Raw genomic sequence first — 57,671 nt, 5'->3', positions numbered from 1 at the left:
GGCGTGATTACCGACCGCGTCCGCGAACACGTCGCCCAACTCGCGGCGAAATGCGCGGACACATTGTTCTACGCCGACTCGCGGGTGCGCATCGGCGAGTTTGACAACGTGATTTTGAAACCCAACCGCTTTGAATGCGTCAACGCGGTGAAGCCAATCAAAGGCGACGATGAGCCGCCGACTGAACTCGCCATGCAATGCGCGCGCGAGTTGCATCAAAAAACCGGGCAGACGGTGTTTCTTACGCTCGACAAAGAAGGCATCTGCCCCATCGGCGGCGAAAGCGAAACCCGCGTTCCTTGTCCTCCCGTCACCGGGCCGATCGACATCGTCGGCGCGGGCGACAGCGTCACTGCGGGCATCGTCTCGGCGTTGTGTTCGGGCGCGACCCCCAACGAAGCGGCGATCATCGGCAACCTGGTGGCGTCGATCACCATCCGCCAGTTAGGAACCACCGGGCAATCGACGCCCGATCAAGTTCTCGAAGCCTACCGCGCCAACCAGGCGTTGTATGAATCCATCCCGGCGTGACGCCGTTATGCCTCGTTGGGTGGCAAGGGCAAGGCGGCGCGAAGCGGCGGCAGCCCTTGAAGCAATATATGAAATTTCAAATTGTTGTCATTCAATCGTTACGTTGATAATCAAGGGCTGTCCTCATTTCATTCGGCCTTGCCCTTGCCACCCCGCTATTTACTTTTGATTATTGAATTCGGGAAATTTCTATTGGTGGGTTTCGCTGCGCTCAACGCCACCCTACTTGAAACGCATCATTCATCCGAGGTAGAGTGGGATCGCGAAGCAGCCCACCAATGCAATTGCAATATATGGAATTTCGAATGGTTGTCATTCAATCGTTACGTTGATAATCAAGGGCTGCCCTCAACCAGCGGGACGCGCTGTTAAGCCTCCCTTATTAAGGGGGGAAAGGCGCCGTAGGCGCCCAGGGGGGATTCGTCATTCAGTCGCTCATGGCGCCCGCCCTCCACCGTTCCTGCATGACCGCCCCGCATTTCATTTCGCTGCATCCGCAGGTAAAGTAAGTCATCAATACAAGGGAACGAATTAGATTGATGCTAAGCTGGCTGCGCAAACAACCGATGTGGCGTTATCGCGGATTAATTCGCCAACTGACGGCGCGCGACCTCAAGGTGCGCTACAAGGTGTCGGTGTTGGGTTTTTTCTGGAGCCTGCTGCGCCCGCTGTTGACCATCGGCGTACTGGCGGCGGTGTTCTCCATCCTCGATATGGAGAGCACACGCTATAACGTGACGTATCCCGCCTTGCTCTTGGCGACGTACATGCCGTGGTTTTATTTTTCCGCCGCATTTCTCGAAGGGACGCAATCCGTCTTGGGCAACGCCCATCTGGTGAAGAAAGTCTATTGCCCGCGCGCGGTGTTTCCCGCCTCGGTGGTCGCGTCGAATTTGATTAACTTTTTGTTGTCGATGGTGGTGATGGTCCCGCTGTTGTATTTATGCTTTGACGTCACCCCGACCTGGGCGCTATTGCAGCTGCCGCTGGTGATCGTCTGCCACACGCTATTTTTGTTGGGGCTGTGTTTTGCGCTGTCGATGTTGAACGTCTTGTATCGCGACACTCAGCAGATCGTCGAATTTCTGGCGCTGGTGTGGTTTTACGTCTCACCGGTGTTGTATGATTCGTACGAAATATATGGGCGCTTCGGCGCGTCGTCGTGGTGGTATTTTTTGAACCCGATGGCGGGGCTTCTCGAGTGGTATCGCTATTGCCTGCTCGCCTCTAACCTGCAAACCACTGAAGCCTTGGCGCCGTTAAACCAGATGACGTTTCAATTCGCGGTCCCCTACGCCATCGTGATATCCATCTTGTTTGCCTTCGGCGGCTACGCCCTCATGCGCCGCCTCGAACCCCGCGCGGTGGATGAGTTGTAAAAATTCTGGCGGGCTGCTGCGAACCCGCCAGAGATTTGCTTCAGTGATTAATCTTTGTGGTTGTCTAATTCATCAAGATCAATTGGGGCCTGGTTTTTTATATTTGCGATATTTTTGAGGGCCTTTTCAGACAGATCAAACAAAGCCGCCAACTCGTTCGTGATATCAACCACTTCTACGCTTTGAACGGAGTAGTCGCACTGCATCGCGATTACATCGACGTTCAATTGCTTCGCCAATTCAGGGAACTGCTCTTTTACATGCTCCAGCAAATCGCTGACCGGGACCCGGCAGAATCCCTGCCGATGTAATTGGCGCTGGTGTTGTTCCCCCCAGGCTTCTATTTGTTTGACCGTCTGCTCATCTCCGGCGTCTTTGGCTTTTTTATACTCCTCCATTTTTTCCGATACGGGATTGTATTTTGACGCGGCGTAGGCAATGGCAATGGCGCGGTTGTCATAGATGCCCACCCGCGCTTTGTAGGACACAGGCTCAACAGGGCGAATAAACAACACGGAGACGATCAGGCTGACCAGTAAACTTCCAACAATCATTCGGTTTTTCATGGTGGTTCTCCTTTTTATGTACTGTTATGTACTGTTAACTTGTGTGCATTATAGATGTATTTAAACGCGCAGTCAATCCAATTCACTGTTTTTTTGCAATTAGATTGAACTTGAAAATATAAAACGGAATTAGAAAAATTGGAATTAACGGATTGTCTTGCTTATCTATCCGCCCGGGCGAGGTATTGCTGAAGCCCGGCGAGTTCGCGTTCGCCGATGGGGTAGTAAATCGACTCGGTCAAATAGCGGTAATAGAAATCGGCTGATTGCGTCCCGCCGTTTTGCGCGCAATGTTCAGCCAGCGCCCGGCGGTTTTGCAGCCCTTTTTCTAACGCAAGTTGAAACGGTTTCGCAATCGCTTTCGGGTCGATGCCTTCCCGTGTGATCCAGGGTGCGTACACGAACGGCAAGCCGGTGTGCTCTTTCCACACTTGGCCTAAATCAATCACCTGAACGCCATCCGGCGCGTCGATGAAGCTGCTATCGCCGATGGTCAGCGCGGCTTCGGCGATGTCCAGGCCGTTCGCCAGCGGTGGCGTATAGGTCACATACTCAGGCGTGTTCTTCCATACTTCACGAAATAAAATGCGCAATAACATGGTGGAACTGAGCGAGTTGCCGTCGAGCGCCACCCGCGTCAATTCTTGGGCAGGCCGCCGCGCCCACAGCATTACGCTATGCACCGGGCCGTCGCTGCACACGCCCATGCCGGGGATAAATTGATACTCGGGATGGCGCTTGAGTTCGATGGACGACAACATGGCGACGTCTAACTCGCCTCGCGCCAACATCGGCCCCAATTGAGAAGGGACCGCCTGAATCACAGGCGGCCCCGGCAAAAATTCTGAAAGATAAAATGAAAGCGGCAGTCCGTTGCTGAAAGGGACCGCGCCAATTCGCAATGAAGACAGATCGTTCAAAAGCCGCGCCCCGCTCCTTAACCTAGATGAATCAACTTTAATTCTTTGACGTGCTGTGTGGCGCGTAATTCATCCAAGACGGGGTTCGGTACAGCGCCGTCTACGTTACAAACCGTCACTGCATATCCGTTGGGATCGCGGCGGCCTAGCGTCATGTCGGCGATGTTGATGTTGTTCTTGCCCAACACGAGGCACAGTTGGCCGATGGTGCCCGGCTTATCGACGTTTTTGAAGAACAAAATCGTTCCGTAGGGCTTGGCTTCAATGTGATAATCGTTGACTTTCACAATGCGCGAATCGCCGGTGCTGTACTTGGTGCCTGAGACCGAAATGGTTTCTGAATCAGACGTTAGTTTAACGGTAATCAGGTTCGCGTAACTTTCCGATTTGGCTTTCTTGCTTTCGGTGTAACTGATGTTGCGCTGCTCCGCCAGAATCGGCGCGTTCACAAAGTTGACCGTCTCGCCCATGATGGCGGACAGCATTCCCTTGAGCACCGCCAGCGATAAGTAGCCGCAGTCGTGTTCTGACAGGCCGCCGGAGTAAGTGATTTCCATTTTTTCGAGCGGCTTGCCTAAGTATTGAATCGCGAACATGCCCAGTTTTTCCGCCAGGTCTAAATACGGCGTAAGCACCGCGCGCAGTTCGGGAGAAACCGATGGGATATTGACCGCGTTGCGAACTTCAACGCCAGTGAGCGCATCCAGTACATTGCGGGCAATGTCGATCGCGACGTTGACCTGGGCTTCTTCGGTCGAAGCGCCCAGGTGTGGGGTGCAGATGCAGTCCGGGCTTTTGACCAACGGGTGGTCTGCGTCAGGCGGCTCTTTTTCATAAACGTCCAGCGCGGCCCCGGCGCATTTTCCGCTTTCGAGAGCACGTAACAATGCTTCTTCATCCACAATGCCGCCGCGCGCGCAGTTGATAATGCGAACGCCTTTTTTCATCATGGCGAAGGCGCGGTCGTCGATCAGGTGGGTGGTATCTTGCGTCTTGGGGGTATGCACGGTAATGAAATCGGCGGACTCAAACACCTGGTCGGTGGTCGCCGGTTCAAAGCCCATTTTTTTCATGGCGTCTTCGCTGGTGAAGGGGTCAAACCCTTTCACTTTCATGCCGAAGGCCAGCCCGCGGCGGCCCACTTCACGGCCTACGCGACCCAGGCCGATGATGCCCAGCGTTTTGCCGAACAATTCCGTCCCGGTGTATTTTTTGCGGTCCCAGCGGCCTTCGCGCAGCGATTGGTTCGCTTGCGAGATATTACGCGCCAGCGACATCAACAATGCGAAGGAGTGTTCCGCAGTAGAGATCGTATTGCCGCCGGGCGTGTTCATCACGATCACACCGCGTTGGGTGGCTGCGTTGAGATCGACGTTATCCACGCCGACGCCGGCGCGACCGATCACTTTTAATTTATCCGCCTTGGCCAGAATATCCGCCGTCACGGTTGTCCCGCTGCGGATGACCAAGCCGTCATATTCACCAATAATTTTTGCCAGTTCTTCGGGCGGCAGGCCCGTATTCACGTCAACCTGCACATCGTTGTGGCTTTGAAGCAGATCAATGCCATCCTGTGCGAGTGGATCGCTGACTAAAACTTTAAAAGTCATTGTATTGTTCCCCTTTTGTTTGGTGGATTACTCAGCGGCAATCCAGGCGCCGTTTTCTAAATGCAATTCAACCTTGAAAACAGTTACAGGCTCGGCCACTGGTCAAGAATGACCTGCTGGGCGGCGGCGACGCCTTTACCCAACTCAATGGGGTGCCCCATTTCCTTTAAGACCATCTCTGTGACCGACAAGGCGAACGGAACGTCCATCTTGTCTGAGTATCCCATGTGAGAGATACGGAAAATTTTCCCTTTTAAGTGCGCCTGCCCGCCCGCGATGGTCATGCCATACCCTTCGCGAAACTTCTTGCCAATCGCGCCGCCGTCAACGCCCTCAGGCACGGTGATCGCGGTCAGACCGTTGAAGGGACGCTTGGCGAAGAGTTCCAAACCCAGCGCTTTGACGCCGGAACGCGCCGCAAGGCCAAGCACTTCATGGCGCTTCATCACGTTTTCATAGCCTTCGTTGCGAAACGCCTTCAAACTTTCGCGCAGCCCCATGATGAGGTTGACGGCAGGCGTGTAAGGCGTGGTTTGTTTGGCGAAATTCTTTTTGTACGCCTTCAAGTCCAGGTAGAACTTAGGGCAGGTTGATTGATCGACGAGTTTCCAGGCTTTTTCTGACAGCGCGATAAACGCCAGACCGGGCGGCAGCATCAACGCTTTGTGTCCGGCGGATACGACAACGTCTACGCCCCATTCGTCCATGTGCAACGGGGTCGCGCCGATGCCGCTGGTGGCGTCGCAAACCAAAACCGCGTTGCTTTTGCCCACGACTTTGGCGTAGCCTTCGATGTCAAATTCACAGCCGGAACTGGTTTCAGACGAAGTCGAATAAACCGCCTTGGCGTTGGGGAACTGCTTGAGCGCTTCTTCGAGCTGCTCGGGCGTAATCACGTCGCCCCACTCCACGTCGAGGCAATGCGGCGTAATGCCATACGCTTCGCACAATTCGCCCCAGCGTTCACCAAACTTGCCCCCGCGAATCACGATGGCTTCATCGCCGGGAGACAGCAGGTTTGATACAGACGCCTCCATTGCGCCAGTCGCAGAAGAAAGGAGCATGTACACTTCGGTTTGTGTTTTGTAGAGATACTGTAAGTCGTCCCAGACTTCCACCATGACCTCAGAGAAAACCGGAGAACGGTGGTGAGTGATGGGGCTGCCCAGGGCGCGGAGTACATAAGGTGGAACATCGGTTGGGCCGGGCGCATATAGGTACTGCTTTTCACTAGCGCGGCAACGAATGTTGGTGCTCATGATCGAATGGTCCTTCCAGAAAGAGTTGTTAAGTGCTGATTTAATTTGTGTTTAGGATTCCGCAGATGATTTTTGGCCTACCGTGCGGAATGGTTAAAAACATATCATATCCATCCCCTGCCAGCGTTCAAGCACAGATAAGCAGGTATTAATGCTTGTTTTGCAGTATTTTCACACTTTAAAGAATTGATGCTTCGAAATATCAGGAGAAGAAATTCAGAAATTAAGTTCATCCGGGAAGTGAGCCCTTACATTGATGGGTGGCTATGATTTTGATTACGAATACGTATCCCGGCAGATCAAGAATTGACAAACCAATTCAGCGTAATTGCTTTCCCCACCCATGTTGTGGTATGGTTATCGTTCGTAGTTTTAAGAAAATTCTTAACGAAAAATCAATGACTTCGGGGAGAATGTCCCATGGCGCATGTAATCGGTATCGACGTAGGCACGTCTGGAACCAAGACGGTGTTGTTTGATGAAAATGGCAAATCGGTTGCAGACGCGACCGAAGAATACCCGTTGCACACCCCCAACCCCGGCTGGACCGAACAAGACCCCGCCGACTGGCGCAAAGCGGCGGTCAATACGCTGAAGGCTGTGTTGAGCCAATCCGGCGTTGATGCGGGCGACATTAAGGGTATTGGCCTGTCAGGGCAGATGCACGGTTCGGTGTTTCTTGACGCCAACAAAAATGTGGTGCGCCCCGCCATCCTCTGGAACGATGGACGCACGGCGGACGAGTGCGACGAGATTACCAACGCCATCGGCGAAAAGCGCCTATTGGAACTCTGCTCCAATCCTGCGCTGACGGGTTTCACCGCGCCCAAAGCCGTCTGGTTGAAAAATAAAGAACCGGAGAATTTCAAAAAAACCAAGACGCTGCTGTTGCCCAAAGATTATGTGCGCTACTGCATGACCGGCGAACTGGCGATGGAAGTTTCCGATGGCGCGGGTACGTTATTATTCAATGTGAACCAGCGCGGCTGGTGCGGTGAAGTCTTGGATAAACTGGGCATCCCTCAAGAGTGGATGCCGCCCATGAAAGAATCGACCGACGTCTGCGGGACCATTACCTCAGCGTTTGCCAAAGAAACCGGGCTGAAAGAAGGAACGCCTGTGGTTGGCGGCGGGGCCGACAACGCCTGCGGCGCGACCGGCACAGGCGTGGTGGTCGAAGGCCGCGTCTTGTCGTCATTAGGAACCAGCGGCGTCATCCTGGCGCCGTCGAATACAGCCCAGACCGACCCCCAAGGCCGCGCGCATACCTTCTGCCATTCGGTGCCGAATATGTGGTATCTGATGGGCGTCATTCTCTCGGCGGGCATGTCGTTGCGCTGGTATCGCGACGTAATCGCCGACGGCGAACGCGCCCAAGCCGAGCGCGAAGGCAAAGACCCCTACGACGTGATGACCGCGCTGGCCGATACGGCGCCCGTCGGCAGCGAGGGCTTGTTGTTCTTGCCCTACCTGACGGGCGAACGGACGCCCCACAAAGACCCTTACGCCCGCGGCTCGTTTATTGGCCTCACCATTCGACACAAGCGCGAGCATCTAATCCGCTCGGTGTTAGAAGGCATCACCTTCGCCATGCGCGATTCGCTCGAGATCGCCCGCTCGCTGGGCGTCGAGACCCATGAAATTCGCGCTACCGGCGGCGGCGCTAAGAGCAAGTTCTGGCGCCAGCTGCAAGCCGACATTTACGGCACCGAAATCAGCATCATCAGTTCTGACCAAGGCCCGGCGTTTGGCGCGGCGATTATGGCGGGCGTGGGCGCGGGCGTGTACAAGTCGATCCCCGAAGCCTGCGACGCGATTATCTCCATCAAAGAGAGAATTGAACCGAATGCAGAACGGGCAAAACAATATGACGAATATTACGCCGTCTACCGCGACCTCTACGGCGGCGTCAAAGGCGCCTGCAACACTTTGTCAAAGATGGTGGCAAAGTAATCCGCGTCGGTTCGGCGCCGGGGCGAAAATGGGTACCCTTAGGGCGGCTGGATGACCGCCCTATTTCGTATCGTGCGTATAGAATGAAGCAATGACGATCTATCTGGAATTCATAGTCGCAATGGGGCTCGGCGCGTTGATTTATATCTACGCCGGGTATCCTGTTTTGTTATATCTGTTGTCGCTGCTTCATTCCATGCGCCATAAACCCGATGACGCGTACACGCCTAAGGTGACGCTGTTGTTTTCGGCCTATAACGAACTCGCGTCGCTGCCCGACAAACTCGCTAACCTTCGCGCGCTCGATTACCCTGCTGAAAAGCTACAAATTCTGATCGCGTCTGACGCGTCGTCTGACGGAACCGACGACTATCTCGCCAATCAACCCGGCATTGATTTCGTTCCGATGCAAGAGCGCGGCGGCAAGAACGCGGCGCTCAACGCCATGCTGCCCAAAGCCCAAGGCGACGTGTTGTTCTTCACCGACGCCAATACGCTGCACAAGCCAGAGAGCATTCGCGCGGTGATCAAACATTTAGCCGATCCTCATGTTGGCGCTGTGACCGGGCGGCTGGTATTTACCCAAGAGCGCGACTGGAACGCGGTCGGACGCGGCACCGGCCTCTATTGGTGGTATGAGAATAAAATTAAACAAGCCGAGAACCGATTGGGTTCCGTCCTGGTCGGCAGCGGGTCGGTGTTGGCGGCGCGGCGCGATTTAGTCGGACCGCTCGACCCGCGCATCGCCAATGATTTAGAGATTCCCTCGCGTATCGGCGCCAAAGGGTATGCCATTTTATTTGAGCCGGATTGCTGCGGGTCCGAAAAACCTCACACCGATATGTTTGAAGAATGGCGCCGCACCTCGCGCATCGTTTCGCGCGGGTTGCGCGGCTTTGTGGTGCTCTTGCCGACGCTGCTGCGCTCGCCGTTGCGCTTTTGGCAGTTTCTTTCTCATAAATTTTTGCGCTGGTTTACCTTGCCGCTCTCAGTTGCGACTCTGGTTGCGTCGGGTTTCTTGTATGAGCAAAGCGTTGTCTTTCAAACTATTTTCATCAGCGGTCTGTTCATTCTCGGCGCCGCATTGTATGGACTTTTATTAATTGTTTTGAATATTGAATTTTCCGTCCTGCGGCCATTCAAATTGCTTGGGCATTTTTTGTGGATGCACACCGCCGCCGTCTGGGGGCTTGTGCTGGCTGTGTTTGGACAAACCCCCGCCGCCTGGCGCCTGCCCGAATCGTCACGGAAATAGATTCAGTTGAATAACGTGATATGGAAACGGATTTGTAGGGTGGGTTCTTAACCCACCGCAAATATCGACGCTCCTAGCCAATCTGAAGCGACCGAGTTTTAAAAGAAATTAAATAAACCAAGAAGGCATGGGTGCAACTCTGGGAGCGCTAGTGCATAAAATTTGTAGGGTGGGTTCTTAACCCACCATTTTCCTCTGGAAGGCGTGGCGGTTGCCGTTTGATTCGGACTTGTCCGTTGCGTCTTTCCAAAAGTTCTTTTTTTTATTCCGGTCATGCTGTAAGATCGTAAATAAACATGTGATCGGCGCTCGAAACATGAACCCTAAATATATGGCATTTGGTTTTTTTACTGCAATCGCATTCGCATTTGTGTGTCTTGGAATCGTTGCTTTTCTTCTCTCTCAAGGAAAAATCCCCGGCTACTCAAAAGAATTACAACGGATGGCTCTATTCAAACGAGAAGTGATTGACCAAACCCGCGAACATCTCATTCAAGAGTTTAACATTCCCAACTCAACTGAAGAAACGCGCGACTACCTCAAGAACGTCATGTTTAAAGATTTAACGGAAGATCAATTTCAGCAAATGATGACAAGAGTCAAAGCCGAAATCAATGCAGCAAAAGCCGTATTGAACGATGGGCTTTCTCAACAAGAAGCCAAATTAAAATTCTTGTCAGAATGGATAGAACCTGAAGTCCTGGATGATTACCCCATCTATCTCAATACTCAAGAAAAAATTGAAGACGCTGAAAAAAATATTCCAAAAGATTTGGCTGACTCAATTGAAAAAAGCATCCCCCAACAGCGAAAAAAGTTTGACGACGTGAAGATCGCCTCGATTGTGTTTTCTGCGTCAGAAATCAATTATGAAAACTTTGAAGGCCGCCGTTTTCGATATGAATTGTACCTCTTGAACTATGCCAAAGACCATCGGTTAGATATTAATCCTGATTGGAAAGAAGACGATTTGGGCCGCCTGCTTGAGATCGAAACAAAATGGCTAGAATAAATGAAACCCTCCCCGCCGCTTGAGGAGGCAATGTCGTTGACTAAAGGGGTGGAAAGCCAAGCCGTCGCGAAGTGAGCGCAGCCCTGGATGCAACGAAATCAAAAATATCAGCCCTGTAGGGGCGCAACGTGTTGCGCCCGAATCCCCTCTGTCGCTTTCAGCGCCGTCCCCCCTTAAAAAGGGGGGCTAAAAGTCTTAAGTCAATGACATTGCTTGAGGAGGTTGGTTTTTTTAGATGCGCAACGAATTTTCTAAATGGAATGTATTTCATTGCTTTCATCTTTCCGATTGCTGCAAATAAATAAAGCAAGTAAACTGGTTTGAAAGTAAGTTGAATTGGGAGACGGAAATGAATCAGGTCGGGCTCCATGAGGCGAAAACTCGCTTGTCAGAAATCATCGAAAAAGTATCAGAAGGAAGCGAGTATATCATCACACGTAGAGGGATGCCTGTCGCCCGCCTTGTGCTTGCAGATAAGCCCTCGCGAGACGCCGCCAAACATGCGCTTGTTCGAGCAAAAAATCTGCGCGAATCGTTAACGCTTGACGGGATTTCGATTAAAGAACTAATCGAAGAAGGTCGGCGATAAATGCAGCAGTTTGTTTTAGACTGTTCTGCAACGATGTCATATTTTTTCAAAGATGAAACACCAAAACTTGTGGATGCCGCTTTTGAAACCTTGGCAAATTCTACACGTGCATTGGTTCCTTCAATCTGGCCTCTTGAAATCGCAAATACATGCCTTTGCGCTGAAAGACGCAAACGCTTAACCCCAGATGATACAGACGTCATCTACTCAATTCTCGCCGCTTTGCCCATACAGGTTGATACGCATACAAATGTTATTGCAACACGCGAAACGGTTCTGATTGCAAGAAAGTATAAATTAACCGCCTATGATGCGGCCTACCTTGAATTAGCAAGGCGAGAAAACCTCTCGTTATTATCATTAGACAAAAAATTAAAGCAATCGGCCGCAAAAGCTGGCATTAAACTATGGGCCCCCGCATCTTAACCTGAGTTAGAGATAAAGTATTTCTCCGCCGCTCTCGCCAAAACAAGAGCCGCCTATAATGAACGTAGGTGGTTCTTTGTTGGAAGGACTTTTGAATGCCAGAGCAAAATACAGGCGTTGTGTATCTCGTCGGCGCGGGGCCGGGCGACCCCGGTTTGTTGACCGTCAAAGGACGCGACGCGCTGCTACGCGCCGAGGTGTTGGTCTACGACAACCTGGTCGCGGATGAAATCGTCGCGCTGGCGCCGCCGTCCGCCGAGCGCATCTACGTTGGCAAGACCGCCGGGCGCCACACCATGCCCCAAGAGTCGATTAATGAGTTGCTGGCTGAGCAAGCATTAGATGGAAAGATCGTGGTGCGCCTCAAAGGCGGCGATCCGTTCATCTTTGGGCGCGGCAGCGAAGAGTGTATTCACCTGCGTGAGCGCGGCGCGCGTTTTGAGGTGGTCCCGGGAATCTCCGCAGCGGCGGCGGTGCCGGCCTACGCAGGCATCCCCGTGACCAGCCGCAACCTCGCGACCTCGGTGCATATCATTACCGGACACGAACACGCATTTAAAGAAAATGCTTCGGTCGATTGGTCTTCATTGGCCAAGGTCGAAGGCACGCTGGTGATTTTCATGGGAGTATATGCGTTGCAATCTATCGCGATTGCCTTAATCAATCATGGACGCAATCCCCAAACGCCCGCAGCGGCGATTCGCTGGGGTACGACGCCCGAGCAACACACCATCACGGGGACGCTGCAAACCATCGCCGCGCAAGTCGAGCAAGCAGGGATGCGCCCGCCGGGATTGATCGTCATCGGTGAAGTGGTGGGGCTGCGCGACTCAATGGAATGGTTCGAGAACCGCCCGCTGTTTGGCCTCGCCATTGCGGCGCCGCGCTCCCGATATGCTGAGTCGCGTTTGGTGACGGGGCTGCGCGACCGAGGCGCCCGCGTGATTGAACTACCTGAGTTGCTAATCCAGACCACCGCCGAAGCCTCTGCGCATGAAAAACCTGCTGCGCCGCAAATTGATTGGGACGCGCTGGAAACCTACGATGCGTTTTTGTTTGCCGGGCCGAGCGCGGTGTCGCATTTTATCCGGGCGATGCTTGAGCGCCGCCTCGATTCGCGGTCGCTGGCGGGCAAGCAGATTGTCGCAGTGGGGGCGGCGGTCGAAAAAGCGCTGTTGTCGTTTGGGCTAACCCCCGACTATGTGCAGACGACGTTATGTCTGCCCATTCAAGTCGCGCAAATGCTGCGTTCGGCGCCGCTGCAAGGCAAACGCGTGTTGGCGCCGGGGCCGCCGTTGCTGCCGCAGAAACTCATTGACTCGTTGCAGGAACACGGGGTTCAACTCGACCTTCGCCTAGCCGGGGAGAGTGACGAAGAGAATCAACGGGCGTCAGAGACTGAACGTAAGCAGATTTCGCTGATTGCGTTCTCGTGCGCCTCAATGGTCAAGACGTTGGTTGATGAAGCCGGAAAAGCGTATGTAAAACAATTGGCGCAAATGGTCCCTGCCGCCAGCATCAGCGACAAGGCGACGCAAGAACTAACCGCGCTTGGTTTTGACGTCAAAGTCCAATCGCGCCGCGCCAAAGTCGAGTCATTGCTCGAAGCGATTGAGGAATATGTTTTGCGACAGGACGAATAAATCCAATAATTGAGTCGGGTTGCGTTGACAATTGCTGCAGATCGAATTAGACAGTAAGTACCAATTTGGAGGGACGGATTATGAGCGCATTGGAGCGGTGGCACTTAGTAAATGAAGAAGTCGAACTGTATGCGCCTGACATCAGCCGCGATTCGACGCCCGATGAGTTTTTAGAGACCTCCGAACGCCAACACGTCATTATGACGTTTGATAAAGTCCTGGTTGGATGCAAGCGCTTTGATAACGCAGACGAGCGCAACGACTGGGTCAAGCGCCATCCCATGGGCAAGCGCATCGAACTGCACAACCTGCAAACCGAAGTGCGCAAAGCCGGCAACATCGTCGAAGTCAAAATCGGCGACCCGCCCGACGAACGCTACGCCGCGATGGTGATTTACATCGAACGCGAATTGCCGCCGGAACATGTCCAGGATTGGGTGATCTAACCTTGGGTTCGCGTCCCCGTTAGGGAGCGTTTGATTCGGTAGAGTATTACGGTCAACCAGTTGCGGGCCGTCGTCAATACGACCCCGCCTCGCCAGTGACGGTTGGGAATCAACACCGGACAGCCGAGGTCGCACGCAGGCCCCAGCGTTCTGAGCCGTAACGATAATTCGACGTCTTCTAAACAATCCACGCAAGGAAAACCGCCAATGGATGCCAAGGCGCTAGTCCGCATCAATTGGCATTGATCGCCATACGCAAGGCTCCAGCATCGTACCCGGAAGGCGTTGCCCCATTCGAGCCAGCGATAGACGGCGCCTGCGTGGTCAATACGGTGACCGAGCGCGCCCCATTGCGCATTGGGGTTGTCTTGTAAGAATTGTGTTACGGCTGCGCGGGTATTGTCTTGGAACAGCATGTCCGCATGGGCGATCATGAGAACTTCAAGCGCCGGATGACGACGCAAAAGCCATTCAACGCCGCTGCGGATGGCTTCTGAGCGCGATGCTTGTTTTGATTCTAATATTTCAACGCCGTGCGCTTGCGCACAAGCGGCGGTTTCATCTGACGACTGCGCATTCACCACGCAAATTATATCGCCCGTATCTTGGAACGGTTTCAAACTCCGTAGGCATTTTTCGAGATTAGCGGCTTCGTTGCGCGCGGGAACCACAATGCCGATTTTGCCGTGGAGGCGTGGTGAATGCTCAAATTTCTGGTGCATGTAGATGATCTAACCTGTTTAAAAATCTGAACTAAAACCGTTAGTTTGGTAAAGTAATCATATTTTATGTCCGATAAGATAGTTGGAGCGATATAATATAGTCATAAGTATGATTCGACGTTCTTGGAGCCGAAAGTGGCAGCAAAGCCGCGCGCCCGTTCATCACGCAGTGATTTCCAACTCTTTTTAGAGTTTCTTGGACTGAAAACCATTTTGGGAATCAGCGTGGGGGGCGGACTCTATTTCTATTCAGGATATATTAACGCCATGGCGGGAATGTCGCTCGGTAAGGCGTATTCGCCGTTCTATGTATTGCGGCTGCATGATAGCGATAAAGCGTTTAAGGCAGTCAGCAGCGTGTTTGTTCAGTCATATACCGCCGTTGTTGAAGCGATCAGCCTGTATTACGGCATGGCGCGGGACGCTACGGCAATTTTCTTGCAAAACCAGGTGAATCCCTTCATTCAAGAACACCCGGTGTTGGGCTTTGCCGTGATGGCTGTCGTTGGGTTTTCTCTTTCGATTCTTTTGATCTTTTTGTCGCTTGGGTTTTTTAAGTGGGTCATCCATTTCTTTAAACGGAAAGCCAGCAAGGGCCGGTTTGCCAGCATTAAACAAATCGAAGATTGGACGTTTGATCCCCGCCGCGATATCTCAGACGATCAATTGCGGATTATGACGCGCAACCTCGAAAAATTGGTGCACCGCGCTCCCGCTTTAGCCGGACAGGTGCCGAAGAACGCCGATTTTACCATCAAAGAACTTGCCCGGCATAATATTGATTCTGACTTTGTCTATCGAAATGCAATCTATGTGATGGGGCCGATTAAAAGCACGGGGCTGGATAACAGTTACGAGTTGCCGTTGACGCTTGACCAGGTAAAACGAATTTCACTCAAAATGGGCCGAACGGCCGCTTATGAAACTCTCCCCCTTGATTTGGTGACGCTGTGTATGAAAAAAGGCAGCAGCCGATGGGAAGTCGCAACAAATGTAGATGCGATCAAACTAGGCAAAGCGTATCCGGTCAAAATATTGGAAAAAGTGTTGTTGCAGAACCGCAATTACTTCATCTGGGACGGGCGCGTTACAAAGTCCGTTACAGGTTACGGCGTTAGTTGATCCTCCGGTTTTATGATTCATCCTCGTCTAGCGAAACCACTTCTTTTAAATGGTTGAGCGTATGTAACATTGCTGAAACATCGGTTTTCAACGATTTGTGTACAGTGACCAGCCCAATCTGGACATGGGCGGCTGCGTGAACCAAGTCTTCTAAAACCTCGCTGTTTTCTTTTCCACTGCGAATTCCCTCAATGGCATTTTCGATGCGCTCCAAGACATGTGTGTTAGTCTCATATAACTCAGAAAGCGAAGCGAGTGATTGAGAAAACATAATGTTGGGGAACTCGTTCTGAGACACTTTGTTGGAGATGGTCTTAATCTCATCCAGCATGCTTCCCAACGTATTGTCTCGTAAAAAGCGTTTGCCGCTCATAGTGGGATTCCTTTAATCACAATATAAGGTGTGTAATCTCAATGAAATGGCTTGTCAATTGTACTCTTTTTCATTTAAATAGCAATGAATTCTTTCTTTAGATATTGAATCCGTTGAGTCGGGAGAAGGCCTTCGATTTCTGAATAAAAAATAATTTTCTGCTTTTTACGAATTTCTTCTTGTCAATCTGGCGAACAGATGTTATGCTAGTTAAACAAAAGGACGATGCAGCGCACAAGTGACTTTTCGTTCTGTATTGTTGCTGATTGAGGATCTAAGGTTATGTATGAAGTAGCCAATGACTCATCCCATTGGAGAGCGTTTGAAGATAACGAGGTCAGCCATTCGGTGGCCCATTATCTGATGGCGGTCGACCGGCTGCGCAGCAGCAATGGATACGCCCGGGTAACCGATGTCGCTAATTTGCTCAATATTTCACGCGGCGCCGCTTCGCTCGCGCTCACCCAACTCAAAGACCGCGGTTTGGTCAAAGAAGACCCAAACCGGTTTCTATTATTAACAGATGAAGGCGAGCGGCTCGCCCGCCAGATCGAAAGCAACTTCGTATTGCTGGCGCGGTTTTTGCGCGATGTGTTAGGCGTTTCGCCAGATGCCGCTGATGAAGACGCCTGCAAAATGGAGCACCTGCTAAGCAAGCCGTCTTCAGAGAGCCTGCTGCGCTTTTTACAGGCGCTGTTTGCCAATGAAGAAACCATGAACGTGTTGTTGAACGATATGGAAGCATTGAAAGCCGGCTGTAACTCGTCGGGGTTATGCCCGATCTGTGAGCCAGTCGGAGAATGTCTTACCCAAGCGTCGATGAATACAGAGCAAGTGAAGGCGTAACCATCTTTGAGTCTGTTTCAACAGTTGGAAAGGAAAGCGCACAGTGACCGAACAACGGCTTTGTGAATGCAACGAAGGAGTCACTGGAGTCATCACCCGCGTCGATGGGCAAGGCCAAATCATTGCCCGACTCTTAGAAATGGGGATGCTTCCAGGTGAACAAGTCCGCATTGTTCGCGGTGGAAACCCGATCATATTGGATGTTGGCGAGACCCGTTTGTGTGTAAGGCCCGAACAAATCGGTGGAATTCGCCTGACCCCGGTCGATCCGACGCTGGTTGGCGGTCTGGATTCGGTCTATGCAGAAGATTCTGCGTTGTTGGAAACAGCCAAATAATTTTATCGAACTAACTGCTTTTGAATGTAAAAATATGTCTGGGGGGGAGGGGCTTTGCGCCGCCTCCCTTTCTTATCGCCAAATTTATGGAAAATGCGCTTTTTTAACCGGATTTTCCATTGAATTCTTCAAGTTGTAGTCGTAGATCATTTATATCAGAGTAAGACAAATTTAAACGGACGAAACGATTCAAATAGAAAGCGGCGGGAAACGAATCACATCATGACAACGAGCGCTTCTGAAATACCCATTCAAGAAAAAAAGCAAACCAAAGAAATACGCATTGCCTTGATCGGAAATCCCAATACAGGCAAGACAACTTTATTTAATTCGCTGACTGGCATGAACCAGAAAGTGGGCAATTATCCCGGCGTAACCGTCGAGCGAAAGTGCGGGCGTTTTTCGATTGGGGAAAACAAGATTGAGTTAATTGATCTGCCCGGTAGTTACAGTCTGGCGGCGCGGTCTCCCGATGAGATGGTGGTGAATGACGTTTTATTGGGGAAGCAACAAGGCGAGCCTCCGGTTGATATGGTGCTTGCCATTGTTGACGCCAGCAATTTGACCCGCAATCTGTATTTTCTTTCGCAAATCCTTGAATTGGGGCTTCCGGTTGTTGTTGCGTTAAACATGATTGACATCGCTCAGGGGCGGGGCGTTTCGATTGATACAGAAGGCTTGTCGAAGACGCTGAATGCTCCCGTCGTGCCGATTTGCGCGCATCGGCGAGAAGGTGTGAACGAATTACGTCAGGCGATTGAGAAGCAAATCAATTGCCAGGAAGCGCCGCAATTTAATGCGCCCGCGATGCCGGAAACATTTATGACGGCATTTAAAAATTTGCAGCAATGGTTACAACTGCAACCCGACCGCGAGTTGCCTCACCCCATCGAGTTGCAACGCGCCATGATTGACGTGGAGGCGTATTCTGAAAACCGTTTGATTGAACGCTTCGGGGGCGACTTTGCCGTCCAACTCAAACTGGCGCGCGAAGAAGCCGGAAACGGGATGCCGCTGGGCGCGGTTGAAACCAAAATTCGCTATGAATGGGCGTCTCACGTTCTCTCGCCGCATTTGGCCCGCCCTGATCAACCCGTTGTCACGTTGTCTCATCGTCTCGACCGGGTTTTGACCCACAAACTTTGGGGATCGATTGTTTTCTTTTTCATTATGGCGTTGGTGTTTCAGTCGATTTATTCATGGGCGGGGCCGTTTATGGATATCATCGAAGGCGCCATTGGCTTTTTGGGCGAGGTCTTCGGTTCGCGGATTCCAGAAGGCGCATTGCGCAGTTTGGTCCAAGACGGAATCATCGCCGGGGTTGGTTCAGTGGTGATTTTTGTTCCGCAGATCGCGATTTTGTTTTTCTTTTTGGCCATTCTCGAAGATTGCGGGTATCTGCCGCGCGCCGCGTATTTGATGGACCGCTTGCTGTCTAAATTCGGGCTGTCGGGCAAGTCATTTATTCCACTGCTTTCTTCTTTTGCGTGCGCCGTTCCCGGCGTTATGGCGACCCGGACAATTGAAGACCGTCGCGACCGACTGGTGACGATCCTGGTCGCGCCGTTGATGAGTTGCTCGGCGCGGTTGCCGGTTTATCTCATCTTTATTGCGGCCTTTGTTCCTGACCGGGCGCTGTTCGGCTCATTTTTTAACCTGCAAGGACTAACGCTATTCGGGATGTATCTCGTCGGCATTGTCGCGGCGATTCCGGTGGCGCTAATCGCCAATCGCTGGTTGTTGCGTAAGGAACCTTCGGCGTTTGTGTTGGAGATGCCGACCTATAAATTGCCGTCGGTTCGCAATGTTCTTTTCTATGTTTACGAACGCTCCGCCGCGTTTTTATATCGCGCCGGGACGATCATTTTCGCGTGTACAATTCTGGTATGGGCGCTGGCGTATTTCCCCCAGTCCACCGAAGTCAAACAAGAATACGCCTCGCAACGCGAGCAAGCCGAAACCCGGGCGGCGGTGCAGTTGCGTCCGTTGCTGGCTGCGTATGATGCCGAAACGTATGGCGATGATTATATCAATACCGATGATTTATTGGCTGCGCTTGAAGAAGACGCGCGTTTCGCCATGACGGAAGATGACGCGCCTGAAAACGCCGTCCCCGCGTATGATACTCGCCTGGAAGAAATGCAAACCATTTACCAGGGCTATCAAAAATCACTGGAGCGCTTGGAGTGGCAGGAAAGCGGCGCGATGGTGCGCGCCAGCGCGTTGGGCTGGATGGGACGCGCCATTGAGCCTTTGGTTGAGCCGCTGGGCTGGGATTGGCGCATCGGTATGGCGACGCTGGCTTCGTTCCCCGCGCGCGAGGTGATTGTTTCCACACTGGGAACCATCTTTAACCTCGGCGGCGGCGCCGACGAAGCATCAGAAGATTTGCTGACGACGATCCAGAATGCGAAAAAGCCGGACGGCTCGAATTTATTTAACATTGCGGTCGCGTTGTCGGTGATGGTGTTCTTTGCGCTGTGCAGCCAATGCGTCTCAACGTTGGCTGTCATCAAGCGTGAAACCAACTCATGGAGCTGGCCAATCGCGACGTTTGTTTACATGACCGTGTTGGCTTACATCGCGTCGTTTGTCACCTATCAAGCCGCTGTCCTGATCGGACTCGGATAAGGAGACCATCATGGGCGTTCAAGAAATCATTGCGTTATTGATTGCAGCAATCTGTGCGGCGTATGTCGTTCGTTCGGTGATTCATTCAACCACAAAAAAAGATTGCAACAGTTGCGGGCATAATACGAAGTCAAACAAAGTGCAGATCGATTTGAAGTGATGTTCGCCGGGGCGTCGCGGGTTACGCCCCAAAAGTTTTCTCATAGATTTTAAGCGTATCGTTTGCGACGTCAGTCCAATCACGTGTGTTAATGGGCTGAGTGATCGTAGGGTGGGTTCTTAACCCACCATTTCGTTCTTTTAATGCAAAAAGCGCCTTCACCCATCCTTCAGAATCATGGGGCGAAACAAAGAGCGCTTGCTCGCCGAGTATTTCCCGGTGGACGGCGATGTCAGACGCAATGACTTGCGTCCCGCACGCGAGGGCTTCCACCGTGGGCAGATTAAAGCCTTCATCGAGCGACGGCGCCGCCAACGCGGACGCATGACGATAGAGGGCGGGCATGTGTTCATCCGCGACAAACCCGATGCGCTGTACGCCTTCTTGGGCGAATTTCGTTTGCGATTGCATCCAGCCGTCGCGCCCCGCCAGCACCAGTTTCGCTTCAAATCCGCGTTCACGCGCCGCATGAAATGCGTAGAGCAGCATAGGCAAATTTTTGCGCGGCTCCCGGGTCCCAACAAACAAAATATATGGCGCCGCAATGCCGTAGCGCTCCAACACGGCTTGATCGTCGTCGCTTGCGTGAGGATGAAACAGACGGGCGTCGGCTCCAAGCGGGACGGCGGAGATGGTCGCCTTACAATCAAACTCGCTGGCGACTTGTTCGGAGACGGAATGCGCATCCGTCAAAATGTGAGTTGCGCATTGGACGGACCGGGGGATCGCCCAGCGATAGTAGGCGAGGCGCAGGGTTGGTATGGTTTCGGGAAAATGCGCGAACGCCAAATCATGAATCGAAACCACTTGGCGAACCTGTTTGGGGGCGTCGACCGGCGCGATGAACGCAGGCGAATGAAAAACGTCCGGCTGAATTTTCCGTAACCAGACCGGCAGCCGAAATTGCTCAAAATAAATACGCTGCAACGCGCCGCCCGTCGCAATGGAATAAAACGCGATGGACGGGTTCGATTGCCAAGCGCGGGGAACTCGAAACTCGGACGGTACCAATACCGAAAAACGCGCTGCTGCGGTTGGAATGCGCATCAGGCCGTCGATCAGGCCGAAGGCGTAACGACCCGTCCCGCTGCGGTTGGTGACGCCAAGCGCGTTAATCGCGACGTGCATGAAGCGCCTCCGTTAGATGGCGATGGAGTTTTTCTGCGACGCGGTCAACGCCGTAATTCTGCTCTGCGTGTACGCGTCCGCGCAGCGAGAGTTCATTCTGCCAGCGCGGATCATTCGCCAACAGTTCAATCTTATTGACCAGCGCGTCGGCTTCGCCTTCGGCGAAAATGATGCCCGCGTCGCCGATGACGGACGGGATCGCGCCCGAGTCAGACCCGATCACCGGGGCGCCGCACGCCATCGCTTCGATCAATACGCGCCCGAATTGTTCGCGCCACTGCGGGGTGGTGCGCGAAGGCAAGACCAAGGCGTCGATTTCGTGGTAGAAGGCGGGCAATTCTTCATGCGCAATCGGGCCGAGAAAGGCGAGGCGTTCATCCACGCCCAGTTCTTTCGCCAACACGCCCAAGCGGTGCCGCGCCGGGCCGTCGCCCGCGAGACGCAAGCGGATGCGGTCGTCGCAATGCGACAGCGCCCACAACAAATCGCGCAGGCCCTTTTCTTCCGCCAGGCGTCCGACATAGCCCAGCGTGAACAACTCGCTCTCATTTGTCCGGCGGCGGTAGGCGAATTTTTCGAGATCGACCGTTGCGGGCAATACGTCCCACAGGCCGCGATAGTGCTTGCGTTCCGCCACCTTGCCTGCGTCGATGTTTGGAACCAAGACGCGCGCAGCGTGTTCGAGAACGAAGCGTTCCATCCAGCGAAACGGCGGCGGGTATTTTTTGTAAATGTCTTGATACGCGTACAGCGCGAAGGGCGTCGGCGGGACGCGCCGCGTCGCCATATAGGCCGCCAGCCAGGCCATGACGGAGAACGGTTCTTCAATCACATAAAGCAAATCGGGTTTGAGCCGCCCCATCAGCCAAGGGAAAAACGGGTGGAGATGGACGGCGCCGTGCAGCCCGAACCATGCGCGTTGCAAGTGAACGTGGATCGGCTCCTCTGGCGCGGGCTGAAAGCGGGTGCGCCGCGGCATGGCTTTGCTCCAGGATCGCGCCGCCAGCAGATGCACGTCCCAGCCGTGCTCGGTTTGCAAGCGCCAAAACGCCCGCCGATACGATGGGAACAACGCTCCATGCCAAACGATTAAGAGTTTTGGTTTCGTCATGACTGATGGCTACAGTCTACCCTCAAGCCATTGGCGCGGGCTAGGCGCGGTTTGTGTTAAGAAATCAACAGGAGAAACAACGCCCCCGCCCCGCCAATCAGCAGCAAAAAAAACAAGAGCGCGGAAACGCCCACGGCGATAAATAACCGCCCGCGTATTTTGTCGCCCGCTTCGTGGGGGATGATCGAACGGCACTCGGTGCAACGGTCGGCGCTGATGGGGATGCGCGCTGCGCAATAGGGACAGGAAATTTTTAACCAGGAGAAGTTCATGGAACTAATAGACCGCTTTTGAAATCAAATCAGAAATGAATTGGTTCAAACTTTTATTCTGGTTCGAAGCAGTCTCAATCGCTTTTGCGTGAAGGTCTGTATCAATTCGTAAATTAAACCGGCCCGAAAAAGGCTTTTGCGGTTGGGTTCCTTCTTCCGCGCATTCGTCAAGGTAATTATCAACAGCCTCTTTAAATGCTTTTTCGAGTTCTTTCACGCTGCGGCCTTCAAATAAAACGCAGTCGCGAATTCCGAGCAGTTGACCATAAAAGCATTTATCGTCAGCGCTATACTGAGGAGTTGCGCGATAGCCTTTATACTCCATCATGGCGTTTCTCCAATTGATAGTAGGAAATCCCGCAGGGCTTCAACAGCATACTTCGGGGTTTCAGGTTTTGGATGCGGGCGATGAAATGAAATCCGGTCACCGCCGCGAATAAAGGTGACTCTTGAGCCCGCTCGCTCTTTTCTTACAAACTTCATTGCTGTTAACATAGACTCAATATCTTGAAACCGGACCGTTGCCGAAGTCGGCTTCTCAAAAATAGATTCAAGCGTCTTTTGTTGTTTTTTGTTCACATGGATATGGTACTAGAACTGGCTCAAAATTCAACTTTATTTTGAATCAATCCGTTCGATCTTAATTGCATCGAAGACGGCGCCCGGAGCGATTTTAATAAAGTATAAGAGGTTCTCTCCCGCATTCAGTTCTTGGCGAAGCAACACATTCCATCCGTTGATCTTTGGGTTCTGAATATGGATTGTTTTATTGTTCTTCCCGTTGGGGTGAGAAACGATAAATTCAAACTCGATTTCATAATCGTGATCGGTCTTGGGGGCCCAAAGAGACAACTCATAGGTTGCGGTTTCGTCAATGAAGATTGGAGTCGGGCCAATCACCATTTCTGGAATCAAATACTCCTGTCCCAGTTGGCCATGGGAAAGGTCGTCGCCGCGATCAATGATTGCGGCCTTGGGCGCCCGTTGTCCATTGGCGCCCGGTGAAGGCGTCTTGGCAATGTCGAGGATTTCAAGCCGCCCAATGATTTTCTCTTTGTTCAGCCCCAGTTTTTTGCAGACAAATTCTTGCCCCATGAATTGTGAGATTGTTGTTCGCGGGACGGCAAAGGGGCTGCTGTCCCAGAATGCTCTTGGGTTTGGCCCGGCGGTGAACGCCGCATGAAAACCGATGCGCTTGGCAATATTCGCGACGCGGTCGTCATATTCGCTAAATGGATACGCCAACACGGGGTACTCGCTGAATCCGTGTTCTTTTAGCAACGTGAGCGAGGTTGTTAAATCCTGCTCAACTTCGTCGTCCGTCATTTGGGGCAAGTGGTCGTGCGTGTGGCTGTGCGTTTGAATTTCCCAGCGGCCGGTTGCTTTGAGTTGCTGCAACTCCCGCCAATTGTGATGGCGTTCGCCGTTTTCCGTCCCCACGGTAAATACAAACGCAGTTGCTTTGAAGCCGAATTCTTTGAGCAATGGATCCACGAATTCAAGCAGCCCCTTTTCGCCGTCGTCGAATGTGAGGCAAACCAAATTCGGCTCAGGAACTTCGCGATTGATGACGTGCTGCGCCGCTTCGCTGGCGAAGAGGGTGCGCTTGCCGTCAATTTGAATCATACGGAATATATCGCGCAGATAGTCGGGCGATAGGGAAAAGCCTTTGACGGTCGGATCGCTTGAGACGCCGTGAAAAATCACGGTGTGGATGGCGTTGCCAATGGTTTGCGGCGGCGGGACGCTGTGTTCATTTGACGAAATGGAGACATAAAAAATTACGCCGACAACAAAAACCATAAATGCGATAAGAGCAATGATATATTTCATAGTGTAAACTGTATAATATCTGGTGGACAAATGCAATGGGGATTCGGAGATCAGTTTTAATTTTATGCTATATTTCTCCCTCATCCTCGCCTTCTCGTAGTCACAGCATCACGACCAAAGCGAGGGGAGGGCGAGTCTCCCGACGAGCCGCGAGAATGAGAAATGCTATCGTGTTCATGCGGCTCACCAGGAGGTTCGCCCTCCCCAAAAATCACCGCGCCCCTTGGTGTGAGAGTTCGTCGCAGCGGACACCCTACGATTTCTTCGCTGCTTGGCGTTTGCGGTAGTTGCCGTTGCGGCCGTTGCTGGTGGGGCGCGGCATTCCGCCGCCGGCGAAGCGCACCACGCCTCCTTCGAGAATGCTTTCGAGTTCGGCCTTGAGGTCGCGGCTGGGTTCGATCTTAAACGAATCTTCTAACTCATAGCGAACCGTGCCGATCTCTGGTACGTGCACAAAAAGAACAACGGGAACACTGCCCTTTGTTCCCAATAGGCGTCCTTTGAGGCGCATCATGCTTTCGTCGCTTAAATGGTCGGACGATACATAGAGATGTACCTCGTTGACGCCGCCGCTGCGCCAGCAATCGTCCAGGGTCATGATGCGGTCGGCGCGCACCGAAACGTCGCTGCCGCGTCGGCTGGCCTGCCCGTCGAGAACAATGATGTCATCGGCGTTTAATAAGTGTCCGCTTTTTTCGACCAGTTGCGGCATGACCGCGACTTCGATGTCGCCGCTCATGTCAGCGAGAAGAAAAATCGCCATCAGGTCGCCGTTGCGCGTCTTGCGTTTTTTGACTTCGTTGACGATGCCCAACAGGCGAACGGCGCCGATGTCTTCGCCTTCGATTTCGTTGAGCGGGCCTGCTTGATGCGTCGAAAACAATTCGATTTCAGACTGGTACTCCATCAACGGGTGTCCGCTCAGATAAAAGCCGAGCAATTTTTTTTCATCCGCCCAGATTTCGGTATTCTCCAACTCCGGCAGTTCTTCAATCTGCGGGACGGCCTCTTCCTCATCTTCATTAAAATCGCCGAACAGCGAATCTTGTCCGACAGCCAGGTCGTGCAGTTCGCCTTGCACCCGCTCAAGGATGGTGGAGTAACCGTTAATGAGCGTGGCGCGGGTTTGGTTGAATGAATCAAACGCGCCAACGCGTACCAGATTTTCGATCAGGGTTTTCGTTGTCGCGCCGCCTGCGAGCCGCGTACAGAAATCTTCGAGCGATTTATACGCGCCGTTGTTTTCGCGCTCGTCGATGACGGTGCGTACGGCGCCCACGCCCACGCTTTTGATGCCCGCCAGACCGAAACGGATGCCCTCATCGGTGACGGTGAAGGTCTCGTTTGATTCATTGATATCAGGCGGCAGCAGCGCGATGCCGTAGTCCTGGCAGTCGCTTTTGTACTTCACCACTTTGTTTGAATCGCCCATATCGGTGGTGAGCAGCGAGGCCAGAAATGCGTCTGTGAAATTGGCTTTCAGATAGGCGGTGCGATAGGTGATGTAAGCGTAGGCGGCGCTGTGAGACTTGTTGAATCCATACCCGGCGAATTTAAAGATCAGGTTCCACAGGCGTTGGGCGATGGAGAGATCGACGCTCTTGGCTTTGGCGCCGTCGTAGAAGTCTTTCTCCATTTTATTGAGCAGGTCTTCTTGTTTCTTGCCCATGGCGCGGCGCATGACGTCGGCCTGGCCCAGCGTAAATCCGCCGATGGCGTTGGCGATCTGCATGACCTGTTCTTGATAGAGAATGATACCGTAGGTCTCTTTCAGGATCGGTTCGAGCGAAGGGTGGTCATAGACGATTTCGGCGCGACCGTGGCGGCGGTTAATGAAGTCGTCTACCATGCCGCTGCCCAGTGGGCCGGGACGATACAACGCCAAAAGCGCGATCACGTCGGTGAACGATTCCGGCTGTAACTTGCGTAAGACTTCTTTAATGCCGGTCGATTCTAACTGAAACACGCCGTTGGTTTTGGCGCGGCACAAGAGTTCAAAGGTCTTGGGGTCATCCATCGGGATGGCGTCGATTTCGAATTTCGAATCATAGCGCTCGTGAATATTGTCGACGGCGCCGTCGATGACGGAGAGGTTTTTTAGACCCAGGAAATCCATCTTGAGCAAGCCAATTGACTCAAGAATTTTCATCTCGTATTGGGTCGCGACGTCTTCGTCTTTATTGGCGCCGCGCATCAACGGGGTGAACTTCGAGAGTTCATCCGGCGCGATGATGACGCCCGCCGCGTGGGTCGAGGTCTGGCGCACCATGCCTTCAATCGCCAGCGCATGGCGGAACAATTCTTGATGGATCGAATCCGACTCGCTCAGCCGCTTGAGTTCGGAGACCTCAGCCAGCGACTGGGTCAACGTAATGCCCAGGCCCTCGGGGATCATCTTGGCGATCTTGTCGCCTTCCGACGGCGGCAAGCCCATCACGCGGGCCACGTCACGTACGGCGTTCTTGGCGCCGATGGTGCCGAAAGTGGCGATCTGCGCGACCCGGTCGTGCCCATATTTGTCTTGCACGTAGCGGATCACTTCTTCGCGGCGCTTGTCGGAGAAGTCGGTATCAATATCCGGCGGGGAAATGCGCTCTGGATTGAGAAAACGCTCGAAGAGAAGGTTGTACTTAATCGGGTCGATGTCGGTGATGCCGAGCGCGTAGGCGACGACCGAGCCTGCCGCCGAACCACGCCCCGGGCCGACCGAAATTTTTTGTTCGCGCGCCCAGTTGATGTAATCCCATGTGATTAAAAAATAGCCGGTAAAATCCTGACCGAGAATGATGTCGAGTTCGCGTTCAATGCGCTCTTTGATCTCATCGGTCACGCCGCCGTAACGGCGTTCCGCGCCCTCGTAAACCAGTTTGCGCAGATACTCTTCGTGTGAGTCTTCCTCTTCGGGAATATCAAACCCCGGCATGATGAGTTTGGTGCCGTCATAGTTGATTTCGAGATTGCACTTCTCGGCGACCAGGCGCGAGTTCTCGACCGCGTCAATGAAATCGGGCATCTGCTCCGCCATTTTTTCGCCGGTTTTGATGTAGAGTTCCTGGGTTGAAAGTTTCAGCCGATTGGGGTCGGATAGCGTCTTTTTTGTGCCGATGCAGATCAGGCAGTCCTGGGTCTTGGCAGCTTCCGGCGTCAGGTAGTGAGCGTCCGTGGTGGCGACCAGCGGGATCGACAACTGTTTCGAGACGTTGCGCAGTTCGCGGTTGACGATCTCCTGCTCAGCCAGCCCGTTAGGTTGGACTTCAAGATAGAAATTGCCTTCGCCGAAGATGTCGAGATATTCTTTCGCGCGTTCAACGGCAAAATCGCCGCGTCCTTCCAGTAAGTTGTTTGGAACCTCGCCGTTCAGGCACGCCGAAAGGCCGATCAATCCCTGCGAATATTCGCGCAAGACTTCGCGGTCGATGCGCGGCTTATAGTAGAAGCCTTCGAGTTGCGCGATCGACGACAACTTCATCAAATTTTGATAGCCCTGAAAATCCTTCGCGAGCAAAACCAGGTGGTAGGCGGTCTTGTCTGAGCGGTCGTCGATGGACGCTTCGCGGCCTCCGCTTTTGAGAAAGCGGCTCTCGGGCGCGATGTAGGCTTCGACGCCGATGATGGGTTGGATGCCCTGTTTGACGGCTTTTTGGTAGAACGCCAGCGAGCCGTGCATGACGCCGTGGTCAGTGAGCGCCAAATGGCTCATATTTAACGACTTGGCTTTCGCAATCAATTCGTTGATGCGACAGGCGCCGTCAAGCAGGCTATATTCGGAGTGGACGTGTAAATGGACGAAATCAGATACTGACATATATTGTGTAATTTCAGGATGTTATTTCCTGAAAACCCCTCAGATTAGAAACAGGTCATTCCCTTGGTTACTACGGTTTATCCCCCCGGCGCTTGCAGCGCCACCCCCCTTATTAAGGGGGGCTAGGGGGGATCGACTCAATAAGAGAAAATGCAAATGCGTCGATTAAAAAAATCGCTACAATCCTCTCAAACAAAGAGACGTACTGTTTGGAAGGGCGAACCCTGCCTACGGCAGGCAGGCTTCTGATAACCCGCGCGAACTACACGAAAAATCGATTCAAGTTATCATAGTGATGACCTAATCAGAGTCAAGCAACGTTTTTTCGCCTTGCTTGATAAGAAGCCAGAGGAGAACCCGCGATGGCGACGCTTATCGAAATGCCAGAACTCAGCGACGCAATGGTGACCGGGCGCGTCTTGGGCTGGATCAAGTCGGAAGGCGACCGTGTGGAAGCCGGAGAAGCCCTCGCCGAAATCGAAACCGACAAAGCCGCCATGGAACTCGAAAGCCATTGCAGCGGCGCGTTGTTGAAAATTCTCGCTCAACCCGGCGATGAAGTCCCCATCGGCGCCGCCTTGGCGATCATTGGAGAGCCGGGCGAGAACATCGACGATATTGTATCGAACCTCGATACGGTTGACGCGCAGACGCTGCCTGATGAGCCTGCGCCATTGCCGATTGTCCCTCAGGCGTATGCTCCATTACAAGCGACGGTGACTTCGTTGCATATTTCACCGCTGGCGCAGCGCATCGCCGATGAAAACGGCGTCGATCTAACGAACGTCAAAGGCAGCGGCCCCGATGGGCGCATTATCAAGCGCGATGTCGAAGAAGTAATTGCCAATAGGCCGGAAAACACTTGGACGACATGACGACTGAGACAACTGTTATCAACGCCGTCCGCATGACGGTTGAGTCTTCGTACGCAGAGGTCGAGCGCTTCCAGGAATCGAAGGTTGACTGCGGCGAAGAGACGCTGGCGTTGTGCGAGCATCCGCCCACCATCACGCTTGGTACGGCAACCCAAGACGGTGACTTGCTTCTGCCGGATGAGGCCTACCAGAAATTGGGAATCGTTGTACATCCCGTGCGCCGGGGCGGGCAAGCGACATTTCACGGTCCCGGTCAGTTGGTGGCGTATCCCATCCTGAATTTACGCGAACGCGGCCTGACGATTCATACATACTTGCGTTTTTTGGAAGAACTGCTGGTCGAATTTTGCGACGACTATGGAATCGAAGCGCAAACCATCGCAGGCAAAACCGGCGTGTGGGTGCAAGACCGCAAACTCGCCTTCATCGGCGTACGCGTCCGTAAGGGCTTTTGCTTCCACGGCTGTTCGGTCAACGTGACGCCCCAACACGAGGCGTTTCAACGCATCGTCCCCTGTGGAATGGCGAATTTAACGGTAACCTCTTTACAAGAAGAAACCGCGAATTTCGGCATCAATGTGTGGAGCGCGGCGGGCCGCATCGAGACGCTATTTCATCATCGCCTGTCACAACTCAGCGGATAACAAACAATCATGTGATTCGTTATTAGGTAAATTAAACATTACTTGGAATAAACAATGCCCGTTGATTCAACCCCGTTAGTAAAGATTTCCTTGCCCGGCGGCGAGAAATACCAAGACGTTCTGCAAGCCGTCGAGAGCAAGAACTTACACACCGTTTGCCAGAGCGCCCGCTGCCCTAACATGGGCGAGTGTTGGGGCGAACGCACCGCGACCTTTATGCTATTGGGCAACATCTGTACCCGCGCCTGCCGCTTCTGCGCCGTCCAACATGGCCGCCCCGGCGAACTCGACCGCGATGAACCCCGGCGCGTCGCCCAGGCGATTTATGACCTGGGGACCGAATACGCCGTCATCACCTCGGTCAATCGCGACGAACTGCCCGACGGCGGCGCATGTATTTTCGCCGAAACCATCCGCCTGGTTCGCGAGATGGAGCCGGGCACGCTGATTGAAGTGTTGATCCCCGATTTTTGCGGCAAGTGGGAAGCGCTCGACGCGGTGCTCGACGCTGAACCAAACGTCTTAAACCATAACGTCGAAACCGTGCCGCGCTTGTATCGCGCCATTCAGCCCTGGTCAAAATGGGACCTCTCGCTCGAAGTGGTTCGCCGATCACACAAACGCGGCGCCGTCACCAAAAGCGGAATCATCGCCGGACTGGGCGAAACCAAAGCCGAAATGCTTGACGCCATCCGCCAGGTGCGCGAAGCGGGCTGCGACATTCTCACCGTCGGGCAGTATTTTCGTCCAAGCAAAAAACACGCAGCGGTCGACCGCGTCGTCTCGAAAGAAGAATTTAAAGAGTACGAAGACTATGGCCGCAGCCTGGGCTTCTCAGCGGTGTTGTCAGGCCCGTTGGTGCGTAGTTCGTACCGCGCCAAGTGGGCGTATGAACAGGCCATGCAATCCAAGAAAGCGCTGACAGCATGAGGCTTTTTCTTTGTTATTGGCTGCCGGTGCTTGTTCACATGGCGTTGATTTTTTTTCTGTCGCATCAACCCCGCTTGCCGGGGCCGCCGATGCCGATTCCATTTTTTGATAAGTTCATGCACGGGCTGTTTTACGGTGTGCTCGCATTCTTGGTCATGCGCGCCTGGCTGCAAGGACGATACGCCTCGCTGGATTGGAAGGCGATTGCGATGACGCTCTTCATCGTCGCGCTATACGGCCTCAGCGATGAATTCCATCAGTCGTTTATCCCCAACCGTTCGCCGGACGTTGCCGACTGGCTGGCTGACATGTCCGGCGCTGCGCTGGTGTGCGTGACGTTGTTTTTTGTTTGGGGAAAACACCGTAGAGCGGGTTCTTAACCCACCATTGATTTAAGAAATGTTTTCATTGGTGGGATTCGCTTTGCTCATCGCCACCCTACTTGATACGTTCTGTATTCAGCGAGAAAAGCTGCGCCCCTTCAACACTTTCTTACTTTCCGTTGTGGCGAATTTGGTCTGAACTTTTGATGATTTCAATCGCCTCGTCGATGCTGTCGGTGCAATGGAACAGGTCGAGGTTTTTTTCTGAGATGTTGCCGTCTTCTAACACCCGCGCTTTGATCCAATCGAACAGCCCGCTCCAATAGTCGCAATTAAATAAGACCACCGGGAACGGTTTGATTCTCCGTGTCTGAATTAAGGTCAGCGACTCAAATAGTTCGTCGAGCGTACCAAACCCGCCCGGGAAAATCACAAAGGCGACGGAATACTTCACCAGCATCACTTTGCGCACGAAGAAATAGCGAAAACTCAGTCCAAGCGTGGTGTAAGGGTTGGGGGTTTGCTCGAACGGAAGTTCGATGTTCATCCCGACCGACGACCCCCCGACTTCATAGGCGCCGCGATTGGCGGCTTCCATAATGCCCGGCCCGCCGCCGGTGCAAGTGGCGAGTTTTTCCTGCGCGATGCGCGCGCCCAGTTCGCGCGCTTTCTGATACATGGGGTCGATTTCTTTGGTCCGCGCCGAACCAAACACTGTCACCGCATCGGGTAATTTGCCCAGCGTTTCGAACGACTCGGCAAATTCGGCCATGATGCGAAACACGCGCCAGACGTCGTCCACGCCCATCGAATCGACAAGATATTGCATCTCATCCAATTGGTTCCCGTTCATGTCTTCTGGCGCGACGCGGTTCAATTTCATCAGTTGCATTCCCCCTGAAATTTGTTGTACGACAATTCGATTGCGTTTAATTGTGGTGTATTGTACCGTATAGACGCTGCAATTTCAGCCTGCGCGCGCATGGGAGCAAGGGGAGGACGACCGTGCAAATTGGAAACAACCTGATTGGCGAAGGCCATCCCTGTTTTATCATTGCGGAAGCCGGATTAAACCACAACGGGATGCCCGAAATGGCGGCGCAATTGATCGAATCCGCAGCCGATTGCGGCGCCGATGCGGTCAAGTTTCAAACCTATTTGACTCACGAACTGTTTGCGCCCGATCACCCTGAATACGACAAATTCGAGCGTATGCAGCTGAGCCGCGACGTCTATAACGATCTGAGAAAAATCGCCGATCAGTGCGGCATCGTCTTGCTCTCTACTCCATTCGATGAAATTAGCGTTGATTTATTATATGAACTCGGCGTCCCCGCTTTTAAGATTGGCTCGGGCGAATTAACGCATTTGGATTTTCTTCGCTTTGCCGCTTCCAAAAAAAAGCCGATGGTTCTCTCGACGGGAATGTCGACGCCAAGCCAGGTCGACGCCGCCGTGGCGGTCTTACAGGAAGCCGCCGCCGAATTCGCGTTGTTGCATTGCGTGTCGAGCTATCCCTGTCCGCCCGAGTTGGCGCGTATCCGCTCGGTGTCGTCTCTGCGAGAAAAATATAGCGTCCCGATTGGCTATTCCGACCACACCACCGGCGTGGAGGCGGCTTTGGCGGCGGTGGCGCTGGGCGCCTGCATCATTGAAAAACACTTTACGCTTTCTAAAAACTTGCCCGGTTGGGACCACTTCTTCTCGACTGATCCTGATGAACTCAAGCGCCTGGTTGCTTCGGTGCGCGTGACCGAATCGGTGCTGGGCAGCGCTGAAAAGATCGTGCAAGACGCTGAGCGCCCCATCGAATCCATCGCCCGCCGCGCATTGTACGCCCGCCGCCGACTCAAAGCCGGCGAAGTGCTGACCCGTAACGATGTGCTGGTCCGGCGTCCGCTGGGGCCGATTTCCGCCGAAAAGCTCGACGACTATGTCGGGCGCGCGCTGACCTGCGATGTCGGCTCGCAATGCGCCTTCAAGCCGGGTGACTTTCAATAAGCGCGCTTCGCCTCACCTTCGCGACGTCCCGCCCCCCTTCTACAATATTGACCGTCTAACCCGACTGTTGAATTGTTCGAATTACTTTGAACCAATATAAGTGATGTTTTAATCAGAGAGGATTTTCATGTCATCTTCAAACGCCGCTGATGCGACCGTGAAACCGGCTGTTGAATCCGCCGACCATTTTCCCTATCAAAACGCCGAACCCAAATGGCAACAACGCTGGGAAGAAGCCCGCGCCTTCGCCACCGAAGAATCCGGCGATAAGCCCAAATTCTATTGCCTGGAAATGTTTCCCTATCCCTCCGGCAAACTGCACATGGGCCACTTGCGCAACTACGCCATCGGCGACGTGATGGCGCGTTATTACCGCATGAAAGGCCATCGCGTCTTGCACCCGATGGGCTATGACGCCTTTGGATTGCCTGCGGAAAACGCCGCCATCAAAAACAAAGTGCCGCCCGCCCAATGGACGTTCAACAACATCCGTGAGATGGGCGTACAACAGCGAACGCTTGGGCTTTCGTATGATTGGGAACGCGAGGTCGCGACTTGTCACGAAGGCTATTACAAGTGGGGACAGTGGCTGTTTCTTCAATTTTTTAAGAAAGGCCTGGTCTACCGTAAAGAGGGCATGCTCAACTGGTGCCCCGATTGTCAGACGGTTCTCGCGAATGAGCAAGTCGTGAATGGATTATGTTGGCGCTGCGATGAAGTCGTCGTTCAAAAACACATGCCGCAATGGTTTATTCGTATCACCGATTACGCAGAAGAACTGCTGGCCGACTTAGACAAACTCACTGACTGGCCCAACAAAGTTGTGGTCATGCAGCGCAATTGGATCGGGCGCTCGGAAGGCGCAGAGATTTTGTTTCGCGTCGCCGACGGCGAGCAGGCGGGGACGGAGATTCCCGTCTTCACCACCCGGCCCGATACCATTTTTGGCGCGACTTACATGGTGCTGGCGCCCGAACATCCGCTGGTCGAAAAAATTATTACCGGAACGCCCAAAGAAACCGAATGCCGCGCTTTCATCGAAAAAGTCGCCAAGATGGACAAGACTACGCGCACCGACGACGCCGCCAAAAAAGAAGGCGTGTTCACCGGCGCGTATGCAATCAACCCGGTCAATGACGAGAAAGTTCCGATATGGATCGCAAATTATGTTCTAGTGGAATACGGAACCGGCGCGATCATGGCGGTGCCGACTCACGACCAGCGCGACTTTTTGTTCGCCAGAGAATACGGCCTGCCCATGCGGGTGGTGATTAAGCCCGAAGACGCGACGTTCGAGACCGCCGACGACATGAGCGAAGCCTGGGTGGAACAAGGCTTGCTGGTCAACTCGCAACAATTTGATGGAACTCCCAATCAGGACGCCAAGAAAAAAATCACCGCCTGGATGGAAGAAAAATCCATCGGCAAAGCGACCGTAAATTACCGCTTGCGCGATTGGGGCATCTCGCGCCAACGCTATTGGGGAATGCCCATCCCCTTAGTGCATTGCGACAAATGCGGCGCTGTCCCGGTGGCGGAAGACAGCCTCCCGGTCGAATTGCCCACCGAGGTTGAACTCACCGGCGAAGGCTCGCCATTGACCCGCATGGAGTCGTTCTACAAAGTGGATTGCCCGCAGTGCGGCGCCGAAGCCCGCCGCGAGACCGATACGATAGACACCTTCTGGGATTCGTCCTGGTACTTCCTGCGCTACATCGACGCGCGCAACGCCGCCGCGCCGTTTGACGCCGCGAAAGCGAATGAGTGGATGCCGGTTGACTTGTATATTGGCGGGGTGGAACACGCGGTGCTGCACTTGCTCTACTCGCGCTTCTTCACCAAAGTCGTGCGCGATTTGGGCTTGGTCAACGCCGACGAACCCTTCGCTAAATTGGTGACGCAAGGCATGGTGACCAAAGACGGCGCCAAGATGTCGAAGTCAAAAGGCAACGTCGTCGACCCCAGCGTAATCATCGACAAACACGGCGCCGACGCGGCGCGTTTGTTCATTCTCTTTACCTCGCCGCCCGAACGCGATCTCGAATGGAGCGACGACGGCGTGATCGGCTCGGCGCGTTTCGTTGACCGCGTTTATCGCCTGGTGATGAAATACGCCGACGCGCTCAAAAACCCGCCGCAAGCCAACGGCGAACCGTCTGACGCCGCCCGCGACCTGCGCCGCATGACCCACAAAACCATCGTCGGCGTGACCACGGATATTCAAGATCGCCTTGGGCTGAACACCTCCATCGCCAAAATTATGGAACTCGTAAACGAGATGTACCGCTTCACCGCTGACGGCGACATTGCCGCTTCGGATTTCGACGCCTTTCGTGAGGCCGCGTTTGTATTGCTGCAACTGTTGTCGCCGATGGCGCCGCACTTGAGCGAAGAACTTTGGGAAACCATCGGCGGCGAGGGGTTGATTATGTTGAGCGCGTGGCCGCAACACGACCCGCAATGGCTGCAAGTCGAGACGGTCAAAATCGCCGTGCAAGTCAACGGCAAAGTGCGCGGGACAATCGAAGTTTCCACCGACGCCGATCAGGACGCCATCTGGCAAGCGGCGCTGGACGAGCCAAATATCAACCGTTGGATCGACGGCAAGGAACCGCGCAAGAAAATCTTCGTCCCCGGCAAACTGATGAACGTGGTTTTATAAGAAAGTGTAATGTGAAATCATGCTGACTCTGCAAGACATTCGCGACGCTCATGCGCGTATTCACGAATCGATTTATCGTTCGCCGTGCGTCCCTTCGCAGACGCTGGGCGACATTACCGGCAGCCGCGTCTTGTTGAAACTCGAAAACCTCCAGATGACCGGCTCCTTCAAAGAGCGCGGCGCGTTGAATACGCTCTTGCAACTCTCGCCCGAAGAGCGCAGCCGCGGCGTGGTCGCCGCCAGCGCGGGCAACCATGCTCAGGGCGTCGCCTATCACGCGGCGCGGATGAAGTCGCGCTCCGTTATTGTCATGCCCGAAAACACCCCGCTTACCAAAGTCACATCCACCAAACGCTTTGGCGCGGAAGTGATTCTGCACGGCGTCAACTACGACGAGGCCTACGGGCGCGCGTTAGAACTGGCGGAAGAGCGCGGCTATGTGTTGATCCACCCCTTTGACGATGAGCGCATCATCGCCGGGCAGGGCACCGTCGGCCTCGAGATTCTCGAAGACGCCCAGCCCGACGCGGTAATTGTCCCCATTGGCGGCGGCGGCCTCATTTCCGGCGTCGCTTGCGCCATCAAAGAGCAGCGCCCCGAGTGCAAGATCATCGGCGTCGAAGCCGCCAACGCGCCGTCGATGAAAGCGGCGGTTGAAGCGGGCTATCCGGTCGACGTTCCGGTGTACGCCTCCATCGCAGACGGCATCATCGTCAAACAGCCGGGCGTCCACACGCTCAAAGCCGCGCAGAAATACGTTGACGAGATTGTCGTCGTTGAAGAAGAAGAGATCGCGGCGGCGGTGATTATGCTGCTGGATATTGAAAAGACGGTGGTCGAAGGCGCGGGCGCGGTCGGCCTGGCGGCGCTGATGTTTCGCAGCCTCAACCTCAAAGGCAAGCGCGTCGTCATCGTGTTGTCGGGCGGCAATATTGATTTGAATTTACTGTCGCGCATCATTGAGCGCGGCCTCATCAAAGACGGGCGCATGGCCAAACTGCGCATCGAATTGCTCGACATCCCCGGTCAGCTCGCCATTGTGTCGGACTGCGTATCGAAGTTGAAAGCGAACGTGGTGGAGGTCTATCACAACCGCTCGTTTTTTGATGCGCCGCTCGGCAAGACCTACCTCGACGTCACCCTCGAAACCCGCGGGCGCGACCATATCGAAGAAGTCGCCGCCGCCTTGCGCCACATGGGCTACAAGGTACAAACGATTTAGCGCCGTAGAGTGTTCCAACCAAAAATCAAAAAAAGAGGGCGTAGGGGATTTCCATTCTGTCGCAGAAAGAGTGGGAGGGCGAACCCTGTCTGCGGCAGGCAGGCTCCTGGTGAGCCGGGTGTAACCGAAAGCCTGTCTCATTTTCGCGGCTCGGCGGGAGCCTCGCCCTCCCACAACCAATGTCATTGCTCGCGATGACACAATCTCGATTATCAAATCGTTTGGGCGTTATGCGGCGGAGTCTTGTTCAATACTCCATCCGGGAAAAACAAGCACGGCAGGATGGCAGCGCAACGCTCGCGCGAGTACCTTGGCTCTTTCTACGCCAAGTTTCACGCGGTCGTTTTCGATGGCCGAGAGCGTTGACTGCGGAATGCCTGTGAGCGCAGACAAACCGTTCTGGCTCATTTCCTGAAGTTCGCGAATGATTCGTACCGACTCACCGACTGAAACCTCTATTCGCTTTTTTGCTTTTCGATAATCGCTCATGTTACTTCCTCGAATAGTCGTGGGGCGCAACGCGCTCAACTCTGACTACAATTTTATCCTTTTCTATTTTATAGATTACCCTGTAGTGGATGCTCAAGCGCGAGGAACGATATCCTTTCCACTTACCTGAAAGCGATTCATCATGCAGCCCTTTGAATTCGCGCAATCCTTGGGGGCCTGACAGGGAAACAATATCTTTCCATTTCTCATACCGCTTTTGAATTTCAAGCGGCGCCGCGTTCAGGTTTTTTGAGACACGCTTATGTTCATAGATCACCCACATATCATATTTAGTATATATATCAAATATGGTATGTCAATAGAATATCAAAACAAAAAAAGAGGGCGCCCGAAGACGCCCTCTTTGGCTTGCGTATGAATGAGGCGATTTAGTACAACGCCCAGTTGCTGACCGGCGCCGGCGCTTCGCCGATGATGTAGCGGCCATAACCATACACCATGCTCAAGTAGAGCACTTCGGAAGAGCCTTGCGGCTGCCCAGGCAAAATGTTGACCTTCACCTGGCTCATCAGTCCGTTCCAAACCGCGTTGCCGTTGGTCGCGAGTTCGTCCGACTCTGCGGGCGTACGCTCTTTGGTCGCGCCAAACATCGAGTCGCTGATGTATTCGCCCAAAGTGTCGTTTGAGGTTGAATACGCCGTGATGAAGCCGGGCGCGTCGATGGTGTCGGAGTTGTTTTGCGACGCCCACGCGGGGGAAGTCGCAACCACCAAGTAGTCTAAGTCAGGATGCGTCGCAACGTCGCTGGGAAAGCGATCAGGAAGCGCATGGTTGAAGCCGTCGGCGTCCGCAGGCGGAACCACTGCGAAGAAATCGGGGGGATCTAAACCGAAGTCATTGCTGCCTGCGTCCCAATAATAGCGCCACACGCCGCTGCCGGAGACGTTGCCCGCTTTATAAAGCACTTCTTCGCCGTCGTCGCTGGTCGTGAGAACGCTGGCGCCGCCTGTATTTCCAAATGAGCCTTCTTTGGTATCACCATACGCGCCGCGAATGGTCCAGGTGTTGGTCGCCGCGTCCACGTCGAACACGCGGCTGCGCATGCCGTTGCGCCAGGTTTTGCCGGAGGTAATAACCGTGGTGTTGGCGCCGGAACCGATCACTTCGATGTCAGCGAAACGCCATTGCGAAACGCGGTTTGTGCCGCCGTGGTTGCTGTAGTCCTGCTCATAGACCACGGTCGGGCCGGTGAAGCCGCCCGCGCCGTCGGGATCGTAACGCAAAATCGTGTACCAATAACCCAGATACAAGACGCCGTCGTCATCCACGTCGAAGTTCATGTACTCGGGTGCGCTCTGCTCGCCAGAGACAAAGCGGCGGTTTTTGGGGTCGCCCCAGCCTTCAATCGCGGGGCTGCCGGAGCCGCCGTCGATCATCGACTCATATTCAGTCGAGAGTTCGACTGGCTTGAAGCCGATCTCCAACGCAACGCCCATCGGCGAGCCGTCTTCGGGGTTGATCCAGATGATAGAGCGGTCAGGGAACTGCGCCGCCAGGGCTGCGTCATGGTTCGGGTCGGTTTCGTCGATACCGTTATCGCGAACGCCCAACAGTAAGCGGCTGTCGTCGTAACGGATGAAGCCGTCATACTGGTCGTGCAGGTTGGGGCCATACCAGGGGCCGTCTTCGGGGTCGCCGTCCCAACGCGGATCAGCCGGGCCGTTGACCAGAATCGGCAACACGCCGCCGCCGTCGATCAGGGTGTGCTCCCAAACGGGAGTCAATTCTTGGGCTTGCGCAACAACCGCAAGCAGTGCGGGTAATGCGATCATCATCAAAATACGTTTTTTCATCGAGCACCTCGAAAAATAGATTTAGTAATGGGATATAACTAAGTTAAAGTTTGTTTGTCAAGTAAGAATATGAAATTGTTTTTAGTAATCTTATTGAAACAGTCAACAATGCGTACGCGCGGCGTTTTTTGATAATCAAGAATCCCCGGGTGAATCCCCATTTTTGCGGCTAAAATATGTGATTAACTTTTGAGAGTCTAAAGGGGACGCACTTGATTCAATCCTATTTGTTGAGGGCCGCAGACTTTTCGTTATCCAGCGTAAGAAAACTACTGATATTCTCGTCGCTAATCTTGTTGGTTGAAGCCAGCGTCTGGGCGCAGGTGCTCGAACTGCCCGCCGCTAGCCAAACCCAACCGGCGACGCCGTCTGCGACGGCGACGATTACGCTCGAACAGATCGAACAAAAAAAAGGCGAATTGTCTTCGCAAAAAGAAACCATCCAAAAAAATCTGGACGAATTACTTACGGGAATCGAAGGCGCCCAGAAACAAGTGGAGGCGTTGCAATCGAAGGCGGATGCGGACGGGAAACTCTCGGTTGAACTGTCTGAGCAACTCGATAAGGCGCAAACCGCGCTGAGCGCCGCCCGCGATAAAGCGCCCGCTGACCTTTTGGACCGCTTTCGTCAGCAGGTCCAATTGCTTGAGCGCATCAGCCTGCTCTTTGACCAACAGCGCGGCGCGTTAGACCTAGCGAAATCATTGCGCAGTACGCTGGCCCAAGTGAAAGATAATATTGAGAGCGTGCGCGTCAACGGGCCGTCGGAAGAGCCGCCCTATTCATTTGTCTTATTAGATGCGCTGCGGACGGAAATTAGTTTGCAAAAAGAAAAGAACCAAACCCTGAGCGAGTCGCTCAAAGCCGCTCAGGCGCAAAAAGAGCAAGCGCAAAGTGGGTTGGAAAGTAAAAGCGCCGCATTGCAACTATTGAGAGAGTCGATTGGCGGCAATCAAAGCGATTCGGCGTCAAAACTGGATGCGGCGCGATTGAGCGTCGCCATAAGCGAACGGCGGCTCGCGCAGGAAACCATCGCGCTGCGCGACCTGGAAATTGTAAACCAGAAGTTGCAACTCCAAATCGGCGAAGCGCAGCTGAAATTGCTACAGACCCGCGAGGACTGGATCGAGCCAGAAGCCGTCTTTCGCGAACAGGACTTGCAGGAACAATTAAAGCGCCTCGGAGAAGACGATAAACGTCTCGAAGAAGCGCTGCCTGGTTTGCAAGATCAACTCAACAAGGCCGAAATTCAACTGGCTGCTGACCGCCGCCGCCTTGCCGACGAAACCTCGCCTCTCCATCAAGAGGCCGAAGAAACCAGCCGCATTGCCCGCGATAAAATTCAACGTGAGATCAAAAGCAGCGCCGAACGCCGCGAACGTATCAAAGACCGCCGCGAGTTTTGGCGGCGCCGCTTTGACGTCTTCAACGGGCAGGCGTCGGTGGAAGAATTCGGAGGCTGGTTGCAAGATGCGCGCGTCCGTTCGGCGGCGCTGCAGAGCGAGTTTGAACGGCGGCGCGATGAGATCGTGACCGAAAGCCGCAAGCGCAATACGCTCGAAAGCCGCGTCGAAGAGATGCAAGACCAACCGGCGTTAAAAAAAGAACTGCAGAAGCAACTCAAAAACCAACTGGATTACATCAAAGTGATGAGCACCAACATGACCGACCTGGAACTCTCCCGGCGGCTGGTCGAGAAATTGATTGTTGATTTGCAGAATGAAGTGGACGTCCTGTCATTTCAAGATTACGCCGCCATCGCTTGGAACTGGACCAACGCGACGCTCGATAAACCCGTCTGGACGCAGGAGATTCTCAACGAAGACGGCGTCAAAGAAATCATCGCGGTGATGACCGTACGAAAATTGGTTTTTGCGGTGTTGTATTTTGTGGCCGGGTTGGTGTTGGCGCGTTTGTTGGCCCGCTCGCTTGCGCGTCACTTGCTGCGTCGCTTCGGCGTTCATGAAGGCGCGGCGCTGGCCCTGCAAAAACTGGCTTATTATGGATTATTGCTTGCGGTCATTGTCTTTACGTTAAACGCAATTCAGTTTCCACTGACGGCGTTCGCGTTTCTGGGCGGCGCTCTCGCGATTGGGGTCGGTTTTGGCTCGCAAAACTTGTTGAATAATTTTATCAGCGGTTTGTTATTGTTGATGGAACGCCCCATCCGGGTTGGCGATATGATTACCGTCGAAGGAACCACTGGGCGAGTGATATCCATCGGCGCCCGTTGTACGCAGGTGCTCACGTTTGACAATATTGATCTATTGATCCCCAACAGCAAGTTGCTCGAAAACAGCGTTATCAATCTGACCCTCGGCGACCAGCAAATCCGCACGACGGTTTCCGTCGGCGTTGCGTATGGCTCTAATGCGCGTGACGTTTCCCGCCTGATTCGCAAAGCGGTTGATGAACACGGCCAGATTCTCAACCAGCCGGAGCCGTTTGTGATCTTTGAAGATTTCGGCGACAGTTCGTTGATTTTCACGGTGTATTTCTGGGTCTTGATTAACGACCGGAATAGCAAAATGGTGATCCGCAGCAGTATTCGCCATCGTATTTACAACCTGTTTGAAGAAGCGGGCATCGTCATTTCTTTTCCGCAGCGCGATGTTCACATCGATTCGCTGGGGCCGCTGGATGTGCGCGTATTGCCGCAGGAACCGACAACAAACAAGGATGCTTGATTTTTTTTGGCTGTGCATGAATTTCATTCTCATCCGCAGGCAAAATCTTTAACTTGAACGAAAGGCGAGAGTTCGTTTGTTTATAAGTTGTGGATGAACTGTGAGTGCTGTTTTTGCGCTTCGCTCCATAAAAGAAAAGCGCTTTATCAAGACAAAAAATCGTTTTATAGTGATTTAGAGAATGATGTGTGGATTGATCTTTAATCACTGTATCTATCGCTGAGCCTGCCTGTCTCAGGTCGGCTCGTATTGTGTCACACGCTCTAGACTGCACGACTGTGGATTGAAAATTGGAACCGACTAACCATGGCAAAAGCGCAAGCGATGGTCCCCGCTGACCGGACGCTTCCTCATAATTTAGATGCTGAACGTAAGGTGCTCGGCGCGATGATTCGCGACCGCGAAGCGCTGCACCGCGCCCATGAAATCCTGAATGTTGGCGGATTTTATCAACCCAGTTACCAGATATTGTACGATACCTTACTCGAACTCGACGTAAACAACGTCGCGGTCGATCTAACCACGCTGGCTGACGCGTTAGAGCGCAAGGGCAAACTGGCGGTCATCGGCGGCGCTTTCTTTCTCGCCGAACTGGTGCAGAGCGTCGCGACTTCGGCCAATATCGAACACCACGCCAATATCGTACGCGAGCGAGCGTTGCGGCGCCATTTGATCCGCAGTTGTTCGGAGATTATCCAAAACGCCTACGAAGGCCGTGATGAGGCGGAATACATCCTCGGCGAGGCCGAATCGACCATCTTTCGTTTAGCTGAACAGCGCGGCGGACGTTCATTCAACCCGGTCGGGACGTTTCTCGATGCGGCGTTAGAGAAAATTCAAATTGCCCAGGAACAACAAGGTTCGCTGACGGGGCTGACCAGCGGTTTTCGCGACCTCGACCAGATGACGGCGGGCTTTCAACCGTCTGACTTGATTGTTCTCGCGGCGCGGCCTTCGGTGGGTAAAACCAGTTTGGTCTTGAACTTCGCCGAAGAGGCCGCCATGAGCGGAGCGGCGGTTGGGTTGTTCTCGCTGGAAATGTCGAGCGAGCAAATCGCTGAGCGGGTGTTATGCTCGCAGGCGCGGGTCAATCTCAAACACATGCGTTCGGGATTCTTCACAAAAAAAGACGCCAACCAACTGATCCAGACCGCCAGCAATATCCACGACATGCCGCTCTACATCGATGATACCCCCAATTTATCGCCGATGGAGGTGATGAGCCGCGCCCGGCGTCTCAAGGCGGAAGCACCCAATCTGTCGATGTTGATTATCGACTACTTACAGCTGATGAACGGCGGTCGCAACAGCGACAACCGTCAGCAGGAAGTCGCTGAGATTTCGCGCGCACTGAAAATTCTCGCGCGAGACTTGAACATTCCCATCATCGCTTGTTCGCAGTTGTCTCGTGCGGTCGAAAAGCGCGACGACGGGCTGCCGCGCCTGTCTGACTTGCGTGAATCGGGCGCCATCGAACAAGACGCCGACCTGGTGGTGTTTATTCACCGCGAGGCGCTCAAGGGTGAGTTTGACGGCGAAGAAGAAGACCTCGAAGCAGGCCGTCAGCAGCATTTCACATACAAGTTGGTCATCGCCAAGCACCGTAACGGCCCCGTCGGCGAGGTGCCGATTTACTTCGCCAAGGAATACACCCGCTTCTTTGACGTCGCCAAAGACGACCGCGAAGACGACGAAGTGCCTTTCTAGTGGTCTAACTGGACCGCTCAGTCAAAAGACGAATTGTTCACAAAACGGTTACGGTGATTTCGTTGTCGCCAATCAGCGACGTATAATATGCGCCTGGTTTGCGAAGCGCGCTGCGTAAATACCCCAACCCGATCACTTGCTCGCGCTCAATCGAACGGCATGCGCTGGTGATTGTTCCCACGTCTTTGCCCTCATGCTGAATTAACGCCGTTTCTGTCGGCGGTTCCTTGCATTCCAGGACAAAGCGGGTCAATTCACGGTTGACGTGACCGCGAAAATGCAGCCGCGCCACCACTTCCTGACCGATGTAACATCCCTTTTCGAATGAAATGGCGTGATGAAGCCCGGCCTCTTGCGGGATGACGTGATCGTCTAACTCGCGCCCAACCATGGGGACGCCGGCTTCGATGCGCAAGATGTCGAGAACCTCTGGGCTGACAAGGTGTGCGCCTGCGTCTAAAAGCGCCGTCTGGACGGCTTCACGGGCGTCTTGGGGGCATACCAGCAAGCCGCCCGGCTGCCCTGTGAGCGCGGCGGGAATGACCAGGCAATCCGGTTGCTCCATCATGTTCCCGGCGTTGGGGCCTTGCAGCGCAATTACGGCGTGTTGCTGAGTCAGGTCGTGAATTTCCGCCTCTTCCATAATCAGAAACTTGTCCAGCGTTTGTAGAATGATTTCGCGAAGAGGGGCGCGGGCGATCAAGAGAATGTCTTCTTCTCGCATATAGACCCAAGCGTCCGCGACAATTTTTCCCTTCGCGGTCAACAAGAGGGAGTAGTTGCTTTGTCCGGCGCGGAGTTTATTCACTTCATTCGAAACCATCCCGTGAAGAAAGGACTTGCGGTCTGGCCCGGTAAGCGAAATCACAGCCCAGTCTGCTAACAGGCAAAATCCTGCGTTCTCTTTCACTGCCTGGCACTGCTGATTTATATCGGATGCTTGCATTCATTTCTCCATTGAAAGTGGTTTCAAATAAGCCAATCGTCATTTTCTGTTGATATTACAGTCAATAATTCGCGGGAATGAGTCTAAGATGAAAAAGTAATGAATTGAACCCGTTGAACTTAGAGAAACGGCGCCGACGAAAAATCAATCGGTTATTTGCAATGTTTTCACTATGCTTCTGATTTTACACAGATTATATCCACAGGCGAATAAAGGCAGCTGAAATTCTTTGAATCTAACATGAATTATGGTAGGGAGTTAATTCGATATAAATTGAGTAATGTATTTTAATCGCTTGTATTTATTCGCTTTAAGAGGACGAGGGCCTGTGGGATTTGAGCGGGCGAGAAAAAAAATGAAAAAATATTGGAATGAGTAAACTGTGAGTAAAGAGGAGTTTAGGCGCCATCTTCCCATGGAATCACGGGTGGCGAACCAAATCAGCTATTGCTTTCCTGTGGATAGAATGATAAAAATACACAGCACTGTTTCTAAGGTTAAAAAAATCAAACTGTTAGTAACTTGTGGATAATTAGGGAATTAACTGTGAATGAATTGTGAACACTGTGAAATGGAATGTCAGCAAGAGGAAAAGGATCAAGTAGATGTGGAAAGATAGACTAATTAAACGCGCAATCTTGCAGCAACGTGTTTAGTTTCCTGTGGCCCAATCATCTTTACGAAAACCGTGAAGGAGATCATTCAAAACCGGTTAATCTGGATAGGGCGATTACTGCCTTTTTTATGAGTACATAAGCCGAAAAGTTGTTGGAAAGAGTTAAGAATTGTGCCGCTCATTATGACTGCGGAACATGGAGGACGAAATAAATGGTTTACACGCCCGCAACGATGTTCGCATCACAGGATCAATCGCTCTGGCTGCGCGCCGAAAATGCGTTACGCCAACATTTGCCCGAAGAAGAATATGATGATTGGTTCGACGAAGTCTGCCTTTTGGAATGTAATGGCTCGAATGTGATGTTGGGCGTTCCGAGTAGTTACCGGAAAGAATATATTGAGCAAAATTATATCCAGCTGTTGTCGTCTGTTTTTTGTGGATTGTTAGATCAAAATCAGCTAAACGTCGGCGTCAGTTTAATCGAGGCCAGCGGCGAAAAAGCGACGGCGTCTACGCCCGTTCAATCGCCTGCAACCTCAATGCCTAAATCGCAGGCCGACTACGAACCGTTGAACGAAAAATATACCTTTGAATCGTTCGTTGTTGGGCCGAGCAACAAAATGGCCCATGCGGCGGCGGAGGCGGTCGCCCAAAAACCGGCGCAGTCTTACAACCCGCTGTTTTTGTATGGAGGCGTCGGGCTGGGCAAGACCCACTTGATGCAGGCCATCGGCAACGCCGTCAATAGCAACCACCCCAACAAACAGGTGGCCTATCTCTCGGCGGAGCAGTTCGTCAACATGTTTATCGACGCCATCAAGCGCAATGCGCGTTTGTCGTTCCAAGCGGTGTTTCGCAATGTGGATGTTTTGTTGATTGACGATATTCAGTTTTTGGCGGGCAAAGAATCGACCCAGGAAGAATTTTTCCATACCTTTAATGCGCTTCATAACCGGCGCAAACAAATTGTGATCTCAAGCGACCGTCCGCCCAAAGACATTCCGACCATCGAAGACCGCCTGCGTTCGCGTTTTGAGTGGGGGCTTATTGTTGACATCGGCTTGCCTGATTTTGAAACGCGCATGGCGATTCTGCGGCGCAAGTCGGAACAATTACAAATGAACATCCCCGATGACGTATTGAAGTATGTCGCCAGCAAGGTCAGCTCGTCAATTCGTGAAATGGAAGGCGCCTTGTTTAAGGTATCGGCCCATTCGCGCTTCAGCGGCGAGGGGCTAGACGTTGAAACCGCCGCCGAATTGCTGGGCGAGATTTATGACCGCCCGGTGAAAGAAATTTCCATCGAAAAGATTCAGCGCAAAGTCGCCGATTACTACAGCATCAAGCCGAGCGATATTATCGGCAAAAACCGTTCGCGTTCGATTGCGCGGCCGCGTCAGGTAGCGATGTATCTCAGCCGCAAACTGACCCGACATTCGTACCCGGAAATCGGGACCTTCTTTGGAAACAAAGACCACACCACCGTATTATTCGCATGTAACAAAATCGAAAAAGAATTGGACGTCGACCCTAAATTGCGTTCCATCGTGGAGCAAATGACGGAGTCGTTTTCCAAATATTGAGCGATGGCTTCATTGATCCGGCGCTACGGAGTATAAGGCCTAGGGTTGCCGCGCGTTCTTCGAGGGAGAGTGCGCGGTTTTTGCCGTCTGGGCCTGGAGGTTTGCTCTTTGTCGGCGGGCGCTTCTTAATGTTATTGACTTTAGACTTTTAGCCCCCCCTTTTTAAGGGGGGACGGCGCTGAAAGCGCCAGGGGGGATTTCAAAACAGCACAAATAAAAATATTTCAAGGGCTGGCTTCATTTTATTCAGCCTTGGCTCGCCACCCCTGAAGTCAATGACATTGGGGCGCTTCTTATGAGTTCCTTTTGTGAATAAAGCGGGTAGTATAAATATACACCTTAGAATTGCCGCTGTGCGTTTAGGACGCTAGATGAACATACGAACCAAACTTCTTACGAGCATTACTCTCATTCTTTTTGTTGGATTCAGCCTCACCAATTACATCCACTATTCAACATCCAAAGATGCGTTGCATACCAACATCGTTGACGATTCGCTGCCGATTATCAGCAATAACATCTATTCAGAAATCCAACAAGACCTGATGAAGCCCGTGAACGTGTCGTCTTTAATGGCGAACGATACGTTTGTGAAAGACTGGTTGCTTGACGGAGAAAGCGACCTCGAACCCATTCAAAAATATTTATATGAAATCAAACAGCGATACGGGTTTGTCTCGACGTTTTTAATCTCGACCCGGACGTTAAATTATTACCACTACGAAGGGCTGCATAAACAAATTAGCCCAGACGATCCGCATGACGACTGGTATTACGATTTTTTAAAACGCGACGCGCAATATGGCCTTGACATTGATACAGATGAAGCGGCCAATGACAATCTGACCATCTTTATCAATCACCGCTTGCTTGACTATGACAAGAACTTGATCGGCGTCACCGGCGCCGGATTGAGCATGAGCCAGATGGGCGCGTTTCTGGCGGAATACCAAGGCAAGTTTAAACGGAATATCTTTCTGGTCGACCCGGACGGCGTTGTGCAGATTCATAGCAATCTAGACCTCGTACAAACCATCAATGTGTTTGAACAAGAAGGCATTCAGCGTTTCCGCCAAAGCATACTCGACGAGAAAGACGATTTGACCTTTTGCGAATTTGACCGCGACGGCAAACACATTCTGTTGCTGACCCGCTATATTCCTGAATTCAACTGGTATTTGTTCGTCGAACAAGACGAAACCCTGACCCTCGCCGACATTCGGCAAAACCTGGTCTATAACCTCATCATCGGTCTGTTGATCACCTGCGTTGTTATCATTATCAACGTGTTCACCATTAATTATTTTCAAAAGCGTTTGGAGCGGCTCGCCTCGCGCGATGAACTCACCGGGGCTTACAACCGCCGCACGTTCCTTGAGAAAGCCAATGTGGAGTTTGTCCGTTGTCGCCGCTATAGCAAGCCGTTGTCGGTGTTAATGATTGATCTCGACCATTTCAAAGCCATCAATGATGCGCATGGCCACGCGGCGGGCGATGCGGTGCTCAATTCAATCGTCAGTACGTGTAAGACGACGTTGCGCGAGACGGATTTATTGGGGCGCATCGGCGGCGAGGAGTTTATGGTCTTGCTGGTCGAAACCGGCCAGGAACGGGCGCTGACGGCGGCGCAGCGTTTGTTGGAGTCCATTCGTCAATTGGTTGCCAAAGAGCAAGGGCGGAGCATTCAAACAACAGCCAGCATCGGCGCCTGTTTAATGACGCCAAACGACAAAACCTTTGACGACCTGATGAAGCGCGCCGACCAGGCGATGTATCAAGCCAAAGAGAACGGCCGCAACCGGGTCGAATTTCTGGCTTGAAAACGTAATCTGCTCACGATTTTGCATGTCGCGGCAAAGCCCTGCCAAACCATTCAATGACAATATCAATCCAGCAAAATATGTCGTATAGTTTTGTGAACACTCGTTAACCTTCAATGAGTTTTAAAGCAGGAACAGGAAAGGACTTCATATTATGTTGAACAGCAAATTTTGCTTGATGGCTTTCACCCTTCTTTTAATTGCCCATACGGCGCCGGCCGCCGACAATTGGCCCGACTGGCGCGGCCCCACTTGCGACGGTCATTCCAGCGCGACCGGCTTACCGCTGACCTGGTCAGAAACAGAGAACGTCGTTTGGAAAACGGCCATCCATGACGAAGGCCATTCATCGCCTGTCGTTTGGGGCGACCAAGTCTGGTTCACCACCGCCAATAAAAGAGGCGCGACGCTATACGCCGTTTGCGTTGATCTCAAGACGGGAAAAATCATTTACGACATCCCCGTCTTTGAACCCGAAAAACCCCAGCGCATCAACGGCAACAACACCTATGCAACGCCGTCGCCCGTTATTGAAGAAGGCCGCGTCTATGTTCATTTCGGCACATTCGGCACAGCCTGCATCGACGCCAAAACCGGCGATGTTTTATGGAAGCGCACCGACCTCAATTGCGAACACATGCAAGGCCCGGGGTCGTCACCGTTTATATACAAAGACCTGCTGGTTCTCCATCTTGAGGGAACCGACGTTCAATTCATCACCGCGCTCAACAAAAAGACGGGCGATTCGGTTTGGCGATATGATCGGCCCAGAGACTTATACGAAAGCATGAAAACCCTCGCCTACCGCAAATCATATCAAACGCCCATCCTGGTTGAGGTCGATGGAGAAACCCAACTCATCAGCAACGGCGCCCTGATGGTCACTGGACACAAACCCGATACCGGCGAGGTCATCTGGCAAGTGCTTTATGGGGAAGACAACTCCATCGGGCGCGTGGTCAGCGGGTTCGGCCTCTACTTTGTGAACTGCGGCGGCCCGCCGAACCAGTCGCAACTGTGGGCGGTGCGTCATGGCGGCAAGGGAGACGTGACCGATTCGCATGTCGCCTGGAAGATGACCAAAGACGTCCCGTTAGAAAGTTCGCCCGTGCTTGTCGACGACTTGCTCTACACCGTTAGCGACGGCGGCGTGTTGATTTGTACGCAAGCGGAAACCGGCGGGGAAGTGTGGCAAGAAAAATTGAGCGGTCGGTATGGCGCTTCGCCGCTGTATGTTGACGGCCGGATTTATTTCTCTAACAAAGAGGGAAAAACCACTGTGATTGAACCGGGGCGGGCGTTTCATGCGTTGGCGGAAAACCAACTCGACGGCGAACTGTGGTCATCCCCCGCCGTCTCGGGGAAATCGCTCATCCTGCGCACGAAAACCCACTTATACCGCATTGAGAAGAAATAGCGGTTCCGCATAATATAAAAAGCCGGGGCTTAACATTCGCTAGGCTCCGGCTTTCATTCAACTGATTTATGTCATCTCAACTTACGCGATGCCGCGTTGTTTTTCATAAGCGGTGATCTTGTCTACATGCTGTAAGGTCAGGCCGATCTGGTCGAGGCCGTTCAATAAGCGGTGCTTCTTAAAATCATTCACATCAAATGAAATCGACGAGCCGTCCGGCTTGATGATCTTCTGTGCGGGCAGATCAACCGTCAGCTGATAGCCTTCGTTGGCGCGCACATCCGCGAGCAGGCCGTCGATCACGTCCGAAGGCAACACAATCGGCAACATGCCGTTGTTAAAGCAATTGTTGAAAAAGATGTCGGCGTACGACACCGCCAAAATGCAGCGAAAACCGTAATCATGCAGCGACCAGGGGGCGTGTTCGCGCGAGGAACCGCAGCCGAAGTTGTCTTTGGTCAATAAGATGCTGGCGCCGTGGTAGCGTTCGGCGTTCATTTCGAAATCGGGGTCGGGCTTGCCGTCGGCGGTGTAGCGCCAGTCATAAAACAGCATATCTTCGTAGCCGGTGCGCTCGATGCGTTTCAAAAATTGCTTCGGAATGATCTGGTCGGTATCGACGTTAAGCGCGTCTAACGGCGCGACCGTTCCTGTATGTTTGACAAATGGTTCCATTATTTGAACTCCCAGTTTCTGATGTCAACAAAATGGCCTTCAATTGCGGCGGCGACGGCCATCGCGGGGCTGACCAGGTGGGTGCGTCCGCCCTTGCCCTGGCGGCCTTCGAAGTTGCGGTTTGAGGTCGAGGCGCAACGGTCGCCAGGGTCGAGTACGTCGTCGTTCATGGCGAGGCACATCGAGCAGCCTGGTTCGCGCCACTCAAAGCCTGCGTCGATGAAGACTTTGTCGAGGCCTTCTGCTTCGGCCTGGTCTTTGACGGCTTGCGAGCCGGGCACCACCAGCGCGAGGTCAATATTGGTAGCTTTTTTATATCCCTTGGTGAATCTGGCGGCTTCGCGCAGGTCTTCGATGCGCCCGTTGGTGCAGGAGCCGAGAAACATCTTGTTGATTTTGACTTCGCTCATGGGTAAGCCTTCGGCGAGGCCCATATATTCGAGCGCTTTTTTGGTGGTCATGCGCTGGTTTTCGTTGTCAATTTTTCCCAGCACAGGCGTCGTGCCGTTGACATCGGTGACCATGCCCGGCGAGGTGCCCCAGGTGATCTGCGGTTCGATGTCAGCCGCGTTGAGTTCGACCAGGGTGTCGTAGGTGCAGCCTTCATCCGACGCCCAGGCTTTCCAGGCGGCGGCGAGTTCGTCGTGTGATTTATCTTTGGGGAGATACTCGCGGCCTTTGAGAAACGCGCAGGTTTTTTCGTCCGGCGAGATCAGGCCCGCGCGCGCGCCCGCTTCGATGGTCATGTTGCAGACGGTCATACGGCCTTCCATCGACAGGCTGCGGATCACGTCGCCGGTGAATTCGATGACGTAGCCGGTGCCGCCCGCCGTGCCGATCTTGCCGATGATGGCGAGAATCACGTCTTTGGCGGTGACGCCGGGGGGCAAGGTTCCATTGACGCGCACTTCCATCGTCTTGGATTTTTTTTGCAACAGCGTCTGGGTGGCAAGCACGTGTTCGACTTCGCTGGTGCCGATGCCGTGCGCCAATGCGCCGAAGGCGCCGTGGGTCGAGGTGTGAGAGTCGCCGCACACAATGGTCATGCCGGGTTGGGTCAGGCCCAGTTCCGGCCCGATGATGTGGACGATGCCGTTGCGGCGGTCGCCCATTTTGAAGCAGGCGATTCCGGTCTCGGCGCAGTTCTTCTCTAACACTTCGACTTGTTTTTTCGAGAGCGGGTCTTGAATCGGCACCGTGCGGTCGGTGGTCGGAATGTTATGGTCCATGGTCGCGAAGGTTAGCTCGGGGCGGCGAACCTTGCGGTTTGTGAGCCGCAAGCCTTCGAACGCCTGTGGAGACGTGACTTCGTGAATGTAATGCCGGTCAATATAGAGGATGGATTCTTTGCCTTCCTCTTCATAGACGGCGTGGGCTTCCCAGATTTTTTCATAGATGTTCTTCGCCATCAGCAACTTTCCTCACATCAGGATGGGGTACCAGCAAAATAGCCGGAACCTTTAGTATAAATCCCCGCGCGGTTAAACCGAAGTGATCGTCCCGGCGTTTTGGCCGGGCGTATTTTTTCCGTTTCCAATTGGGCGCCGCATCGTTTATACTGGTGTAGAAGTGAGTTGGTAGGCGAGGCCTGCCTGCGGCAGGCAGGCTCCCGCCGAGCCGCGAGAACGAGAAAGGCTTTCGATATTATCTGGCTCACCAGGAGGTTCGCCCTCCCCAGATAGTGCGCTCTAGATTGAATTAGCGCCAATGACACGAATGAGGAGGCTGGAGATGGTACGCCGCATACGCTATTCGATGCTCGCAGTGATGATTATCGCTCTCTGTGCGGTGATCGCCTTCTCCAGTACGCGCTTTCAACAACCCGCGCCCCCAAAGAATGACCTCGAACGCTTGGGGCTTAAAGGGCCGATCTATCAAGTGAGTTTCAGCCGCACGTCAACGCTGGCGGTAACCTATACGTTTAATACGGTTGGGGACATCGAGGAAGAGATTCTCTATCAAAACAACAAGCCCTTTGAGCGCATCCAGTATTTTTATGGTTCCGACGGTGAGATGGCTCGCGTCGTTAAGATGAATGAAAACGGCGCCGTTATGGATACGCGCAGTGTATACGAAGGAGACCAACTGTTTCGCAACCAGCTGTATACAGACATTCCGCTTGAATCGACCGTGCCGCTTAAAACGCAATATCATGTGAAGCGGGGAATGCGAAAAAATTATGACCGTCATGGAAACTGGACTTCACAGCGAATCGATTTGAGCAATGTCCGTTTTGAGGGTTATGTGACAAACGTGATGTATTCGTGGCTGGACAACCGGAGTATTCAATATTTTGACGATCTAGTCATGCAACCGGAATGGTCAAAAACAAGCTCCGCATCTATAGAATTTCTGCCAGTTCCGTAATAATGGGTGACGCGATTACCCTACACCAACTAAAGAGAGTGAAACTATGTTTACGCAAGTTTGGCGTGAGTATTGGGGGCTGTTAGAAGACCCCTTCACCTGTGAAGACGCAGACAAAGACGGCGTGTTGCCGGATGTTGACCCGAACGCAGTGCATTGGAGTTTTGACCGCCTGTATGGAACCCCGCGTATGCCTGCGCCCGCGATTATCTTCGGCGAAAAAGGCAGCGGCAAAAGCGCCCTGCGGCTGATGATGCGCCGCAAGGTGGAGAAGCACAACCAAGACAAGCCCGACGAAAAATTGTTTCTGATCGAGTACATCGACTTTAACAATTACCTGTCGCATTTCCGCCGCGCTATCGGCGCCCGCAACGACGAACAGGCCGCCGAGCGGGTGATGAAGCGCTGGGGCGTCGCCGAGCATCTCGATTGCCTGCTGTCGCTGGGCGTGTCGAAACTGGTCGATGAAGTGCTGCCCAGCGAATCGCCGCGCGATAAGTTGAACCACAAACAACGCGCCTATCTCGCCTTGATGGCGTCGATCTATTACGACTCCAGCCAACGCACTCAGATGGAAGCCGTCCACCAGCTCATCAGCCGCTTGGGATTAGGCTCGCTGCGGCCGTATTTCTATTGGATGTTGACCATCCTGATGACGGTTGCGTCGTTTTTCCTGGCGGCGCTGCCGATTGCCGCCAACGTAAACCGGGCGGCGGAACAGTCCCCCATGCCGGTTCTTCCGTTCTTGATTGGCGGCGGGGTTTTACTTGCGGGCGCCTGGCTGCCGTTTATGTATTACACCTGGATGTCGTCCTCGTTCGCGGCCCGCGCCGACCGCGCCGTCAAAAGCCTGCCGCGCAACAGCGCCGCGTTGAACGAATTGCTCAAGCGCCTGCCGTTGAAAGAGCGCCGCGAATACACCATCCCCCGCGGCTCAGACGAAGCGGGGCGCTACCAATTGCTGCAACGCTTCATCGAGATACTTCACGCCTTCGGTTACAAGGGCGTGTATGTCTTGCTCGACCGCATCGACGAACCGTCGCTCATCAGCGGGCGCGAAGATTCGATGCGTAAGTTTGTCGAATCGCTGCTCGATATCAAGTTGCTTCAGTTCCCTGACATGGGCCTCAAGTTGTTCCTGCCGATTGAGATGGATGAAATTCATCGCAACGCCACGCCGGAGCAACTCAAGAAAATGCGCCTCGACAAATCCAACCTGGTGCCGGAACTGAAATGGACCGGGCAGGAACTCTATGAAATCGCCAACCAGCGTGTGAAATCCTGCGTGAAACCCGACGGACGCATTCAGGGCCTGGCGGATATTTTCGGCGATGACTTTGACTTTGCCTATTTGAAAGAGACCTTGCATAACCTGGGGACGCCGCGGTATGCGTTTGGATTTCTTTCGACGCTGTTTTCGGAATACACCAAAAACCTGCCCAATGAGTTAGGCGACGGCGACCCGCGCTGGCAGATTTCGCGCGCGCACTTTGACGTGGTCAAAGCGGGTTGGACCGACCGCTCCGACGTGATGCGCCGCGTGTTGAATTAGGTTGAACGATACGGGCTTGGGTATGTTTGCTTGCTTTGTTGCGGGCTTGTCGTTTGGTTTAATCAGGGGAGGGCGAACCTCCTGGTGAGCCGCAAAAAAGAGACAACGCTTTAATATTTTGCGGCTCGGCGGGAGCCTCGCCCTCCCCATGAATTAATGAGTTAGTTCATAATTTATGGATTATAAATGGCAATGACTTTATCACGCGAAGAAATTCTCCATTTACTGGACCAGATGATCGAGCACCAGCAGAAAAAGGTGCTCGAAATCGCCCGCCGTTTTGTGCCGGGCATCACGCCCGAAGACGCCCGCAACCCCGAAGATTTTGAAGAACTCAAAGCCAGCCACATCTTTAATTTTGAAGACGGAATCCTCTCCGGCTACATCAGCGCAAAGACCGCCCTCGTCGCCGAAATGCGCATGAAGGAAGACTGATGAAAGATAGAAGAATTGTCGATTTCAATGAGAATAAATTGAATGATGTAAGCCAAAAGCGCTTTCATCGCAATCCAAGCGTGCGCGTCAAAGTTGATCTTAAAGATTTAGTGAAACGAATTCCCAAAGACTTTCGCATCGGCGAGATTGATTGGGGCGGGTGTTATGGAAAAGAAGAATGGTGAAGTTCAGTAGGGTGGGTTCTTAACCCACCAGAAGGGTCTGCCTTTGTGGACAAAGGCGCTCCAACGTTAATCCAAACACAGCGCCCATTGTTTGTTAAACAGGCGCCGCGACTCAAGCCAGACGGTGAGGTGGCAGGATAACGACACCGCGCCGGCAATCATATACACAACAATAATTTGATAGCGTATCGCTTCTTCCGGCACGATGCCCGAAATTAATTGCCCCGACAAAATGCCCGGCAGTTGGACGATACCCATTAACATCATGCTGTTCACGGTGGGGATCAACGCATTGCGCAGCGTTTCTGAGACGAATGGCTGTATGGCGACTTTGGGTGGAGCGCCCAACGCCAGCGCCGCTTCAATTTCTCCACGCCGGTTTTGAATTTCCCCGCGCAGTCGATGCACTGACAACGCCGCCCCATTGGCGCTGTTGCCGATTAACATGCCCATTATTGGAATAAAGATGTGCGGCGTCAAAAACGGGTTGATCTGTAAGGCGGCGCCGAACAAAAAACCGCCGATGAGCAGCGCGGTTATATGCAACGACGCCCAAAGTGAAACAAACATGCGGTATGAAAACGTATCCTGGCGCTTGCCCGCAGTGTAGGCGCCTACGCAAATCATAAACTCGATCACGCTGACATAGACCCACGCGCTATGCGCCTCAAACAACCAGAGCAAGACATAACCGACCAACCAAAGTTGAATGAAGGTACGAACCGCGCCCACCAGAAACGTCGCTTCCAACTTGGTGCGGTTCAGCGCCATCAAGCCGACCGCGAGCGCGACCAACGAGGCTGAAATCCACACTTGGGTCATGGTAATAGCCATATAGTCGGGGCTCATGCGTCCACCTCGTCAACCATCGCTGCCAATGACTCAAGGCGCGGCGCGGCGTCATCAATGGTTTCGTAGAAAGTTGAGGCGCCCTCGTCAAAAAAGAGGACGGCGCCGCCGAGTTTTTGCGCGATGTCGATCTGATGGTTGACTACGATCACAGTCACGCCGGATTCGCGATTGAGTTTTAGAATCAAGTCGACGATTTGCCGGGCGCTGGCGCGGTCGAGCGCGGCGGAGGGTTCATCTAATAAAAGAATGTCGGGCGCGTTGGCCAGCGTACGCGCCAATGAGACCCGCATCTGTTGACCGACGGATAAATCGTTTGAATTGCGCGACGCGGCTTCTTGGGGCAAGCCCACCCGCTGTAATAAATCCGAAACGAATGCGGCTTTGTCTTGGGGCGGTTTGCGGTGAATGCGCGGGCCGAACAACAGATTGTCGCTCACCGTCCCTGCGAATAAATGAGGCAGTTGCAACACCAGCCCCATGCGTCGGCGCCATTCGCCTACCCCATATTGCTCCATCTCGCGATCTTGAAAAATGATGCGCCCTGATTCAAGCGGGTCGAGGCCGATCAGTACGCGCAGCAGGGTGGATTTTCCGCTGCCTGACGGGCCGAGCACGTTGAGCATGGCGCCCGCAGGCAATGAAAACGAGACGTTATCGAGGATGCGCCGCCGTTCGTCGCCGACGCCTTTAAAACAAGAGGCCGATTCAACCGTGAGGATATTCACCATGCGAGGTTCCCAAGATGAGGCGCGTTGTTGTTATGAAACCGGACGGAAAAACCAGAGGCGGCCTAACACTTTTCCATCTTGATCTTGCATGGGAGAGGTGCGGCACTGGAGACGAAATTTCTGTTTGGTTGTGAGTTGGAACTGCTGCTCATTGGCGGGCGTTTCCTGTAACTCGCTTTGGAGCGTTTTCCAATCTCGTTCGGTATCGCTCCAGTGCGATCCGAGTAATTCGAGCCAATCGGATTTGGACAGTTCTTGCAGCTCCGGCTCGGCGGTTTCCAGCCATTCACATACAAGCGCGTTGGCGTGCGTGACGGCGCCGGAACGGTCGGTAATCGCCACGCCGTCGTTCATCAATTTCATCAACGCGGTGAAGCGCCGGTTTTGCGCTTCGAGTTCGGTGGTGCGGTCGCCGAGCGACAACAGCGCGTCTTGCAGTTCGGTGGTGCGCTGTTGTAATTCGTCATTGGAACCTTCGAGTTCTTGTTTGAGATCAAGCAGCGCTTGATTGGTCTTTTTGAGTTCTTCGTTTTTTTCTTCAAACAAAGAAAGCGTTTGCACCAGGTTTTGGTTTTGCGCCCGCATCTCTTCTGAAATCGACGGACTTTTGCGGCTCGAGAATTTTTTGTTGAAGAAGCTGACGATGTTGCGCGCCAGCGTTTTAGCGGTATCGGGCTTCTTTTTCAACAAGCGAATCAACGTGCCCGCGCCGGGTTCTGATTCGATCTCGATTTTGTCCATCATGCGCTTCATGGCGGGGATGCCGCGCAACGCCGTCGAACTGCCGCTTGATTTGAGCATCTCGTCGGCTTGTTCTTCGCTGAGGCCGGGGCCGTCGTCGCGCCCTTCGACCTCAAGGGCGAGCGAGTCGTCTTCGGTCAGGATGGCGAAGGTGATTTCTCCGCCGCCGCCGTGCTCGAGGATGTTTTTGCCGAGTTCAAATACGGCGGTTGATATCTGTAACTGCTGGGTAACGCCGTAGCCCATTTCCTCGCTGATAATTCGCGCGCGGTCGCGCGCAGCGAGGATGTCTTTTTCTTCTGAAATGCCTTGAGAGAAAATATCCATTGAGTTGTGTCTATCGTTTTCGAAATTAGGAGTTGCTGGTTTCTGTTGATTCGGTTGATTGAGCCGGTACGATCAACATGGGAGAGTCGGTTGGAATGGCGTTGAAGTCAGGCGTTGCTTCTTCGATGTATTCCGAAAATG

At 53.3% G+C, this 57,671-nt stretch carries 53 protein-coding genes (2 of these 53 running past the window's edge); 30 read left to right on the top strand and 23 right to left on the bottom strand.

Features of this window, described 5'->3' with window-relative positions; genetic code table 11:
* Together P9L94_05305 and P9L94_05300 are read left to right on the top strand one after the other, a co-directional pair.
* On the top strand, positions 1–531 hold the 3' portion of the coding sequence (locus P9L94_05305; protein ID MDP8243480.1) for a PfkB family carbohydrate kinase. It extends 516 nt beyond the left edge of the window; 531 of the gene's 1,047 nt are visible here — the last part of the coding sequence; its start codon lies off the left edge, out of view; its stop codon occupies positions 529–531.
* A 539-nt stretch (positions 532–1,070) separates the two neighbouring features.
* Positions 1,071–1,910: an ABC transporter permease gene (locus P9L94_05300; GenBank protein MDP8243479.1), complete on the top strand. Its 840-nt coding sequence runs from the start codon at positions 1,071–1,073 to the stop codon at positions 1,908–1,910.
* A gap of 47 nt (positions 1,911–1,957) precedes the next feature.
* On the opposite strand, the gene P9L94_05295 is transcribed toward P9L94_05300, so the two are convergent.
* The 4 genes from P9L94_05295 to P9L94_05280 all read right to left on the bottom strand — a co-directional run bounded on the left by P9L94_05295 (position 1,958) and on the right by P9L94_05280 (position 6,265).
* Complete coding sequence (locus P9L94_05295; GenBank protein MDP8243478.1) at positions 1,958–2,476, bottom strand: hypothetical protein; 519 nt, start codon at positions 2,474–2,476, stop codon at positions 1,958–1,960.
* Between the two features lie 161 nt (positions 2,477–2,637).
* Complete coding sequence (locus P9L94_05290) at positions 2,638–3,396, bottom strand: menaquinone biosynthesis protein (protein MDP8243477.1); 759 nt, start codon at positions 3,394–3,396, stop codon at positions 2,638–2,640.
* 17 nt (positions 3,397–3,413) lie between these two features.
* Positions 3,414–5,006 (bottom strand): phosphoglycerate dehydrogenase, encoded by a 1,593-nt coding sequence (gene serA, locus P9L94_05285; protein MDP8243476.1) that lies wholly within the window; start codon positions 5,004–5,006, stop codon positions 3,414–3,416.
* Positions 5,007–5,089: 83 nt separating this feature from the next.
* The gene (locus tag P9L94_05280) at positions 5,090–6,265 is read right to left on the bottom strand and encodes an alanine--glyoxylate aminotransferase family protein (GenBank protein MDP8243475.1); all 1,176 of its coding nucleotides are present in this window, start codon (positions 6,263–6,265) and stop codon (positions 5,090–5,092) included.
* 420 nt (positions 6,266–6,685) lie between these two features.
* Between P9L94_05280 and xylB the strand changes: the two genes are divergently transcribed.
* From xylB to P9L94_05245, 7 genes are all read left to right on the top strand, one after another.
* Positions 6,686–8,218 carry a xylulokinase gene (xylB, locus tag P9L94_05275; GenBank protein ID MDP8243474.1) on the top strand — a complete coding sequence of 511 codons (1,533 nt, stop codon included), beginning with the start codon at positions 6,686–6,688 and terminating at the stop codon, positions 8,216–8,218.
* 91 nt (positions 8,219–8,309) lie between these two features.
* A complete protein-coding gene (locus P9L94_05270) occupies positions 8,310–9,473 on the top strand; it encodes a glycosyltransferase (protein MDP8243473.1) in 1,164 nt (387 codons plus the stop codon).
* 316 nt (positions 9,474–9,789) lie between these two features.
* Positions 9,790–10,485: a hypothetical protein gene (locus tag P9L94_05265; protein MDP8243472.1), complete on the top strand. Its 696-nt coding sequence runs from the start codon at positions 9,790–9,792 to the stop codon at positions 10,483–10,485.
* A gap of 349 nt (positions 10,486–10,834) precedes the next feature.
* Entirely contained in the window at positions 10,835–11,074 is a 240-nt protein-coding gene (locus P9L94_05260) for a type II toxin-antitoxin system prevent-host-death family antitoxin (GenBank protein ID MDP8243471.1), read from the top strand.
* Positions 11,075–11,500, top strand: a complete 426-nt coding sequence (locus P9L94_05255; protein ID MDP8243470.1) for a type II toxin-antitoxin system VapC family toxin — start codon at positions 11,075–11,077, stop codon at positions 11,498–11,500.
* A gap of 95 nt (positions 11,501–11,595) precedes the next feature.
* Positions 11,596–13,143 carry a uroporphyrinogen-III C-methyltransferase gene (cobA, locus tag P9L94_05250; protein ID MDP8243469.1) on the top strand — a complete coding sequence of 516 codons (1,548 nt, stop codon included), beginning with the start codon at positions 11,596–11,598 and terminating at the stop codon, positions 13,141–13,143.
* Between the two features lie 80 nt (positions 13,144–13,223).
* Complete coding sequence (locus P9L94_05245) at positions 13,224–13,589, top strand: hypothetical protein (GenBank protein MDP8243468.1); 366 nt, start codon at positions 13,224–13,226, stop codon at positions 13,587–13,589.
* Here the strand turns inward: P9L94_05245 and P9L94_05240 are convergent.
* A complete protein-coding gene (locus P9L94_05240; GenBank protein MDP8243467.1) occupies positions 13,586–14,311 on the bottom strand; it encodes a glycosyltransferase in 726 nt (241 codons plus the stop codon). The genes P9L94_05245 and P9L94_05240 overlap by 4 nt on opposite strands.
* A 135-nt stretch (positions 14,312–14,446) precedes the next feature.
* Between P9L94_05240 and P9L94_05235 the strand changes: the two genes are divergently transcribed.
* Positions 14,447–15,433 carry a hypothetical protein gene (locus P9L94_05235; GenBank protein MDP8243466.1) on the top strand — a complete coding sequence of 329 codons (987 nt, stop codon included), beginning with the start codon at positions 14,447–14,449 and terminating at the stop codon, positions 15,431–15,433.
* Positions 15,434–15,443: 10 nt separating this feature from the next.
* Here P9L94_05235 and P9L94_05230 read toward each other — a convergent pair whose 3' ends face one another.
* The gene (locus P9L94_05230) at positions 15,444–15,806 is read right to left on the bottom strand and encodes a hypothetical protein (GenBank protein ID MDP8243465.1); all 363 of its coding nucleotides are present in this window, start codon (positions 15,804–15,806) and stop codon (positions 15,444–15,446) included.
* Between the two features lie 282 nt (positions 15,807–16,088).
* On the opposite strand from P9L94_05230, the gene P9L94_05225 reads away from it, so the two are divergent.
* The 4 genes from P9L94_05225 to P9L94_05210 all read left to right on the top strand — a co-directional run bounded on the left by P9L94_05225 (position 16,089) and on the right by P9L94_05210 (position 19,780).
* Positions 16,089–16,652 (top strand): metal-dependent transcriptional regulator, encoded by a 564-nt coding sequence (locus P9L94_05225; GenBank protein MDP8243464.1) that lies wholly within the window; start codon positions 16,089–16,091, stop codon positions 16,650–16,652.
* Between the two features lie 43 nt (positions 16,653–16,695).
* On the top strand, positions 16,696–16,989 hold the full coding sequence (locus tag P9L94_05220) for a FeoA family protein (GenBank protein ID MDP8243463.1): 294 nt from the start codon (positions 16,696–16,698) through the stop codon (positions 16,987–16,989).
* A gap of 222 nt (positions 16,990–17,211) precedes the next feature.
* Positions 17,212–19,620, top strand: a complete 2,409-nt coding sequence (gene feoB, locus P9L94_05215; protein ID MDP8243462.1) for a ferrous iron transport protein B — start codon at positions 17,212–17,214, stop codon at positions 19,618–19,620.
* 10 nt (positions 19,621–19,630) lie between these two features.
* The gene (locus P9L94_05210) at positions 19,631–19,780 is read left to right on the top strand and encodes a hypothetical protein (protein MDP8243461.1); all 150 of its coding nucleotides are present in this window, start codon (positions 19,631–19,633) and stop codon (positions 19,778–19,780) included.
* Between the two features lie 21 nt (positions 19,781–19,801).
* Here the strand turns inward: P9L94_05210 and P9L94_05205 are convergent, their stop codons facing one another.
* The 7 genes from P9L94_05205 to dnaE all read right to left on the bottom strand — a co-directional run bounded on the left by P9L94_05205 (position 19,802) and on the right by dnaE (position 27,929).
* On the bottom strand, positions 19,802–20,908 hold the full coding sequence (locus tag P9L94_05205) for a glycosyltransferase family 1 protein (protein MDP8243460.1): 1,107 nt from the start codon (positions 20,906–20,908) through the stop codon (positions 19,802–19,804).
* Complete coding sequence (locus tag P9L94_05200; GenBank protein ID MDP8243459.1) at positions 20,892–22,019, bottom strand: glycosyltransferase; 1,128 nt, start codon at positions 22,017–22,019, stop codon at positions 20,892–20,894. The genes P9L94_05205 and P9L94_05200 overlap by 17 nt, the downstream gene beginning before the upstream one ends.
* A 56-nt stretch (positions 22,020–22,075) precedes the next feature.
* Positions 22,076–22,291: a hypothetical protein gene (locus P9L94_05195; GenBank protein MDP8243458.1), complete on the bottom strand. Its 216-nt coding sequence runs from the start codon at positions 22,289–22,291 to the stop codon at positions 22,076–22,078.
* 4 nt (positions 22,292–22,295) lie between these two features.
* Positions 22,296–22,619, bottom strand: a complete 324-nt coding sequence (locus tag P9L94_05190; protein MDP8243457.1) for a type II toxin-antitoxin system HicB family antitoxin — start codon at positions 22,617–22,619, stop codon at positions 22,296–22,298.
* Positions 22,616–22,870 carry a type II toxin-antitoxin system HicA family toxin gene (locus tag P9L94_05185; protein ID MDP8243456.1) on the bottom strand — a complete coding sequence of 85 codons (255 nt, stop codon included), beginning with the start codon at positions 22,868–22,870 and terminating at the stop codon, positions 22,616–22,618. Before P9L94_05185 ends, P9L94_05190 begins: the two co-directional genes overlap by 4 nt.
* Before the next feature lie 36 nt (positions 22,871–22,906).
* Positions 22,907–24,124: a polysaccharide deacetylase family protein gene (locus tag P9L94_05180; GenBank protein ID MDP8243455.1), complete on the bottom strand. Its 1,218-nt coding sequence runs from the start codon at positions 24,122–24,124 to the stop codon at positions 22,907–22,909.
* A gap of 253 nt (positions 24,125–24,377) precedes the next feature.
* Positions 24,378–27,929, bottom strand: a complete 3,552-nt coding sequence (dnaE, locus tag P9L94_05175; GenBank protein MDP8243454.1) for a DNA polymerase III subunit alpha — start codon at positions 27,927–27,929, stop codon at positions 24,378–24,380.
* Positions 27,930–28,291: 362 nt separating this feature from the next.
* Here dnaE and P9L94_05170 point away from each other — a divergent pair, with 362 nt between their 5' ends.
* The 4 genes from P9L94_05170 to P9L94_05155 are packed head-to-tail and all read left to right on the top strand — an operon-like array spanning position 28,292 to position 30,758.
* Entirely contained in the window at positions 28,292–28,804 is a 513-nt protein-coding gene (locus P9L94_05170; GenBank protein ID MDP8243453.1) for a biotin/lipoyl-containing protein, read from the top strand.
* Entirely contained in the window at positions 28,801–29,448 is a 648-nt protein-coding gene (lipB, locus tag P9L94_05165; GenBank protein MDP8243452.1) for a lipoyl(octanoyl) transferase LipB, read from the top strand. The genes P9L94_05170 and lipB overlap by 4 nt, the downstream gene beginning before the upstream one ends.
* A 54-nt stretch (positions 29,449–29,502) precedes the next feature.
* Positions 29,503–30,378 carry a lipoyl synthase gene (lipA, locus tag P9L94_05160; GenBank protein ID MDP8243451.1) on the top strand — a complete coding sequence of 292 codons (876 nt, stop codon included), beginning with the start codon at positions 29,503–29,505 and terminating at the stop codon, positions 30,376–30,378.
* Positions 30,375–30,758: a VanZ family protein gene (locus P9L94_05155; protein ID MDP8243450.1), complete on the top strand. Its 384-nt coding sequence runs from the start codon at positions 30,375–30,377 to the stop codon at positions 30,756–30,758. The genes lipA and P9L94_05155 overlap by 4 nt, the downstream gene beginning before the upstream one ends.
* A gap of 112 nt (positions 30,759–30,870) precedes the next feature.
* Here P9L94_05155 and P9L94_05150 read toward each other — a convergent pair whose 3' ends face one another.
* Positions 30,871–31,584, bottom strand: coding sequence for a TIGR00730 family Rossman fold protein (locus tag P9L94_05150; protein ID MDP8243449.1), 714 nt, complete (start codon positions 31,582–31,584; stop codon positions 30,871–30,873).
* Between the two features lie 122 nt (positions 31,585–31,706).
* Here P9L94_05150 and P9L94_05145 point away from each other — a divergent pair, with 122 nt between their 5' ends.
* From P9L94_05145 to P9L94_05135, 3 genes are all read left to right on the top strand, one after another.
* Positions 31,707–32,702, top strand: coding sequence for an N-acetylneuraminate synthase family protein (locus P9L94_05145; GenBank protein MDP8243448.1), 996 nt, complete (start codon positions 31,707–31,709; stop codon positions 32,700–32,702).
* Between the two features lie 127 nt (positions 32,703–32,829).
* Complete coding sequence (gene leuS, locus P9L94_05140) at positions 32,830–35,364, top strand: leucine--tRNA ligase (protein MDP8243447.1); 2,535 nt, start codon at positions 32,830–32,832, stop codon at positions 35,362–35,364.
* Between the two features lie 19 nt (positions 35,365–35,383).
* Entirely contained in the window at positions 35,384–36,586 is a 1,203-nt protein-coding gene (locus P9L94_05135; GenBank protein MDP8243446.1) for a threonine ammonia-lyase, read from the top strand.
* 228 nt (positions 36,587–36,814) lie between these two features.
* Here P9L94_05135 and P9L94_05130 read toward each other — a convergent pair whose 3' ends face one another.
* Together P9L94_05130 and P9L94_05125 are read right to left on the bottom strand one after the other, a co-directional pair.
* Positions 36,815–37,075, bottom strand: coding sequence for a helix-turn-helix transcriptional regulator (locus P9L94_05130; GenBank protein ID MDP8243445.1), 261 nt, complete (start codon positions 37,073–37,075; stop codon positions 36,815–36,817).
* A gap of 389 nt (positions 37,076–37,464) precedes the next feature.
* Positions 37,465–38,889, bottom strand: coding sequence for a hypothetical protein (locus P9L94_05125; protein MDP8243444.1), 1,425 nt, complete (start codon positions 38,887–38,889; stop codon positions 37,465–37,467).
* Between the two features lie 212 nt (positions 38,890–39,101).
* Here P9L94_05125 and P9L94_05120 point away from each other — a divergent pair, with 212 nt between their 5' ends.
* Positions 39,102–41,576, top strand: coding sequence for a mechanosensitive ion channel (locus P9L94_05120; GenBank protein MDP8243443.1), 2,475 nt, complete (start codon positions 39,102–39,104; stop codon positions 41,574–41,576).
* Positions 41,577–41,882: 306 nt separating this feature from the next.
* Positions 41,883–43,283, top strand: coding sequence for a replicative DNA helicase (gene dnaB / locus P9L94_05115; protein MDP8243442.1), 1,401 nt, complete (start codon positions 41,883–41,885; stop codon positions 43,281–43,283).
* A 37-nt stretch (positions 43,284–43,320) separates the two neighbouring features.
* On the opposite strand, the gene P9L94_05110 is transcribed toward dnaB, so the two are convergent.
* Positions 43,321–44,229, bottom strand: coding sequence for a glycine cleavage T C-terminal barrel domain-containing protein (locus P9L94_05110; GenBank protein MDP8243441.1), 909 nt, complete (start codon positions 44,227–44,229; stop codon positions 43,321–43,323).
* An 828-nt stretch (positions 44,230–45,057) separates the two neighbouring features.
* Between P9L94_05110 and dnaA the strand changes: the two genes are divergently transcribed.
* From dnaA to P9L94_05095, 3 genes are all read left to right on the top strand, one after another.
* Positions 45,058–46,431, top strand: a complete 1,374-nt coding sequence (gene dnaA, locus P9L94_05105) for a chromosomal replication initiator protein DnaA (GenBank protein MDP8243440.1) — start codon at positions 45,058–45,060, stop codon at positions 46,429–46,431.
* 371 nt (positions 46,432–46,802) lie between these two features.
* Positions 46,803–48,251: a sensor domain-containing diguanylate cyclase gene (locus P9L94_05100; GenBank protein ID MDP8243439.1), complete on the top strand. Its 1,449-nt coding sequence runs from the start codon at positions 46,803–46,805 to the stop codon at positions 48,249–48,251.
* Positions 48,252–48,405: 154 nt separating this feature from the next.
* Positions 48,406–49,668, top strand: coding sequence for a PQQ-binding-like beta-propeller repeat protein (locus P9L94_05095; protein ID MDP8243438.1), 1,263 nt, complete (start codon positions 48,406–48,408; stop codon positions 49,666–49,668).
* Positions 49,669–49,749: 81 nt separating this feature from the next.
* Here P9L94_05095 and leuD read toward each other — a convergent pair whose 3' ends face one another.
* Positions 49,750–50,343 carry a 3-isopropylmalate dehydratase small subunit gene (gene leuD, locus P9L94_05090; protein MDP8243437.1) on the bottom strand — a complete coding sequence of 198 codons (594 nt, stop codon included), beginning with the start codon at positions 50,341–50,343 and terminating at the stop codon, positions 49,750–49,752.
* On the bottom strand, positions 50,343–51,752 hold the full coding sequence (gene leuC, locus P9L94_05085; protein MDP8243436.1) for a 3-isopropylmalate dehydratase large subunit: 1,410 nt from the start codon (positions 51,750–51,752) through the stop codon (positions 50,343–50,345). Before leuC ends, leuD begins: the two co-directional genes overlap by 1 nt.
* Positions 51,753–52,074: 322 nt before the next feature.
* Here leuC and P9L94_05080 point away from each other — a divergent pair, with 322 nt between their 5' ends.
* From P9L94_05080 to P9L94_05065, 4 genes are all read left to right on the top strand, one after another.
* On the top strand, positions 52,075–52,710 hold the full coding sequence (locus tag P9L94_05080) for a hypothetical protein (protein MDP8243435.1): 636 nt from the start codon (positions 52,075–52,077) through the stop codon (positions 52,708–52,710).
* 46 nt (positions 52,711–52,756) lie between these two features.
* Entirely contained in the window at positions 52,757–54,262 is a 1,506-nt protein-coding gene (locus tag P9L94_05075) for a hypothetical protein (protein MDP8243434.1), read from the top strand.
* Between the two features lie 192 nt (positions 54,263–54,454).
* On the top strand, positions 54,455–54,697 hold the full coding sequence (locus tag P9L94_05070; GenBank protein MDP8243433.1) for a hypothetical protein: 243 nt from the start codon (positions 54,455–54,457) through the stop codon (positions 54,695–54,697).
* The gene (locus tag P9L94_05065; GenBank protein ID MDP8243432.1) at positions 54,697–54,882 is read left to right on the top strand and encodes a hypothetical protein; all 186 of its coding nucleotides are present in this window, start codon (positions 54,697–54,699) and stop codon (positions 54,880–54,882) included. Before P9L94_05070 ends, P9L94_05065 begins: the two co-directional genes overlap by 1 nt.
* A gap of 66 nt (positions 54,883–54,948) precedes the next feature.
* On the opposite strand, the gene fetB is transcribed toward P9L94_05065, so the two are convergent.
* The 4 genes in view from fetB to P9L94_05045 are tightly spaced (at most 30 nt apart) and all read right to left on the bottom strand, a layout consistent with a single transcriptional unit that may run on beyond the window.
* The gene (gene fetB, locus P9L94_05060; protein MDP8243431.1) at positions 54,949–55,731 is read right to left on the bottom strand and encodes an iron export ABC transporter permease subunit FetB; all 783 of its coding nucleotides are present in this window, start codon (positions 55,729–55,731) and stop codon (positions 54,949–54,951) included.
* On the bottom strand, positions 55,728–56,462 hold the full coding sequence (locus P9L94_05055) for an ATP-binding cassette domain-containing protein (protein ID MDP8243430.1): 735 nt from the start codon (positions 56,460–56,462) through the stop codon (positions 55,728–55,730). The genes fetB and P9L94_05055 overlap by 4 nt, the downstream gene beginning before the upstream one ends.
* Before the next feature lie 30 nt (positions 56,463–56,492).
* Entirely contained in the window at positions 56,493–57,530 is a 1,038-nt protein-coding gene (locus P9L94_05050) for a PAS domain-containing protein (GenBank protein MDP8243429.1), read from the bottom strand.
* Between the two features lie 25 nt (positions 57,531–57,555).
* Positions 57,556–57,671, bottom strand: the 3' end of a protein-coding gene (locus tag P9L94_05045; protein MDP8243428.1) for a hypothetical protein. It continues 538 nt past the right edge of the window; 116 of the gene's 654 nt are visible here — the last part of the coding sequence; its start codon lies off the right edge, out of view; it ends in the stop codon at positions 57,556–57,558.

Origin of the sequence: Candidatus Hinthialibacter antarcticus, assembly GCA_030765645.1 — a bacterium.
GTDB lineage: Bacteria > Hinthialibacterota > Hinthialibacteria > Hinthialibacterales > Hinthialibacteraceae > Hinthialibacter > Hinthialibacter antarcticus.
Note: the sequence above shows the minus strand (reverse complement) of the source record. Positions and strands in the feature narration are given on the sequence as shown.

Bases quoted from the DNA above. Each gene is read 5' to 3' on its own strand.
- P9L94_05300 (MDP8243479.1), top strand. From the start codon at position 1,071: ATGCTAAGCTGGCTGCGCAAACAACCGATGTGGCGTTATCGCGGATTA.
- P9L94_05295 (MDP8243478.1), bottom strand. From the start codon at position 2,476: ATGAAAAACCGAATGATTGTTGGAAGTTTACTGGTCAGCCTGATCGTC.
- serA (MDP8243476.1), bottom strand. From the start codon at position 5,006: ATGACTTTTAAAGTTTTAGTCAGCGATCCACTCGCACAGGATGGCATT.
- P9L94_05280 (MDP8243475.1), bottom strand. From the start codon at position 6,265: ATGAGCACCAACATTCGTTGCCGCGCTAGTGAAAAGCAGTACCTATAT.
- xylB (MDP8243474.1), top strand. From the start codon at position 6,686: ATGGCGCATGTAATCGGTATCGACGTAGGCACGTCTGGAACCAAGACG.
- P9L94_05270 (MDP8243473.1), top strand. From the start codon at position 8,310: ATGACGATCTATCTGGAATTCATAGTCGCAATGGGGCTCGGCGCGTTG.
- P9L94_05265 (MDP8243472.1), top strand. From the start codon at position 9,790: ATGAACCCTAAATATATGGCATTTGGTTTTTTTACTGCAATCGCATTC.
- P9L94_05260 (MDP8243471.1), top strand. From the start codon at position 10,835: ATGAATCAGGTCGGGCTCCATGAGGCGAAAACTCGCTTGTCAGAAATC.
- P9L94_05255 (MDP8243470.1), top strand. From the start codon at position 11,075: ATGCAGCAGTTTGTTTTAGACTGTTCTGCAACGATGTCATATTTTTTC.
- cobA (MDP8243469.1), top strand. From the start codon at position 11,596: ATGCCAGAGCAAAATACAGGCGTTGTGTATCTCGTCGGCGCGGGGCCG.
- P9L94_05245 (MDP8243468.1), top strand. From the start codon at position 13,224: ATGAGCGCATTGGAGCGGTGGCACTTAGTAAATGAAGAAGTCGAACTG.
- P9L94_05240 (MDP8243467.1), bottom strand. From the start codon at position 14,311: ATGCACCAGAAATTTGAGCATTCACCACGCCTCCACGGCAAAATCGGC.
- P9L94_05230 (MDP8243465.1), bottom strand. From the start codon at position 15,806: ATGAGCGGCAAACGCTTTTTACGAGACAATACGTTGGGAAGCATGCTG.
- P9L94_05225 (MDP8243464.1), top strand. From the start codon at position 16,089: ATGTATGAAGTAGCCAATGACTCATCCCATTGGAGAGCGTTTGAAGAT.
- feoB (MDP8243462.1), top strand. From the start codon at position 17,212: ATGACAACGAGCGCTTCTGAAATACCCATTCAAGAAAAAAAGCAAACC.
- P9L94_05210 (MDP8243461.1), top strand. From the start codon at position 19,631: ATGGGCGTTCAAGAAATCATTGCGTTATTGATTGCAGCAATCTGTGCG.
- P9L94_05205 (MDP8243460.1), bottom strand. From the start codon at position 20,908: ATGCACGTCGCGATTAACGCGCTTGGCGTCACCAACCGCAGCGGGACG.
- P9L94_05200 (MDP8243459.1), bottom strand. From the start codon at position 22,019: ATGACGAAACCAAAACTCTTAATCGTTTGGCATGGAGCGTTGTTCCCA.
- P9L94_05195 (MDP8243458.1), bottom strand. From the start codon at position 22,291: ATGAACTTCTCCTGGTTAAAAATTTCCTGTCCCTATTGCGCAGCGCGC.
- P9L94_05190 (MDP8243457.1), bottom strand. From the start codon at position 22,619: ATGATGGAGTATAAAGGCTATCGCGCAACTCCTCAGTATAGCGCTGAC.
- P9L94_05180 (MDP8243455.1), bottom strand. From the start codon at position 24,124: ATGAAATATATCATTGCTCTTATCGCATTTATGGTTTTTGTTGTCGGC.
- dnaE (MDP8243454.1), bottom strand. From the start codon at position 27,929: ATGTCAGTATCTGATTTCGTCCATTTACACGTCCACTCCGAATATAGC.
- P9L94_05170 (MDP8243453.1), top strand. From the start codon at position 28,292: ATGGCGACGCTTATCGAAATGCCAGAACTCAGCGACGCAATGGTGACC.
- lipB (MDP8243452.1), top strand. From the start codon at position 28,801: ATGACGACTGAGACAACTGTTATCAACGCCGTCCGCATGACGGTTGAG.
- lipA (MDP8243451.1), top strand. From the start codon at position 29,503: ATGCCCGTTGATTCAACCCCGTTAGTAAAGATTTCCTTGCCCGGCGGC.
- P9L94_05155 (MDP8243450.1), top strand. From the start codon at position 30,375: ATGAGGCTTTTTCTTTGTTATTGGCTGCCGGTGCTTGTTCACATGGCG.
- P9L94_05150 (MDP8243449.1), bottom strand. From the start codon at position 31,584: ATGAAATTGAACCGCGTCGCGCCAGAAGACATGAACGGGAACCAATTG.
- leuS (MDP8243447.1), top strand. From the start codon at position 32,830: ATGTCATCTTCAAACGCCGCTGATGCGACCGTGAAACCGGCTGTTGAA.
- P9L94_05135 (MDP8243446.1), top strand. From the start codon at position 35,384: ATGCTGACTCTGCAAGACATTCGCGACGCTCATGCGCGTATTCACGAA.
- P9L94_05130 (MDP8243445.1), bottom strand. From the start codon at position 37,075: ATGAGCGATTATCGAAAAGCAAAAAAGCGAATAGAGGTTTCAGTCGGT.
- P9L94_05125 (MDP8243444.1), bottom strand. From the start codon at position 38,889: ATGAAAAAACGTATTTTGATGATGATCGCATTACCCGCACTGCTTGCG.
- dnaB (MDP8243442.1), top strand. From the start codon at position 41,883: ATGGCAAAAGCGCAAGCGATGGTCCCCGCTGACCGGACGCTTCCTCAT.
- P9L94_05110 (MDP8243441.1), bottom strand. From the start codon at position 44,229: ATGCAAGCATCCGATATAAATCAGCAGTGCCAGGCAGTGAAAGAGAAC.
- dnaA (MDP8243440.1), top strand. From the start codon at position 45,058: ATGGTTTACACGCCCGCAACGATGTTCGCATCACAGGATCAATCGCTC.
- P9L94_05100 (MDP8243439.1), top strand. From the start codon at position 46,803: ATGAACATACGAACCAAACTTCTTACGAGCATTACTCTCATTCTTTTT.
- P9L94_05095 (MDP8243438.1), top strand. From the start codon at position 48,406: ATGTTGAACAGCAAATTTTGCTTGATGGCTTTCACCCTTCTTTTAATT.
- leuD (MDP8243437.1), bottom strand. From the start codon at position 50,343: ATGGAACCATTTGTCAAACATACAGGAACGGTCGCGCCGTTAGACGCG.
- leuC (MDP8243436.1), bottom strand. From the start codon at position 51,752: ATGGCGAAGAACATCTATGAAAAAATCTGGGAAGCCCACGCCGTCTAT.
- P9L94_05080 (MDP8243435.1), top strand. From the start codon at position 52,075: ATGGTACGCCGCATACGCTATTCGATGCTCGCAGTGATGATTATCGCT.
- P9L94_05075 (MDP8243434.1), top strand. From the start codon at position 52,757: ATGTTTACGCAAGTTTGGCGTGAGTATTGGGGGCTGTTAGAAGACCCC.
- P9L94_05070 (MDP8243433.1), top strand. From the start codon at position 54,455: ATGACTTTATCACGCGAAGAAATTCTCCATTTACTGGACCAGATGATC.
- P9L94_05065 (MDP8243432.1), top strand. From the start codon at position 54,697: ATGAAAGATAGAAGAATTGTCGATTTCAATGAGAATAAATTGAATGAT.
- fetB (MDP8243431.1), bottom strand. From the start codon at position 55,731: ATGAGCCCCGACTATATGGCTATTACCATGACCCAAGTGTGGATTTCA.
- P9L94_05055 (MDP8243430.1), bottom strand. From the start codon at position 56,462: ATGGTGAATATCCTCACGGTTGAATCGGCCTCTTGTTTTAAAGGCGTC.
- P9L94_05050 (MDP8243429.1), bottom strand. From the start codon at position 57,530: ATGGATATTTTCTCTCAAGGCATTTCAGAAGAAAAAGACATCCTCGCT.